Genomic DNA, 57671 nt, shown 5'->3' with positions numbered 1-57671 from the left:
ATTGCGCTGATTCTAAACCCCAAATTGTCCGCGCGTGAGTTGCTATCAAGCATTTGCGACGAGCTGGGTATTCAACATCCGGCCGGCGCCAGCATCAAACGGATGATTGACCTGATCAACACGAACCTGCTGGATGCGCACGCGGCGGGTCGACACAAGGTCTTGATGATCGATGAGGCACAGAACCTGTCGGCCGAGGTGCTCGAACAACTGCGATTGCTGACCAATCTCGAAACCGCCGAGAAGAAACTGTTGCAGATTGTATTACTTGGGCAGCCGGAACTGCAGGACATCTTGGCCCAGAACCAGCTTCGCCAACTCTCTCAGCGCGTAACTGCGCGCTATCATCTCCATGCGCTGGAACGCAGTGAACTACCTGCGTATTTGCGTTATCGCCTGAGTGTTGCCGGTCAGCGCTCCGATCTATTCACCGCGGGGGCCGTCAAAGCCCTCTACCGCCGAAGTGGTGGTGTGCCGCGTTTGATTAACCTGATCAGTGACAGGGCGCTGTTAGGAGCCTATTCGCAAGGCGAGCAGAGTGTGGATGCACACCATGTGAAGTCGGCGGCCAAAGAGGTTCTCGGACCTGGTATGAATCCGAGGGGCTTGCGAGAGACCAAAACACGATTAGGGGTCATGACGTTGTTGGCGACTGTGACGGCCTGCCTGGTGGTGCTGGCTGCCTTGTTCGGAAACGATGTCATCAGCACTGGCGATGAATTCTTTTTTAAGGCTGGCACTGGCCCCGTTGAGCAAAGCGTGGCTGCAGAGGCCGTTAACAGTGAAGAGGCACCGGAGGAAACACCGGACATTTCGACGGACGCTACGCCTGAACCCGAAACATCAGAGCTTGCAAACGGCATCGAGGAAAACGACCTGTCCTTTGACCTGGCGACCGACAGTGTTCCGCTTGCCGATGCGTTTCAGTCGCTGTTCGGGGTTTGGGGCATTAACTACCAGCCGAGGTTGAACCCAATTGCTTGTGAGTTTGCCGAAACCGAGAGTTTGAGCTGTCTGTATAAAACGGGCAACTGGCGTAGCATGATGCTGCTCAATCATCCTGTCATTCTCAGTTTGGTGGGTGGTGACGGCGAAAAAACCTATGTAACGCTGATTACGCTGGCTGGAGATGTTGCGACCATTGCGTCCAGGAACGGTCCGAGAGAAGTGGCCATAGAGCAGTTAGAGCAACACTGGTTGGGTGAATATACCCTGCTTTGGCGGATGCCGCCGTACATGACGCAAGCATCGGAAATTGAAGGTGTCATGGGGAAACAGCTGTGGCTCAGTTCGCAGCTCATGCAGGTTATCCGACCTTTGAGTTCCGGTTGGCAAGAGCAGGAACGCGTTGAAGCCATGACTCTGGATGATCAGGTCCGTTGGTATCAGCAACACAAGGGTCTTAAGCCTGACGGTATTGCCGGTGCGATGACGTTGATTCAGATCAGTAATGACCTCAACCCGGGGCGCCCCAGGCTTATCCCTAACGGAGGCGAAGGCTAGTATGTCCTATATTCTGGATGCACTTCGTAAATCCGAAAGCGAACGTCAGCAAGGTCGCATTCCGGACCTTGGTCAGCAAGTTCAAATGATTCATCAGCCCAAGAAAAAAAGCACTCCAGTGTCGGTTTGGCTGGGTTGTGGATTGATCCTGAATGCCATCATCCTTGCAGCTGTGTTCTGGCCCAGCATTGGGTTTATGTCTCAGGGTGCATCCCTGGCATCGGGGCAGGCATCTGAAGCCTCGCAAATCACCGAGGACACTGACTTCGACGGCGCCGAAGTCGTGGCCGTGCCCGTGCCCGCTGTCGAGTCAGAGAGACCTCCAGAGAAGACCACGATGGAACAGCCGGTAGACGCGCTTGGACAGGGTGTGGAGCCGCCAGATACGACCCAGGATCGTCCCACAATGATCGTGCCATCGTGGAGCACGTCCGATGGCAACAGAAAGGCGGCGACACCTCCGACTGTCCCGTACAATTCCAATGAGCGAGTGCCTCACCTGGTTGAGTTGCCCATGTCCTTTCAGCACCGAGTACCGACGCTTATCTTCAATAGTCACGTGTATGCTTCAGATCCATCGGCCCGGCGAGTCATGATTAATGACCAATACCTCCGTGCCGGGGACAGTTTCTCCGGCATTCGGGTTGACCGGATTACCGCCGATGGCGTGGAGCTAAGCCTTGATGGCCGCCGTTTCCGGGTCGGTGTCGTCCGGGACTGGATAAGCCCCCGCTGATGCCATTAGCGGAGCCAGTAAAACAGTCGATTCAGCAAGCGTACCGGGATGTCCTTGGTGGCAAGGGTATTCGAGCGCGATATGGCCAAAGGCTGATGATCGCGGAAATCGCCCGCTATATTGGTGGTATCACGGCCAACGATGGTCTGCGTACTTCGGCTCCCGCGGCCTGTGTGGTCGAGGCCGGTACCGGTACTGGTAAAACATTGGCCTATTTGATATCCGCCATTCCCGTGGCACAGGCACTGGGGAAAAAACTCGTCATTTCCACGGCTACTGTGGCGCTGCAGGACCAGATCGTTCACAAGGACTTGCCGGACCTGAAACGGCACAGCAATCTGGACTATACCTGGACCCTGGCTAAAGGACGTGGCCGGTATCTCTGCCTGTCCCGACTTGAAAGCCGCCTGCACGAAGAGGGCGTGGGCGACAGTGACAACATTCCGTTGTTCGTGCTTGACGAGCCGCGGGATGAGGCTCCCGGTACCCGGGAATTCTTTGAGGACATGCTGGCGCGCTACGGAGCCCGTGAATGGGATGGTGATCGAGATCACTGGCCCAGCCAGATTCCGGATGACACCTGGCGACAGGTCACCACTGACCACCGACAGTGCACCAACCGGCATTGCAGTTATTTCGACAGCTGTGCGTTTTTTGAGGCTCGCAAAGGCCTGGACGATGCCGATGTCATCGTTGCCAACCACGACCTGGTGTTGGCGGATTTGGCGTTAGGCGGCGGAGCCATTCTGCCGGAGCCGGAGAATGCCCTGTTTATTTTTGACGAAGCCCACCATTTGCCCGACAAGGCCCTGAATCACTTCGCCGCGTCAGTTCCGCTGAACGGCACCCGTCAATGGTTGAAGCAATTATCACAGGCGTTGGCGAAAATGCCGCCTTATCTGACACCGGGCACCCTGGCCGCCAAGACGATCGACAAAATAAGCAGCGCCGGGCGTGATTTGGATAACGTCATCGTTCAGGTGTATGACGAATCCGAGCGCAATACGGAGTGGGAGTTCAGCGATGAGCGCCGCACCGCTCAGTGGCGCTATCCAGAAGGGCAGTTACCGGAGGCGTTATCAGAGCTGGCTGCAGCGGCTCAGATCGCCACCGCGGCCTTATCACGCCAACTTGGCGTGCTGGTCGACGAATTGCAGAAAGCGTTTGATGAGAAGCGAGAAAATGATGTGGATCGCCCGACGGCGGAAGCCTGGTACCCTGTGTTGGGCGCCTTTCACAGTCGGTCCGAGGACCAGCTCCGGCTCTGGGTTGCCTGGACACAGAAACAACAGAATGCCGAGGAAGAGAGCGGAAAGAGCCAATACAAAGGGCCGCCACCGGCCCGGTGGGCCATACGACAGCGATGGGAGCATGCGGAGGACATTACCCTCTACAGCAGCCCGGTGTTGGCTGACAGTTTGCTGTATACGCGCCTTTGGTCCCGTGTCTACGGTGCCATTCTGACCAGTGCTACTTTGACGGCGCTGGGTCGATTTGATCGGCTGCAGGCCAGGGCAGGCTTGCCCAAGGAGAGCCGTTTCCTGGTGGTGCCAAGTTCGTTCCGATATGGCGAGATGGCCACGGTCGAGGTGCCTATGATGAAGGCGCTACCGACCGAAGTAGACGCATTCACCGATGCTCTGGTCGAGCAGCTTCCGAAGCTGTGGGCCGGGGAGAAGGCCACACTGGTTTTGTTCACATCGCGTAAACAGATGAACGCGGTACGGGACCGATTGAGTCCCGAATACCCTGATCTGATTACTACCCAGGACGATATGGCAAAAGGCGAAGTGTTGCGCCGCCATTGTGAACGGATAGATTCGGGGCGCCCCAGCGTCCTGTTCGGCGTCGCCAGCTTTGCCGAGGGCATTGATTTGCCCGGGACCTATCTGAGCCATGTGGTCATAACCCGATTGCCCTTTTCAGTACCCGATGATCCGATTGAAGCCAGTCTCGCCGAGTGGGTAACGCGGCGTGGTGGCAATCCGTTCATGGAAATAACGGTCCCTGACGCCTCCATTAAGCTTGTCCAGGCGGTGGGTAGGCTGCTCAGAACGGAATCCGATACCGGCCGAGTGACCATTCTTGATCGTCGCATCGTTAATCGTCGTTATGGGCAATTGCTTTTGGATGCGCTACCACCGTTTCGGCGACTGATCGAACACTGATTGGGATGGGTCTTCCGCGGTATCGGTGAACGGCGATCGAGGTAGCACGCACCGAAAGTCGGTAAAACCCATGGTGGGCAGAAAAGGTCATCGCACTTTACCGGGAATCACGGCCGCGTCCAGCCGGAGCGCCTGTCTCTGCAGGAATTGTTTTTGTAGCCGGTGCTTCAACTTCGGAGGGCCCGCCAGGGTCCTGAGCGTTCATCTGGCAGGCCGCGGGCCTGCTCCAAAGCTGAAGCGTCGGCTACATAGGCACGCAGCCGTCTTCGGTGACAGCTGGCAGAGACCGTGGGTTGATGCCCTTTCGCGTTAAACAAAAAAAAGTGCCAGCCCAAATGGGTGGCACTTTAGGAAGACAGGGCCCTGGTTTTCCTGGAGCCCTTGCGCGACAGAGCGCAGAAGCGGAGATTTGAAGGCCTGAAGTTTCAAATTCCTGATGAGGTTTCCCTCACCGTTGAAGTAATCATAGAGGAGTAGGGGGCGTATCCGGATCGTCCAAAGGGCGTAGTGGACGATATAAATGGGCCTATAGTGTGATCTGGTTCACATAAACCGTACGTTTTACAGCAGCCCCAACTGTCGAGCTCTTGCCAGCGCTTCGGTTCGGCTGCCGACATCCAGTTTGCCATACAGGTTGCGGATGTGTGCTTTGACCGTGGTTGCCGCCACCTTCATGTGAAGTGCGATATCCTTATTGGCCAGACCTTCGTGAATCAGCGACAAAACCTCCTGTTCTCGTGCGCTAAGCGGTTCAATTAACGCATTGTGGGATGAGGTGTCCTGATTGTTCGGCTGAGGCGCCTGCTGTGAGAGCATGGACTTCAGTTGGTTGAACCAGGCTTCAGGAATGTCACTGCCGGGCAGGCGCATGATCATGCTTTTTACACCAGCGCTTTCTTCGGCAAACATTCTCATGAAACCCGCACTGGCAGCACGTCTAAGCCCTTGGGCAAGCATGGCATCGGCATCGGCGACATAGCCTTCGGCATTCAGCGCTTCTGCATAGGTCACAAGCACTTCAATCAAATGGCGGTCGTGCTGACTGTGCTCAGTACTCAGCCGCAGCGGTGCAAGCAGGCCAATCGCTTTTTTAGGCTCACCGACGGCGATCAGTACGCGAGCGGCACTGATGTCACTCTGTTCTCGATTCAACGGGTTTTTAGGTTGAGCCAACTCTCGAACCGCAAGCCATTCCATTGCCCGTTCGGTCGTCCCCAGGGCGAGAAAGCAGCGGGCTTTGAGCGCTGCACAGCTGGGCGGTTCGAACACAATGTGTTTTCGCCGGCGCTCGGCTACCAGCTCCGCATCTTCCAGGGCCGCCAGGGCATCCTGGTAGTGACCCTGGCTAAAGGCCAGGTGCGCTCGCACGTATTGAATGATGACGTGTTGTCCAGGCTCGGTGCCGTTTTCAACATGACTGAGCAATGGCGCCAGATAGGATGCGGCAAGCTCGGGTTCATTACGTTCCCGGTATATCTCCACCAGCGCGCTGTTTTGCCAGCAGGATATTAGCCTGGGTTGTTTGGGGTCGTTGTAATAACGGTCAACCCAATCGCGCACAGACGTGCAAGTGGTCAATGCCAGCTCAATGTCGCCACGGTTAAACTGAATCCACGCCAGTAAGCCACCACTGGATAGTACGGTAGAGGGTTTGCGTTCGAGCTCCCCGTAATCAACGGCCGATTTAAGGGCTTCTTCCGCCGATGCGAGTTCGCCTTTCCCAAAGTAGTCGAGGCCAACACCGTAATAAGTAACCGATTTCAATGGTATTTTCGTGTGGTCGATATCACGAAGCACTTGTTGAGTGAGGTCGCTGGCACTTTGATCGTCACTTCTGGATCGGGCCAGGTAGGATCGCATCAGGGACAGTTCGCTCTGTAATCCCAGCGCGCCTTCCGCATCCGGATGTGAGTCAGCGACTCGATGGTCAAGCATATCCTCCAGTGGGTTGAGCAGTGGCTCAATCCGGTCAACTCTGTTCGCAAAAAACAGCGCCCATATGTGCAGCATCATCAGTCTTGGGCTGTCCTGAACCACGTCTGCCGGCAGTACCTGCAGCCAGTCCAGAACCGGCAAATGAAACCCGCCGTGGATCAGGTTGTTACCATGCTGCTCAAGCACTTTGGCAAGCCAGGGCCAGTCTTTGCGCTGGACGATTTGGCTGATGCCTTCCTGAATGTGGTCGTGTTCCAACAGCCATTGAATAGCAAGTGACTGCCGGTCTGCCAGTTTTTTGGATTCGGTTTGCCGGACGCGCTGAAGCAGCGCTTCACGAAACAGGTCGTGATACCGAAACCATTCTCCTTGGGTGTCCAAAGGAATAAGAAACAGGTTCTGACGAGTCAGCAGTTCCAGCAATTCCTGGCTGTCTTCGCGATCCCTCACGTGGTTACACAAGGAGGCACAGAGGCGTGGGCAGCCAGCGGTATCGAGTAGAAAACGATGGACATCCTGAGTCTGCTGTTCGAGTACTTCGGAGAGCACGTATTCGCTGATCTGACGGCTGTCGACATGGATAGGGGGGCTGTTTTGGCCAGTGGCAGCTGCGAGCTCTTTTCCAGACAATGCCGCCAGTTGCATGGCGGCCACCCATCCTTCTGTCCGCTGCCATACCTGTCGGGCGTCCTCGGCAGACAGGGTAAGTGACATATAATCTTCAAAAAACCTTCGGCATTCATCTTCCGAGAACGCCAGCATTTGCGGGTGAATCTCATCGACCCACTGTCTTACTCGCCAACGGGCGATCGGCAAGTCCGGCTCAATACGTGATGCCAACACAAGTGTTATTGAAGGTGGTAAGTAGTCGACAAAAAAGCTGAGCTGACGGTGTATGCGGGTATCACCGATCAGGTGATAATCGTCAAGCACCAGTATCCGATGATTTTCAGGGGCCGCTGCCAACGCATTGAGTAGTGCTGTTATGGCGCCTTCCAGCTCCGGGATCGAGCAACTACTGAGCAATTGCCGGCAATCATCCAGTGCCTCAAGGCCGCTATGGGCAAAGGCACCCGTTACATACTGCCAAAAACGCCGAGGGTCGTCATCGTTCTCATCGAGGGATAACCAGGAGACAGGTTGGTCGGATTGACCGCACCACTGGTTCACCAACGTCGTCTTGCCAAACCCCGCAGGTGCAACAACCAGGTTGAGCCTCTTGTTGGCTCTGGGCGCAAGCCATTGCTGGAGCCGGTCTCTCTGGACTGCCCGTGCATCTGGCGCTGGTGGCAAAAACTTCGTCGTAAGAAGCATCTTATCCGTGGCTATTTTTTGTGGCTAGTCCGTGGCAATTACGTGACCATTACAAAGTATCGGGAGTAAAAACACGCGCTCACAGTCCTTTAGCGACAGGTTTGAACCGTCTGAGTACGGGATTGTGTGCTTTGTCACTGTGAAGTCAAGCGCCGCACTGACATTAAACAGCGGCAACACACTATAACGTCAGTTTTGGTCTACACTGCATCATTAAGCACTATCTATTCTTTAAAAGTATGCTTGATGATATTTTTATACGAATACTGAACCAATATGTCAGTCCTAGACTTGGGAGCGAGAGGGTCGATGAAATTACAGCAACTGCGCTATATCTGGGAAGTTGCGCATCATGATCTCAATGTCTCAGCCACAGCCCAAAGCCTGTTTACCTCGCAACCCGGTATTTCCAAGCAAATACGCTTATTGGAAGACGAACTGGGAATAGAAGTGTTTGCTCGCAGTGGCAAGCATCTCACCCGGATTACCCCGGGTGGGGAGACCATCATTCGTGAAGCGGGAGAGATCCTCAGGCGGGTGGAGGGGATCAAGAAAATTGCTCAAGAATTCAGCAACCAGCGTAAAGGCGATCTCAGCATTGCCACGACCCATACGCAAGCCCGATACGCATTGCCACCGGTTATCCAGGGGTTCATCGAATCCTATCCTGATGTTTCTTTGCACATGCATCAGGGCACACCCATGCAAATCTCAGAAATGGCAGCCAACGGTGCGGTGGATTTTGCCATTGCAACCGAAGCCATGGAGTTGTTCAGCGATCTGATTATGATGCCTTGCTATCGCTGGAACCGCACCGTTATCGTCCCTAAAAACCATCCGCTGGCGTCGGTCGGTGAACTCACGTTACCGATACTTGCCGAATACCCGATTGTTACTTATGTATTCGGGTTTACAGGGCGGTCAAAGCTCGATGAGGCTTTTCAGTCGGTGGGTTTGACGCCCAAAGTTGTGTTCACAGCAGCGGATGCGGACGTCATCAAAACGTATGTCCGGTTGGGGCTAGGGGTGGGCATTATTGCCAGTATGGCCTTTGATCCACAGGCTGATTCCGATCTGGTGGCACTGGACGCCCGCAAACTGTTTCGCCCCAGTGTCACCCGGATAGGCTTTCGAAAGGGTACGTTCCTTCGTGGTTACATGTATGACTTCATTCAAAAATTTGCCCCACACCTAACCAAAGAACGGGTGGATAATGCGGTCACCCACCAGGGCAGTCGGGCAGAAATCGAGGCCTTGTTTAACGACATTGAACTGCCGACGTATTAAGCGGCGATGTCCCAGCACACCACCGCTGACTCGCTCAGTCGTGGGCAATGACATTACCGGCGTGCAGGCCACATTCTTTTTTGGTGGCCTCTTCCCACCACCAGCGCCCTTCACGTTCGTGCTGTCCCGGTAGGATTGGACGTGTGCAGGGCTGGCAACCAATGCTGACAAAACCCTTCTCATGCAGGCTGTTAAAGGGTGCCTCCGTCATACGGATATAATCCCAGACTTCTTTCGATGACCAGTTCGCCAGGGGGTTAAATTTGACCAGAGTCCTGGTGTCAGTTGAAAACGCCTGGTCGCGCTGAACGACCGGCACGTCGTTTCGCGTGTCGGGGCTCTGGTCATGACGCTGGCCGGTGATCCAGGCATCCACGGTTGCCAGCTTGCGCCGTAACGGGTTTACCTTGCGGATACCGCAACACTCCGAATGCCCATCCTCATAAAAACTGAACAGGCCTTTCTTGGTCACCAAGGCTTCCACTTCGCCCGCATCCGGGAACAGGACTTCAATTTTGATACCGTAGTGCCGGGAAACTTTGTCGATGAACTCGTAGGTTTCGGGGTGGAGTCTGCCCGTGTCCAGCGTGAATACCTGGAGGTTGTCGGTCATTTTGTGGGCCAGTTCAATCAATGCAACATCCTCTGCACCGCTAAAAGAAATGGCTATGTTGTCATATCGCGCCAGTGCCGCTTTAATGATGGCGCGGGGCGACTGGTCGGCAAGGTCGCGGTTCAGTTGGTCGATATCGGTCATAAGTGCCCTTGAATCCGAGAAATTTTGTAACAAATCTACCACCGTCTGTGGTCAGGCTGAAGGAATCTGGGCATCTATCGTTATACCCATACGAATCAGCGATGCAATTGTTGGCCGTTTTTCTTATCATAGCCGCACCCGAACCGCCGTCACTCAACGACGATTCACCGACAACCTAACCATCAGGAGACGATTGTGGAACTTGCCTGCCTTGACCTTGAAGGGGTATTGATCCCGGAGATCTGGATCGCATTCGCAGAAAAAACCGGTATTGAGGAACTCAAGGCCACGACGCGGGATATTCCTGATTACGATGTTTTGATGAAACAGCGCCTGAGACTGCTGGATGAACACGGCTATGGTTTACCTGCCATTCAGGAAGTGATCGGAGAACTGGATCCACTGGAAGGCGCCGGGGAATTTCTGGACTGGTTGCGAGAACGGTTCCAGGTGGTGATTCTGTCCGACACCTTTTATGAGTTTGCCATGCCGTTGATGGCAAAGCTCGGCTTCCCCGCATTGCTGTGTCATAAACTTGAAGTCAATGCAGACGGCCGGATTACGAATTACCTCCTGCGTCAGCGGGACCCGAAGCGCCAGTCTGTAAGGGCGTTTCAGTTGCTTAACTACCGTGTTATTGCAGCAGGTGACTCCTACAACGACACGACCATGCTCAAGCAGGCGGAAGCGGGCATCCTTTTCCACGCCCCCAAAAACGTCATTGACGAATTCCCGCAATTTCCAGCGGTTCACACGTTCGATGAGCTTAAGCAGCAGTTCCTGGCAGCAAGCCAGATTCACAACGGATAAGAAGCGTCACAGGTTTTCGAGAAAGTCCATGAGGGGGCGCACCTTGGTGAGCGTCTCTTCGTATTCTTCAGCGGGAGTCGAATCTGCGACGATCCCACCGCCACCCCAACACCAGATATCCTGATCTTTGCAAAGCAGTGTCCTGATAGCGATGCTGCTGTCCAGATTGCCATTCAATCCCCAATAGAACACCGAGCCGCAGTAGGGCCCTCGCCAGTGAGGCTCAAGCTCTCGAATGATCTCCATAGCCCGTATTTTGGGCGCACCGGTAATGGATCCGCCTGGAAACGCATCCAGGAAAGCCTTGAATGGCGACACATTGTCTTTCAGTTCACTCCGGATCCGGCTCACCAAGTGATGCACATTTTCATAGGATTCAAGACCAAACAACTGCTCTACGCGGACACTGCCTGGTTTGCTGTTGATGCTGAGGTCATTACGAAGCAGATCGACAATCATGAGGTTCTCGGCCCGGTCCTTCGACGAGGCTTTTAACTCTTCCGCCAAGGCGGCGTCGTGCAGGGCTGTGGTCCCTCGAGGTCGCGTTCCTTTAATGGGACTGGTTTGGATGCAACCGTCGTGAATCGCAAGAAATCGCTCTGGCGACATGGATATAACCGCCTGCCGGCCGGTTCGGATGAAGGCGCTGTAGGGCGTCGGGTGTGCTGTCCTGAGGGACGTGAATGCGAACCAAGGCTCACCGGTAAACCGACCATGGAATTGCTGCGATATATTCGCCTGGTAGCAGTCTCCGGCCTGGATGTAATCTTTTACAATCAATAACCGGCTAAGAAATTCGGCACGGCTTTGTGTCGGTTGAAAAGGGGTGGTGACTGACCAGTCCGTGATTTCACTTAAGGGTGCTTTGTCCAGCCATTCCTGAATTTGATTGCGGGTGGCATCAGGACACTCGGGATGGATAAACAATGTGTATGTATCGGAATCACGATCGTGACAGGCTGCCCACAAATATAAGCCGGCCTGAAACAGAGGGCAGGCCATCTCCGGGCACCGTTGTAACAGTCGCGTTTCCTTGAGATAGCCGTACTCATAACTGATGTAGCCGATCCAGCCACCATTGAACGGCAGTTGTTCCGATGTGGTGTCGCTACAGTAATGGCTGGCGCGGGTCTGCAGTACGTTTGTCAATTGGTCCGACAACGCCCCACCAAGAGCCATGGCATACGCATCCTCGCGCGAAAGGTCGTAGTGGCTTACCGCGCAGGCTGAGAACAGTTCATGATGGCCGCGGTTGTCACCGGACCCTTCGCTGCCAAGGCAGGCAAAATCAATCGCCAGACTGGCATGGGATCGCAACCGGACAAAGTCCGGTGCGCTCAACATAACGGTGCACTCGTCGTTCAAGCCAACCTCTCTGATCAATCGAAACACTCTAATAAATCAAAATACTCTAATAATTCAGAATAATGCCAAGCAGTGCACATAAATACGATTGCAGGCTTTGTCAGCTCACTGATTAAATACCGACCGCATATCTTACGTTCTGCGGTCAGCCACTATCTTACCGAAAGTGCAGGCTGAGGGCGTGCCAATTTTACCAACAATAACAGCGAGATTTGCCATGGCTCGAATAACAGGTTTCTTGAAGTTGGGCATTGTGATGTGTCTGTTAGGCGTGATTCCAGTGGCCAGCGCCCAGAGTGAGGTGACGAGCGCAGAAGAGGTTCAGGTGCCGGAGGGCAATGTATTGTCTGACGGTAAGCTGTCTCCGGAAGAGCTGGAGACCTACGCATTGATCGCCCGCAAGCAATTGATAGAGCTGACTGAAACTGCGGCAGAGGAAGTGGGTGATGAGTTATCGGCCAGCGGTGTGGTGGTGCCCGCGGCGTGGATGCTGTTGAACGATGGGACGATCAAGCGCGTACGCCTGGGATCTGACGGTGAGAAAGCCGCATCCACCATTCAGATTTTGATGTATCGGGCGGCGATGAAATCCCTCGCACGGCACGGAAAGATATCGGGGACAGCCATCGTGTACGCAGGATCAGCCGAAGGGGGCTCGGAGACCAAATTGCTGGTGATTGAGCATGAGCATCGTCTGGGGGTTTCAGGATTGAAGTTGATTCCCTTCCGGTTCAGTGAAGGCGCCGTTACCTACGGTGCCCCCCAAAGCCAGCCCAAGCCGTTTGAGCTGTTTTACGACCAGAGAAGCGATCAACTGGAAACCGCCAAACAGTAAGTTCTGCAGACCGAAAATGAGAACTCGTTAGTGTTTGTTGGATGTTTGTAAAGCTGGGTAACGAAGTGTGACTGCAATCACGGAAGCGGACTGTAAAACAATCTTAAATGGCCAGGTGGGAGCACAAACCCACGAAAAACATAACAATCGAACTCAGATAACAACAACATGAGTTTATAAGGAGATTTTATGAAAGGCCTGAAGAAACTAGCTTTAGCAACTGCGGTTGCAGCCGTACCCTTCGCCGCGCAAGCGGACCTTCGTGCCATGGACGATTCTGCCATGGGTAATGTCACTGGCCAGGCCGGTGTCACTATCGAGCTCGAAACACGTGTCAGCATTGGCGAATTCCGCTACACCGACACCGGTGCCGGTCCTAAGGACGGCGGTTCATTCGCGGTCAGCGGCATTGAATTGGGCGGTGCGGGTCTTCTGACTGGCGCGGCACCAATTTTTGATACCGACGGCGACGGCGCTCCTGATCTTGCAGCCACACAATTGCTGGACGATCTGGCTATCGATATCGACTTGAACGCCGAAGGCGATGCGTTGATCTCGGTTCACACCATCAGTGGCCTGCCAATCGACTGGGCATTCACAGCTGACGCCATGACATTGGAAGGCACCGACAGCACAACCCTGATCTCTGGCATGTCAGCCTGGGGTTTCCTGGCTCAACTGGACATCACGGTTGATACCGCCGACAAAGGCACTGGCGACGGTTCCTTGAACATCGCTGCCGCGTTCACCGTTCAGGATATGGACTTCGATGTGCCGTTCCTGGCCGTTGGCATCCGCGACATGTCTATTACCGGTGCTGGCACCAACTTTGACTACAACGGCGACGGCGTAGTTGACGCAGCTGACGTTGACCTTGATGGCAGCGGCACTGTAGGCGACACCACGGCTGAGCGTATCAATGTTGGCTTTGCAAGCGTTAACATGGACATCTACAAAGGTGCTGGCCTGGGTGCTTCCACTGCAACGGATGTCTTGCGCATCGACGTAAACGACATCGTTATGGATGTTAACGTAGGTGACGTGCTGGTTGGTGGTTCTACCATCGGTTCCATCTCTATGGACAACCTGCACATCTCCAACACCAAGCTGGCGGTATACGGTCACTAATCCGACCCGATATACGCAAGCAGAAACGCCCCGCCTAACGGGGCGTTTTTTTTGGTGTACGAGGTGACGTGTCCTGCGTCAGGGCTTGCTGATTCAGGAAGGGTATGGCGACAAGGTGTTATCAGTGGGCGGATAGTACCTCGGCGCCTGTGAGACAAAAAGCCAAACGGACGCAGGTTGGCCATACTGGTTCGCGGGCATATGGGGTCAGTACAACCGAGGGTTCACTGAGGTAAAGTCGCCACCCGTCGTGGCTGGGACAACTCAGCCATAGAGACCGCTGCCAGGGTTGCCCTCTGGCGTTGATAGATGACTCTGTGATTTCACCAAAATGGGGCGGGATGCAGAGGGCGAGGGTTGGCAGAGCAAGCTACTGATTTGGAACCGCGATCGACAAGTCAAAACCCCCGCCCGGTCGGGGGGTCAGTTGAATGGGACCTTCGTTAATCGCTTGCGGGATTTCAATACGGTCAATGCCTGGTGGGTTGCCGATGGAAAAGTTTACATTTTGACCATCATACCCGATGCTCAACTGATCATTTAAAAATGTCTGGTTAAAGGGCTCATCCGGAATCTCAAGCTGCTGACCAAAGACGATAGGCGCCAGTTGGGGGGTGAAATCTGCCGGCGGCTGTATCTGGGCCAACTCGTCCATTGGCAGGAGTATGGCGCGGCGTAAAAATTCCTCTTGGGCCTGTTCCAGTGCATCTTCCTTGTTCTCTTCCTGGTGACGGCGTAGCGCATCCTCGTAAGCCAGTTCTTCAGATTCCGAAACCACCGGTTCACCGGGGGAAATGGTCAGTGATCTCAACACTTTCTGGCGTTCAGTGGCGGATTTTCTCTTGTCCCTGGGAACCAGGATAATGGCGGAATCCTTCACATAGGTATCAACCATTTCATCGGATGTCAGCGATTGCACGCCAGCAAAAGCGGGTAGGGCAATGGCACCGGCCAATGATGTGGACAGTGCAATTGAAAGTGTGTGTTGGCGAAACATGTGCAGCCCCTGACAGCGTTGAAAGCAGTAATGGAAAACCTCTGTTAGAGTATTTGCCCGTGGTCTGCCATTTTCAAGGCTTTTCCGGTGGAATTGTGATCAGTTCGGGTAAAGACGAAGTATCTTTCACCAGACAGCATTGTTCAGAGGGCAACCAATGGTAAGGGCTTTCCAAAACCACTGGCGTCGGTGGGTCAATCGGCGTATCCCGCAATCGGACTCGCAGCGGCTTGTGCAGCGAAATATTTTTATATTACCGACCGGCGCCGGCGTGGTTTTTGCGTTTTTACTGTTCATTATGCTGCTGACAGGTATTAACTACCAAAACAGCCTGATCTACCTGCTGACCTTTTTGTTGGGTGCACTATTTGTCGCTGCAATGCACCAGACCCACAATAATCTTGTCGGTCTTGAACTTACATTAATTCGCGCCGGAGAAGGTTTCGCGGGGGAAAATATACCGTTCACGGTCAGGGCGAACAGCGCGAATCGCGACGCCGCCGCCATCGCCTTTTCCAATGGTTCCGCCAGCCTGGAATATCGGGACGTGTCGGCCGGCGAGTCAGTGGACGTTGTGGTTCACGTCAATTCGACTTCCAGAGGCTACCTGGGGCTTGAGCGACTGCGAATTGGTACCCGGTTTCCCTTTGGCCTTCTTGAAGCCTGGTCCTGGATGCGCCCCGCGGCTCATGGGGTGGTTTACCCCCGCCCCATCATGCCGCCGGCTATCGGGTTCCCGGGTGATCAAGGGGATGAGTCGTCCGCCAGCCTGGTGGATGAAGGGCATGATCATGCCGACGTTCGACCCTGGCGGATGGGGGATCTCACTCAGCGAGTGCTGTGGAAGCGTTTCGCCAGAACGGGCGAAATGGTCATTGCAGACTGGCAGGGAGAGCAGGGTAGTACGCAATGGATCGATTACGCCATGTTTCCGGGTGTCGATCAGGAGTTGCGACTGAGTTATCTGGCGGCATTGGTATTGGAAAGGGTCCGGCTGGGCCAGGTTTATGGTCTCAGGCTGCCCGGGGTAGTGATTGATCCGGATGAGGGCGCGTATCATCAAGCCCGCTGTTTGAGAGCGCTGGCGGTATTTGGTAAGGATGCCCCCGACAGTGGCAAACCGCCCCAAACTAACGATCGGGAAACAGCATGACACAGGCAGTTGTAAATATTCCCGGGCGGGCCCTGATCTGGCTTATCGCCAGTTTCGGCGTATTAATCCTGCCACAACTGGCACGTTTGCCCATTTGGCTGATCGCGGCGTGTATCGTTTTAGCCGGGTGGCGCTGGCTCGCGCAAACTGGGCGAGTACGGCTGCCTGGCCGGATACTGCGCACGATGGTAATGCTGGCTGTCGTCGCGGTCTATGTGGCAACAGTGAAGGGTAACTTTTCAGTCGATACGGCCGCTTCGTTTTTTGTTCTGGCCGTAGGACTGAAATGGCTTGAAACTCGCGCGTCCAGAGACTTCTACGTCCTGTTTTTTATTCTCATTTATCTTGCCGCGGTGAATTTTTTATTTGAGCAAGGCATTGTATGGACGTTGTTGAACTTGCTGGGTGTCGTATGCCTTCTGGTGGGTCTGCAAGTGTTGAATGCCCCGGGCTTGTCCGGTGCCATTATGGCCGGGTGGAAACGGTTGGCGGTCATGTTGCTAAAAACGCTACCTGTGGTGGTGGTGCTTTTTCTCTTTTTCCCCCGAATGGCTCCGCTCTGGAGTGTCCCCCTGGTGTCCGACCGTGGAGTGACGGGCATCAGTGATACCATGACGCCCGGCTCGATTTCCAACCTTGCACAAAGCAGTAAGCGAGCGTTTCGCGTCACCTTTGGTGGCCAGGTGCCCGCGCAGCGAGATCGCTATTGGCGCGGTTTGGTGTTGGATCAATTTGACGGCGAAACTTGGGCTCAGCAGACCGTTCCCGGCTATCAGCGCCCTGGGCGCATCGCGCTGGATGGTGGTATCGGCGATCTGGCGGCCAATGAATACGATGTGTTGTTGGATGCGAGCAATCAGCGGTGGGCTTTTGCCCTGGACAATTCGGAAGCCGTCTCAAACAACGTTTTTGCAACGCCGGAGAATCTGTTCGTTTTTCAACGCCCTGCCGACACCACGGTTCGATACCGATTGGCGAAGGTGCCCGAACGTCGGGATTCGGTACCGGTGCCATTATCCGCTGAGCAACGCCGGCAGTATCTGCAACTGCCGGCAGACGGCAACCCACGAGCCCGGGCTCTGGCAGGTCAATTGGCCAAGAATAGCGCCAGCGCCCGAGAGTTCCTTGTAGCCGTTCTTTATCGTTTTCGAAAGGATGAGTATTTTTACACGTTAAAACCGCCTCAAATGCCAGAGAACGGTATTGATTCGTTGTTATTCGACATCAAGCGCGGCTTCTGCGCCCACTACGCTGGTGCCACCACTTTTCTGTTGCGAGCGGCCGGGATTCCGGCTCGCGTCGTGGTGGGGTATCAGGGCGGTGAAAATGGGGTGGGGGGTGAATACCTGATTGTTCGTCAGTACGATGCCCACGCTTGGGTTGAGGCCTGGCTGCCGGAATTGGGTTGGGTGCGCGTGGACCCGACGGCTGCGATTTCTCCTGCGCGAATCGAATCGGGGCTGCGTGAAGCCATGGCGGACGAGGGTTCGTTTTTAGAGAACGACTGGATCTCGCCCCAGCGTTATGGGGACGTGGCTCTGGTACAGTGGGCGTCGCTTCAGATGGACCGTATCAATTACAATTGGCAACGGTGGGTGGTCGGTTATCAGGGTCAGTCCCAAATGGATTTGATGTCCCGACTGCCCGGCGGGTTGGGGATGAGAGAGTTGGGTTACCTCAGCGCCGGACTGGTGGGTTTTGCGTTGCTGGTGGCGGGTCTGATAACCGTCTGGCGTCAACACACAGGGGGAAGTGGGGACCCCCGTTTACGTCTGGTCTATCGTTGGCACCGCCTGCTTGAGTACAGTGGAATGGTGGTTCAGCCGGGCGAAACACCGGACCAACTGGCTCATCGGGCAGGCCAGCAATACCCCGAGGCTCGAAAACCGCTGGAGGCCTTTGCTCGGGCGGTTAACAATCACTATTATGGCGACACAGGCTCGGCCCGGCGCGTCCCATCGCACGATATTGCGCGGATGAAGCGTTTATTGAGCCTGCTGCGTAAACACTTACGCCGTTCCGGTGGTCGCCAGTCCCAAAAGAGGTAGCGGTTTGCAAACGACAGGGCAATCGATGAGTTGGCTGGGTGAAGCCAGGTCCTATGTGCGGGCCCGAGTGGACGCAGGACAGTTACCACACGCGCTTTTGCTAGGCGGTGAGGAAGGGGTCGGAAAACGAAACCTCGCCGCTGAAATCGCACGGTTTCTGGTGTGTGACCACTTGGGTGCGAGTGCGCTTGACGTCTGTGGAACCTGCAAGCACTGTGAGTTGATTCGGGCGGATTCTCATCCGGATGTTCGGTATTTCGCTCCGGTAAAATCTCGAATGATCAAAATTGATCAAGTGCGGGCGCTATCGTCGTTTGCGGTTGCGTCACCGCAGGTGGCACGTCGAAAGGTCATCATTGTTGATCGGGCAGACCAACTCAACATCAACGCGGGCAATGCGTTGCTGAAAACCCTCGAAGAACCTTCGGGGGATGTGGTGTTATTGTTATTACAGGAAACCGGTCGCCCGGTTCTGCCAACGATACGATCCCGGTGCCAAAACCTTGCCATTCCCACGCCCGGGCCGGATGTCGGCCTGCGTTGGTTAAGCGGAGAGATTGCCGACCTTGAAAAGCGCGAGGAGCTTGATGAACGCCGCCAACGCCAGGCGCTGGAACTTGCAGGTCACGCACCCAGGCTTGCCCTGGAATACATTGTGGGTGATTTTCTGAGCTTGAGAGCCGATGCGTTGGCCGCATTCCGACGGTTTATGAAATCGGAGATACCGGTAGCGGAGGCTGCCAAGCCCTTTAAAACGTTAGGGCTGGACGCCACGCTGTGGTTGATGGAAGTTTGGGTCGCCGATCTTGCGCGCATTGGTGCTGGCGGCCAGGCAAGAGACTCTGAGGCGTCGGACATGCTCAACTTTCTGGCGTCATCGAATCCTGCACATCGTGCTCACTGGCTACGCGATGCGATTCATGAGTCACGGTCGGCAACGATATATAATGCCAGTCCAGAGCTGGAGGCCGAACGTTTGCTAATTCACTGGAGAAGTTTAATGCCTGAGCGTCGCCGCAAATCCGGTTGATCAGTCCAGGTGCAGGTGTAAAATTCATAAGCCTGCTATGATGATAAAAATAGCTTGATATTTGAACGCGTTGTGTTTGTTGCACAATGCTGGAACAACGACAACAGCTCGACGGAAGGATGTGATTATGGGGCCTGGTTTCGGCGCACGCAGTGGCATTCTGACCCTGACGATTAAAGATAAGGCGGTACTGTACGCGGCGTATATGCCCTACATTCGCCAGGGGGGTCTGTTCATACCGACCCAGAAACAATATCAGCTGGGTGATGAAGTGTTTCTGTTGCTCAATTTGATGGACGAGCCGGAGAAAATCCCGGTCGCCGGCAAGGTTGTCTGGATCACACCCAAAGGTGCGCAAGGTAACCGTGCGGCGGGTATCGGCGTCCAGTTCAACGGTGAAGATGAAACCGCCAAAAACAAGATCGAATCCTACCTTGCCGGGGCGTTGAGTTCTGACCGACCTACCCACACCATGTAAAACACTGGCTTACCTAATGAACAACGCTGTGGTTTCTGAAGCTGAACGGACATCGGTATTGGACGGTCAGGAAATGAGGTGGCCATTGCGTCACCTGACATTGGCCGGTGTGAATTGGCCGGCCAAAGAAGACGTGCCAACGTCGCAGCCACCGGCAGTGCTGCTTCACGGCTGGCTCGATAATTGTTTGTCTTTCGCTCGGTTAGCGCCCCGTTTGCAGCAGTCGGCAAACGTGTATGCCGTTGATATGGCCGGGCACGGTTTGTCTGAGCACCGGCCGCCTGGTCAAGGGTACCTGCTGGCGGATTACGTTTCGGACTTGGCTGAGCTGATTGACTCTGCCTTTGAAACACCGGTGGACCTTGTCGGCCACTCGCTGGGTGGCATCGTTACTATGATGTATGCCGCAGCCTTTCCGGAAAAAGTGCGTAAATTGGTGGTGATTGATAGTTTTGGGCCAATCGCAAAACCACCCAAGGACGCCGTCAGCCAGCTACGTCGGGGCATTCTCAAGCGACTTTCGGGCTCCAGTCAAGGTGCCCGCTACCCAACCGTTGAAAACGCCGCCAGCATCAGGGCTGGTGGGCTTAGCCCCTTGTCGGATACCGCCGCAATGACGCTGGTGCCGAGAAACCTCCGGCAAAATCCAAGCGGTTTCGAGTGGCGGACCGATCCGCGCTTGCGGCATCCCTCACTAATGATGTTCTCTGAGGAGCAGGTGCTGGCCTTTTTGGACGCCGTGACCACTGACACGCTGCTGATTCGCGCGACTCAGGGTTTATTGAGTGACCTCAAGCGCTGGCAGCCTCGGCTGGATCGTGTTGACTCGCTCAAAACCGTGTCGATAGATGGGTCTCACCACTGTCATTTGGAGGGCGATATTGCACCAGTTGCAGACGCAATCAGGGAGTTTTTAACGGATGATAAATAAGGTTCGCGCTATACGTCGGTGCATGGTGGGGGTTTGTTGCCTCGTGGTTGTGGCCGCGGCTTCGGTTCCGGTGCAAGCAGTCCCCATTGCGCCGTTTCCGTTGGCGTCGGTCGAAGTCGAGCGCGTTATTATTTCGCCCAGCCATCTCATATTGCTCAGCGCCGTGAGAGAAGTGAACGATGAGATCCGGTCCGATTCCGTCATTCGGCTTGCGGTGCGCGGTTCTGGCCAACGTTTGCAAGTCAGTCCAGACTCAGGACGGGATGAGGCCCGGGCGTATTATCGGAATGAATTGGCGGAACGAAAGGCAGTTGTTCTGTTCGAATGCCAAGGGCGAGGCTGCGGGCGCAGCAATGTGTGGGCAAACCAGATATTCAGCGATGCGACACTGTACGGCCGTGATGCGAATCAGGACTACCTCGCGGCGGCTTACCGGGATCAGGAAGGCAATGTTCAGGTTGTGTTGGTCTACACCGTCACCCGGGGTAATCATCGAGAATATGTTTGGGTGGAACAACTCACCGCTGAAGAAGGCGCCGCTATACCTGGCTTTGCCTCCGCCTCAGCCCGGATCCAGGGTCCGATCATCGTGCCCTGGGCAGGCGGGGTAACTTATCAGTTTAGCTGGAACGCCAACGATCGACGTCTCCTGCAAGAGCGGTCTCAGGGCGAGGGGGCAAAAGTGGTATTGAACAGTTACGCCGAGCTTAAGGATAACGAGACGCTTGAGAGTGCGATGGATCGTGCCGAAAAAGCAGCTGAAGCGATGACGGTTCTGTTGACCAAAATCGGTATTCAACAGCAACAAATTGTTCCGATCATCATCGGGCCTGCGGTAGAGTTTGGAGATCCGGCAAGACAAGGCGACCGGGTGGAGCTGGTCGTGGTGAGTCAGCCTTAGACGCCATATGGAAATAGCGAGAGATACTAAGTAAATGAGCAAAAAGTCAGATCAGACCGAACAGAATTCCGATAACGGTGAAACGCCAGGTGATGCTCAGAGAAAATCTGAGAGTGACCGCCAGATTGGAATTAAGGGCGGCAACCAAACACTAACAACCCACTCCAGTTCGACATCTCCCGAAACCGCCGCCAGCAAGGTCCAAGAGGGCACCAGTGGCAACGGGGTCAGACAACAAAAACGGAAAACCGTTGCGCTTACACTTGGAAGCGGCGGCGCCAGGGGTTACGCCCATATCGGTGCCATTGAAGCCGTGGTCGAGCGTGGATACGACATTATTGCCATATCCGGGTGTTCCATGGGGGCGTTAATCGGTGGTGTCTATGCCGCTGGAAAACTGCAGGACTACAAAGATTGGGTCACCGGGCTTGGGCAGTTTGATGTACTGAAACTGCTCGATATATCGCTGTCGTCGGCCGGGGCCATACGAGGCCACAAAATATTTTCGGTCGTCCGCGACATGATCGGCGATATCCGCATTGAAGATCTGCCCATTTCATTCACGGCGGTGGCTACCGATCTGTTAGCCCACAAGGAAATTTGGTTCCAGGAAGGCCCGTTGCATCGCGCTATTCGCGCTTCGGTAGCGATTCCCAGCATCATCACACCGGTGGTGTTAAACGGCCGTGTGCTCGTGGACGGTGCCTTGCTTAACCCGCTACCGATTGTTCCCACTATTTCCTCCCATGCGGATTTAATTTTTGCGGTCAATTTGAGTGGCGAAGACGATTGGCAGCAGCGGCTGCCTGACGCATCGTTTGAAGAAGTCGGTGACAGCGATCCGGAGGAGTGGGTCGACAAGGTTCGGGGTAAAGCGTCCCGTTGGTTCGACTGGGATTTGCTGAAATCGTTTGGTGGTAAACATGAACCGGACGAAGACGCAGAGACACAGCCAGGGCTTGAGCCCAGTGCTTTGGAGGCTCAGAAAAAGGAGAATGAGAAGCGAGCTTCGGAACGCAAACAGGATGACGATCCGGATACCATCTCTTGGGACAAGCTTGGCATTGGTAAGTTTGACATCATGAACCTGACCATTGAAACCATGCAAAGCGCATTGGTCCAATACAAGCTTGCCGGGTACCCGCCGGATCTGTTGGTGAACGTGCCTAAAAATGCGTGTCGCACTTATGATTATCATAAGGCTCCTGAGCTCATCCAGATTGGACGGGAGCGCATGATTGCGGCACTGGACAGGTTTGAGACAAAAGTAAACAGCTCCGGGCCCTTGTCACTTTAGTCTTGTCATTCTGGCGTAGCCATTCTGGTGTTGTCATTTTTGCTCCCCTGGGGTAAGCGTTAGGCTGGGCTGTAGCACACGGCCCAATCAGCGTATAATGCCGTCGGCGTTTTGACCAAAGGGTCAGAGGTTGGTGTAAACCCACAGATATAGGATTCGGCTTCTTGTGACACTCCCGATAGACGATCTGAAGAGCGTTCGTGATTTCTTGCGCTACACCTGTTCTCGATTCGCTGCCTCAGAGCTTTTTTACGGTCATGGTACCGACAATGTCTGGGATGAAGCCGTCCAGCTGGTCATGCGTAGCCTGAATTTACCACTTGAGAACAATACCTTATTTCTCGATGCCAGGCTGACAAAAGCAGAGAAACAGCTCATTCTCGATCGGTTAGAGCGCCGAATCAGTGATCGAATCCCCCTGGCCTATATCCTTGGTGAAGCGTGGTTTATGGGAATACCCTTTCAAGTGGACGAGCGTGTGCTGGTGCCACGCTCCCCGCTGGGTGAACTGCTTCAGGCCGGCGTTCAACCCTGGTTGGGCAGCCAGCCAGTGGCAAGAATTCTGGACCTTTGCACCGGCAGCGGCTGCATCGGTATTGCTGCCGCGACAGTGTTCGGGGAGGCCGAGGTGGACCTGTCCGATCTATCTGTGGACGCCTTGGACGTGGCCGCTGCCAATGTGGCGATGCACGATCTTGGTGACCGGGTTCATATCGTGCATTCCGACGTCTTTGAGAGTATTGAAGGCCGATACGATCTGATCTTGAGCAATCCTCCGTATGTTGACGCTGAAGATATGGCGTCGATGCCCGATGAATTTCGACACGAGCCCGAACTGGGCCTGGCGGCAGGCAGTGATGGCCTGGCTATTGCGCATCGTATTCTTGCCACAGCCAGTGATCACTTAAACCCAGGCGGTTTGCTGATCGTCGAGGTTGGCAATAGCTGGATTGCCTTGCAGGAAGCCTACCCCGAGCTGGCATTCACCTGGCTGGCGTTCGAGCAGGGTGGCGACGGTGTATTCTTGCTAACCGCCGAAGACTTGAGCGCGTGGCGCTCGGCAGGCGCCTAGCATCATTATTAATTAACCAATATAAGATCATGAATTATGTCGGGAAATAGTTTTGGAAAGCTGTTCACAGTAACGACATTTGGTGAGAGCCACGGCGCCGCACTCGGTTGCATCATTGATGGGTGCCCACCAGGTCTTGAGTTGACAGAAGCGGACCTTCAGGGCGATCTGGACCGGCGTAAGCCCGGCACGTCCCGACACACGACTCAGCGCCGCGAAGCAGATGAAGTACGCATTCTTTCCGGTGTGTTCGAGGGCAAAACCACGGGGACGCCCATCGGGTTAGTGATTGAAAATACCGATCAGCGCTCAAAGGACTATTCCAAAATTTCCGAACAGTTCCGGCCAGCCCACGCCGATTATACCTACGCCCACAAGTACGGTTTTCGGGACCACCGCGGAGGTGGACGTTCATCGGCCCGGGAGACCGCGATGCGAGTCGCCGCAGGGGCGGTGGCGAGGAAATATCTGGAGCAGCGCCTGGGTATTCGTATTCGAGGTTATTTGTCGCAGTTGGGACCCATCAAGATTGACAAGCTGGATTGGTCGCAGGTTCACCAGAATCCGTTTTTCTGTCCAGATGCCGACAAAGTCCAAGAGCTGGAGCAGTACATGGATGCTCTTCGCAAAGAGGGCAATTCAGTAGGCGCTCGGATCAACATTGTAGCGGATGGGGTTCCACCAGGCCTGGGAGAGCCCGTATTTGACCGTCTGGATGCGGATTTGGCCCATGGGCTTATGAGTATTAATGCGGTAAAAGGCGTTGAAATTGGCGCGGGGTTTGACTGCGTTGCTCAAAAAGGTACTGAGCACCGGGACGAGCTGACACCGGAGGGGTTTCTTTCGAACCATGCCGGTGGTGTTCTTGGCGGTATATCTTCAGGTCAGTCTATTCTTGCCAGCATTGCGCTTAAGCCTACGTCCAGTTTAAGGCTGCCGGGGCGGAGCATTAATGTTCACGGAGAGCCCGTTGAAGTCATTACAACGGGGCGTCACGACCCATGTGTCGGTATACGTGCTACGCCCATAGCCGAAGCCATGATGGCCATTGTTTTGATGGATCATTATTTGCGGCATCGTGGCCAAAACGCCGACGTAAAGGTAGCAACGCCAAACATTGAAGCCGGGAAATAACACGGCGACGATTCCTCAGCCAACCCGGGTGATTACGATTTACTGGCGACTGTCCAATCTTTACTTCTGGTTCTTCGCGCTGTTGGGCGCGATGATGCCCTATTGGTCGCTCTACCTGGACGGCCAGGGCTTCAGTTACCTCCAGATCGCCACCCTGATGGCCACCATCCAACTTACCAAAGTGGTGGCGCCAAATGTCTGGGGCTGGTTGGGAGATCGGTCTGGCCGACGGGTTCGGTTGGTTAGGCTGGGGTCCTTGTGCGGTGCATTCTGTTTTCTTGGTGTCTTTCTTGAACCGGGTTTTTACGGCCTGCTTCTGGTCATGCTCGCGTTTACTTTTTTCTGGAACGCCATTCTGCCCTTGTACGAAGTCATCACTCTGCAGGGCTTGGGTTCTGATCGGGAGCGCTACGGCCGGGTAAGGTTGTGGGGTTCCGTCGGTTTTATTGTTGCCGTTGCCATGATCGGGTGGCTGTTGGAAAGTCTTCCTCTGAGCAGTCTGCCATGGCTCCTGTTGCCGATGTTTGCCGGCATCGTCGTCGCTGCCTTTTTAGTTCCGCAGGAGGCAGCGGGAAAGCCCGAGAAAGGGCCGAGAGGGCAACTCATTGCCATTCTAAAAGAGCCTGCGGTATTGGCGTTTTTCAGCATGAATTTGTTGTTGCAGGTGTCACACGGCGCCTACTACACGTTTTTCAGTATCCACCTCGAACAGCTGGGGTATGGAAAATTGGCGATCGGGTTGCTGTGGTCGCTGGCTGTGCTTGCCGAAATTGCGTTGTTTCTGGTCATGCACCGGGTATTCCGGTTATGCACGGTGCGTCAGATTGTACTGGGTGCGTTGGCGTTAACCCTGGTACGCTGGGTTATGATTGCTGAAGTGTCGGATGTCCTGTTTTTGCTGGTGTTGGCTCAGTGCCTGCATGCAGCATCGTACGGTGCGCTGCATGCGGTATCGGTGCAATACGTACAGGGGTATTTTGGCCGCAATCACCACGGCCAGGGACAGGCGCTCTACAGCGGACTGACCTTTGGCGCAGGCGGCGCACTGGGTGCGTGGATGTCAGGCTTCATTGTCGACGATTTTGGCACCTCACCCGCGTTTCTGGGCAGCGCCGCTGCCATGGCTATCGCGCTGGTGATTGCGTGGCGGTGGCTGAAACCCCCGCCGCAACCGTCCCCTTAGTTTCAGCGCAGTTCCTGCGCTATGCCGAGGAGTACTTGTGCAGGCCCTGTCAGTAGCCGACCTCTGAGGCCAACGGCGCCCAGCATTCTGGACACTGTTTCCGGCACGGCCAATACGGAGAGCGAATGGTCAATCATCGTGCGGGGTAAGACGCTCCAGCCCAGGCCAACGCTGGTCATCATTTTGATGGTTTCAAGGTAGTTGGTTGGCATTTGAGGCCGCAAAGCCAGGTTCGCCTCCAGGAACAGACCACTGATGGCCCTGTAGGTCGCGGTGCCGGTATCCGGTAGCAGAGCATTGTAATGCGCCAGGTCGTAAAGGGTGGGCGCCGCAACGTCCGCCAGGGGATGTTCATTAGCTACCACAAATGCCATGGGGTCAGCCCAGCGCACATGGACCTCAAACCGCCTGTCCATGGTGTCATTCAACGTCACGAAAGCCAGTTCCGCGCTGCGTTTGCGCATATGATCAAAGGCGCTTTCTGAATCCATGAACTGCAGGCCCAGATCCACTTCGGGGTAATCCCGGTTCAATCTTCGCAGCCAGGCCGGCAAGTGATGAAGCCCAATGTGGTGGCTGGCAATCAAGGACAGGTGACCGCGTACTTCGCCGGTCTTGGTGGACACTGACAGCCTGGCGTTGTGCAGCTCGTCAAGAATGCGCCGCGCGTGGGGCAGTAGACGGGTACCGGCATCGGTCAGCCCTAGTTTTCGTTGTGACCGGTCTATGACTGGAGCCCCCAGCTGTTGCTCCAGTGTTGCAACGCGCTTGCTGATCGCAGACTGGGTCAGATGCAGCACTTCCGCGGCTTCAGAGAACGAGCCTTCGTCCACGACCGCAACAAAGGCTGTCAGAGCCTGAGTGTCCATTGAGTTCCCCCTGAATTGTCGTGATAGTCTAATCTGGAATAGACTTTATAATAAACATGAATTGAAGTTATGTCTGCCTCAGGTATACCATTAAATGCTTCAGTAAACACACGCACATCTGTTGCCTTTGGAGGCTTCCATGGCGGGCAAAACCTTATACGACAAATTGTGGGATGATCATCTGGTCAAGCAGCGGGATGATGGCTCTGCGCTTATTTACATTGACCGTCACCTGCTGCACGAAGTGACGTCACCTCAGGCGTTTGAAGGTTTGCGACTGGCCGGTCGGAAGCCTTGGCGTATTGATGCCAACCTGGCAGTTCCGGACCACAACGTACCTACGACAGACCGGGCTCGAGGTGTTGAAGGAATTGTCGATCCGGTGTCGCGCATTCAGGTGGAAACGCTGGATAAAAATTGCGACGAATTCGGAATTCTGGAATTTAAAATCAAGGACCAGCGCCAAGGTATTGTCCATGTGATTGGGCCTGAGCAGGGCGCCACATTGCCCGGAATGACAATCGTATGCGGTGACTCCCACACGTCCACCCACGGGGCGTTCGGGACCTTGGCTCATGGCATTGGTACGTCGGAAGTTGAGCATGTGCTGGCCACCCAGTGTCTGGTCCAGCAAAAAATGAAAAATATGCTGGTGCAGGTGAACGGCACGCTGGCGCCGGGCATCACCGGTAAGGACGTGGTGTTGGCAATTATCGGCACTATTGGCACTGCGGGCGGCACTGGCTTTGCAATAGAGTTCGGAGGCGAGGCCATTCGAGCCCTCTCTATGGAAGCGAGAATGACGATCTGTAACATGGCGATTGAGGCCGGTGCCCGGGTGGGTATGGTTGCGGTGGATGACTCAACCATCGATTACGTTCGTAACCGCCCATTCTCGCCAACGGGTGAAGCCTGGGATCGTGCCGTTGAACACTGGCGCACCCTTCACAGCGACGTTGACGCTGAATTTGATAAAGTGGTCGAGCTGAATGCTGACGACATCAAACCCCAGGTTACCTGGGGAACATCGCCTGAAATGGTGACCGGTGTCGACGGCCAGGTGCCAGACCCGGCACAGGAGCCAGACCCCATTAAGCGAGAAGGGATTGTTCGGGCATTAATGTATATGGGCCTGAAACCCAATATGGCGATTACGGACATTCAATTAGACCGTGTATTCATCGGGTCCTGCACCAACTCCCGGATTGAAGACTTGCGAGAGGCCGCAGCGGTGGTCAAAGGCCGGAAAGTATCACCCTCACTGAAACAGGCAATGGTGGTGCCGGGCTCAGGGTTGGTTAAAGTGCAAGCGGAGAAGGAAGGTCTCGATAAAATTTTCATCGAGGCTGGCTTGGAGTGGCGAGACCCTGGTTGCTCGATGTGCCTGGCGATGAATGCCGATAAATTGGGCCAGGGCGAGCATTGCGCCTCGACCTCGAACCGTAATTTTGAAGGGCGTCAGGGATTTGGTGGTCGAACCCACCTGGTCAGTCCCGCCATGGCAGCGGCGGCAGCGATCGCCGGCCATTTCACCGATGTCCGTGAACTAATCCACTGAGGAGATCTCCATGCGCGTATTTAAGCAACACCAAGGCATTGTCGCACCGATGGACCGCTCCAACGTGGACACGGACATGATTATTCCCAAGCAGTTTCTCAAGTCGATCAAGAGGACAGGGTTTGGTCCCAATCTGTTTGATGAGTTGCGCTACCTGGATGAGGGCAAGCCAGATCAGGACAGTTCTAAACGGCCGCTCAATCCGGATTTTATTCTGAATCAGAAGCGCTATCAGAACGCCAGTATTCTCCTGGCGCGACGGAACTTCGGTTGTGGATCGAGCCGCGAGCATGCGCCCTGGGCATTGGAGGACTTCGGGTTCAGAGTGATCATTGCCCCCAGCTTCGCCGATATATTTTATAATAACTGCTTTAAGAATGGCTTGTTACCTATTGTTTTGGAAGAAAATAGCGTTGATAAGTTGTTCGCGGAGAATGCTGCGAAGGATGGTTATCAACTGACCGTTGATCTGGAGGCCAAGACCGTTGTCACTCCGTCAGGCGAGTCGTTTGGCTTCACTGTTGATGATTTTCGCCGTCATTGTTTACTGAATGGCCTGGATGATATTGGGGTCACACTGGAAGACGCCGAGCTGATTAAATCCTACGAAAACAGTCGCCGTGTCACGGCGCCCTGGTTATTTCATTAAGAAAAGGGAAACACAAGCAATGAGTCAGTCTGTATTACTGCTGCCCGGAGATGGTATTGGCCCCGAGATTGTTGCCGAGGCTGAAAAAGTATTGCGTAAGGTCAATGAGTCGTTTGATCTCGGTCTGGCGTTTGATTCTGCCTTGGTGGGAGGGGCGGCGATTGATGCGACCGGAGGGCCGTTACCCGAAGAGACAATGAACAAGGCCAAAAGAGCGGATGCTATTCTGCTTGGCGCCGTAGGTGGTCCAAAATGGGACGGGCTTGAAATGGCCCTTAGACCGGAAAAGGGCTTGTTGGGTTTGCGTTCCGGGCTGGAGCTTTTCGGTAACCTTCGGCCAGCAATTCTTTACCCACAACTGGCGTCGGCATCGTCACTGAAGCCTGAGGTGGTGTCGGGTCTGGATATCTTGATCGTACGTGAACTGACCGGGGGCATCTATTTTGGGCATCCTCGTGGTGAGCGCGTGCTCGAGAATGGCGAGAGGCAGGGCTACAACACCTACGTCTACAGTGAAACTGAAATTCGGCGGATCGGTCGGGTTGCTTTCGAGGCTGCTCAGCAACGGAATGGCAAGCTGTGTTCGGTCGACAAAGCAAACGTGCTCGAGGTCACCGTATTGTGGCGGGAAATCATGAACGAGCTCGCCAAGGAATACCCGGATGTAGAGCTTAGCCATATGTATGTCGACAATGCGGCAATGCAGCTGGTTCGGGCACCGAAACAATTCGATGTGATTGTGACCGGCAACATGTTTGGTGATATTCTTTCCGACGAAGCTGCCATGCTCACCGGCTCCATTGGCATGCTGCCTTCCGCTGCGTTGAATTCGAAGAAGCAGGGGATGTACGAGCCCTGCCACGGTTCGGCGCCGGATATTGCCGGACAGGGGATTGCCAATCCTTTAGCAACGATTCTTTCAGTTGCGATGATGTTAAGATACAGCCTGAATGCTGAATCTGCAGCTTTGGCAATAGAGGCGGCGGTAAGTAAGGTGCTGGATCAGGGGTTGCGTACGGCCGATATTATGTCCGAGGGCGCCCGGAAGGTGAGTACCCGGGACATGGGGCAAGCGGTATTAGCCGCACTCTAGTGGACCGGGCTTAAAAAATTCGAGGCCCGACAATGGCACGATGCCGCTGTTGCGGGATTATTCACCCAATCCTGGGCCGGCGAAACAGGCTTAGGATTGGCATAAAATGAGGTTCAAGGGTCGCTCATGATGCGAGTTGGACTAGTAGGCTGGCGAGGCATGGTTGGTTCCGTGCTGATGCAGCGCATGCAAGAAGAAAACGATTTCGCGGACATTAACCCTGTGTTCTTTTCGACCTCGCAGGCAGGTCAGGCGGCACCGGATGTTGGCAAAGCAGACGTTCCGACGCTGAAGGATGCGTTTGATCTCGGTGCGCTTGGTGAAATGGACGTGATCGTGACCTGCCAGGGTGGTGATTACACCGGCGACGTATTCCCCAAGCTGCGCGAAGCGGGCTGGGAAGGTTATTGGATTGATGCGGCATCGACCCTGCGAATGGCAGATCATTCGGTCATCGTGCTCGACCCGGTGAATCGCCACGTTATTGACACGGCACTGGATCGGGGTGTTAAAGACTATATCGGCGGTAACTGTACCGTCAGTCTCATGATGCTGGCGTTGGGCGGTTTGCTGGAAAAAGACCTGATCGAATGGGTTGCTCCGATGACGTATCAGGCCGCTTCCGGGTCTGGTGCCCAGAATATGCGTGAGCTCCTCATGCAAATGGGCGAGTTGCGTGACGGCGTTGCAGACTTGCTGGATCAGCCCTCGTCAGCAATCCTGGAAATTGATCGTAAAGTGACAAAGACCATGCGGTCTGACGGTTTTCCGACTGAGCACTTTGAGGTGCCTCTGGCAGGCAGCCTGATACCATTTATTGATAAACAGCTTGATAACGGTCAGAGCAAAGAAGAGTGGAAGGCTCAGAGTGAAACCAACAAGATTCTTGGTCGCAGTGATAAGCCCATACCAATCGATGGAATTTGTGTACGCATTGGTGCAATGAGAAGTCATAGTCAGGCGCTAACGATCAAGCTCAAAAAAGATCTACCGGTGTCCGAGATTGAGTCGATTCTGGCTGGCGCCAACGACTGGGTCAAAGTGGTGCCCAATGAGCGTGACGCCTCGATACGTGACCTGACGCCTGCGAAGGTAACCGGTACGCTCAACGTACCTATTGGTCGTATCCGCAAGCTCGCCATGGGGCCTGAGTACATATCGGCGTTTACTGTGGGCGACCAGCTCTTGTGGGGCGCTGCCGAACCCTTGCGACGTATGTTGCGAATTTTACAGGAACGAGGTTAGGCATGCGTTAAATGCCAACTGAGTCCGGTTTTGGATAACCGGTTTGGGGCGGAGGCTGAAAACAGTCTTCGCCCCTGTTACTTTCAGGGTTTGCTGTTCTCGTTGTGAGAAATCGTGAGCTAGACTCTGATTCAGGTCGCAAAACGTAGATCACAGCGAGCGTGGTCAGCAAGTTCCGACCACTTCGTGAAAAAACGGTGCAACGATTGTGTCTGATTGATTGATAAAACTGGCTTTATCAACAATACTTGCGCGAAAGAATGTTCGGCAAGACCTATAATAATGAGATACACCCTGACGGAAGTCATCCAACCTCGTCCGATTCTGTTTGAAAAAAGCAGTAACGAATAACGGAGACTGGTAAGGAAAAAGCATGAAGGTACGCAAGCTTGCGGTTGCCCTGGCATTGGCGGGAGGGCTCGGCTCTGGTGTCGCTCAGGCGTTGGGATTGGGAGAAGTTGAACTTCAATCCTATCTGAATGAGCCGCTGGATGCAGACATCCGTCTGTTGAAAACACAGGGCGTTAGCCCAGACGAAATTTTCGTCGAACTCGCTTCCAGGCAGAGTTATGAAAGGCTCGGGATTACCCGGGATTTTTTCCTTACCAATTTGAATTTTGAGGTTGTGACAGCTCCGAATGGCGGCCTGATGGTCAATGTCAGTTCTCGAGAGCCTGTACGCGAGCCTTACCTGAACTTCTTGCTTGAAATAACCTGGCCGAGCGGTCGTCTCATGCGTGAGTACGCGGTTTTGGTGGATCCGCCGGTTTACGCGGAAGACTCAGGTCTGACGGAGCAGGTGCAGGCGCCAACAACGTCACCGCAACGCTCGGAGTCTACCCGACAAATAACCGCCCCTACACAGCAACCGCAGCAGCGTGCACAATCGACGACTGCTCGGACGACATCGGGCAACACTTTTGGACCGACGGGGCCGTCGGATACCCTGTGGGGTATCGCAGCGGCGGTTCGTCCTGGTGACGACATCAGTCAGCAGCAAGTGATGCTAGCGCTGCAGGATTTAAACCCTGATGCCTTTATTGATTCCAATATCAACAAATTGAAGCAGGGTGAAGTTCTTCGAATTCCAAATTCGGAGCAGATGCGTGTCAGGACGCGCTCGGAAGCCATTCAGCAAGTAACCGTACAAAACGAAGCGCTGACACGACCGAAACGTTCGGTCGATGCGACAGCGTCCCCTCAGACAGCAATGGCGGGTGCAGCGCCGTCAGAGGGAGCGGCAGGCGATGAACTGCGTCTGGTCGTCCCTGAAAGCGATACGAGGGCTGCGGGCGCCGGTGGTTCTGCCGGCGGCGATGGCCGAGTGGGTGGTGTGGATGCGGGTGATGCCGCTGCCATGGAACAGCTTGACCAGACCCGTCGCGCCAACGAAGAACTGACTACCCGAGTTGATGATCTTCAAGATCAGGTTCAGACACTTCAGCGATTAATTGAGCTGAAGAACTCTCAGCTTGCGGACCTTCAAACGCAAGCTCAGGTGGACGATGCTGAGCCGCCCATGCCGGAATCTGGGCAGTCGACCGTGGCCGCCGAACCTGAAACCTCTGACGAATCAGAAGCAGTGACCGGTGATGTTGCCGCTGATTCGACTGAGTCCGCCGGGTCGGAGTCCAGCCCCGCTACAGCGACAGCCGAAGACGCCAGCAGCGATGGTATGGCATCAGCTGACGGCGAAGGGACACCGGTCGCAGACTCGGCAGAGACTGAAGAAACAATGGATGCCGCGGCATCGGAAGCGGAACCAGACGAGTCAATGACGGCGCCCGTGTCAGATCAGCAACAAGCAGCGTCGCAGTCCGGTAGCACGGCACCCGAACCCGAAAAAGCAATACAGGGAAAAGGTTTTCCGGGCAATGTCATAGATGCAATAAGCAACAACATCCTGTACCAGATTGCGCTGGGTGGCGGGCTGGTTCTGTTGTTGCTTCTTTTGTTGATGCTCGCTCGTCGAAATGCCAACCGCGAAAAAGCTTTTTATGAGCAACTGAACAATGAATCAGCCGATGACTCTGATGGCTTTGACCTGACCCTTGATGATCGGGATTCGGATGCCGAAGCAGGTGCCTCTGATACGGACCCGATGGCGGATGCAGTCGCTTATATTGCTTATGGTCGGCTCGACCAGGCGGCTCAAACATTAGAATCAGCCATTTCTCGCGAACCGAGCCGAACCGATTTGAGGCTCAAATTACTGGGTGTCTACGCGGATAGTCAGGATCGCAGCGCGTTCGAAAAACAGTACAGTGAGCTTGAGGCACTGGACGATGAGGACGCGTTAGCTGAGGCATCTTCATTGCGGATGCGGCTGGAAGAAGCCGAGTCAATGCCCAGCATCGATGACCTTGAATCCCAGCTGCGCTCTGATTCTTTTAATGCGAGCGGCGAATATGAGCAGCCGGAGGATGAGGCGTCAGCGTCGGTTGAGACAGCGACTGAAACCAGTGCTTCAGGCGACGACTTTGATAATGAGTTCGAAGACTTCACTCTGGATGATGAAGATTTGGTGTCGTCCACCGATGAAGCCCCGTTTGCGGTAAAAGAAGATGAACCAGAGGCGTCAGAGTCTGATAAGCCCATAGAGTTTGATCTCTCGGGTCTTGAGCTGGAAAACGATGACGAAATTAAAACCTCAACGGTTGAGGGTTCTGCCAGCGACGATGATGACGATATAAGCCTGGATTTTGAAGTCTCTGAGGCCGATCTTGAAGAAGAGAGTGATGCCGGCTTGGAGCTGGGGCTCGAAACATCGGATGAGGACGATGACTTTGTAAGCCTGCTTGACTCCGAAACGCTGGAAAGCGAACCGTCTGGTGAGGGCGATACGGACTCACTGGACCTGGAGTCAGAATTTGAGTCATTGGGTCTGGATGACAATGACAGTTTGACGGAGGATGAGCTTGACGATGAACTGCCTTCAGTCGACGATGAAGTTACCACGACCAAAGAAGGTGCTTTAGACGAGTCATTCCTTGACGAATTGGATGCCGAGCTGGAAAAAGTAGCCGGTGAAGAAGAAGGGGATAACGAAGCACTGGACTCGGACGAGACGCTGGATGACCTGGAGCTGGATGTCTCGGATGAGGACCTCGCGCTGATGGAGGAGGTTGCAGATTCAGAAGTTAAAGGTGACTTGCCCTCTCTGAACGATGAGCTTGAGACAGAGGGTGCATCCGATGACCTGGACAAACTGATGGCTGAAGACTCCGATCTGAACGAAGGCAACTCTGATTTGTCGGAGGCTCCTGTTGTGGAGCCAGAAAAGGATGTCAGTAAGGCAGATGGTGCCGGGTCAGTAGCATCAAAATCGGCGAAGAAGGATATCGATGAATCGGAGTTGGGCGACGACGAAGACTTTGATTTCCTCGCTGGAACCGATGAAGCTGCCACCAAACTGGATCTGGCGCGAGCCTATATTGAAATGGGTGACAACGACGGTGCCAAAGATATCCTCGAAGAGGTTTCAATTGAAGGTGACAACGATCAAAAAGTTGAAGCCCAGGATCTTCTTAAAACGCTTTAGGAATTCGTTATAATACCCCGTAAAGTGCAAAACGCCGGTGGCCATAAGGTCTCCGGCGTTTTGCTTTGCAATCCTGCACAGTCATTCAGTCGGTATAATTCTTGTTCCAGTCTCCGCTAAATCTGACGACAGACGACGCCATTGGCTGCGGTCGCGTCGCGCTTGTGTTTGAGTACGATGGTTCCGGCTTTCATGGCTGGCAATATCAGAAGTCAGGAGTGCCAACCGTTGAGGGTGCATTGGTCAAGGCGATCTCAAAGGTGGCCGACCACCCGGTGGAACTTGTGTGCGCAGGACGTACAGACGCAGGTGTCCATGCCAGCTATCAGGTTGTGCATTTTGATACGCCATCCACAAGAAATCTCCGGGCCTGGGTAATGGGCATTAATACCGGTTTGCCTCCGTCAATCTCGGTGCATTGGGCGGGATCCGTCAGCGACGATTTCCATGCGCGTTTTTCAGCAACTTATCGCCGTTATCGATATGTACTTTTTAACCACCCTGTTCGGCCAGGCATTTTACGAAGCCAGGTATCGTGGAATTTTCGTCCCATGAATGCTGCGATCATGAATCAAGCAGCGCAGGCGCTTCTTGGGGAGCACGACTTTTCAGCTTTCCGGGCCGCAGGCTGTCAGTCGAAAACTCCCAATCGGCGTCTGGATGCTATCGAAGTGAAGCGGTTTGGGGATTACCTGGTCCTTGATGTTCGGGCAAATGCTTTTCTGCATCATATGGTGAGGAATATAGCGGGTGCGTTGATGGCGGTTGGGTGTGGAAAGCGACCGGAGCACTGGGTTCGTGAGATACTTGCAGGCAAGGATCGAACACTGGCCGGTGTGACCGCTCCACCTCAGGGTCTTTACTTGGTTGATGTAGGCTATCCCAAAGGGTTTGATATCCCTTTAAGTTGCCCTGGGCCTGGCTTTGTTCGCCCCTGGCTCAGTTAAAAGTGAGCGAGTTCGAATGAGTATACGTACAAAAATCTGTGGTATTACGCGGGAAAGCGATGCCATTGCCGCGGTAGAGGCCGGAGTGGATGCTATTGGCTTCGTATTTTACGAGCCAAGCCCTCGCGCGGTATCCACTGAGGTTGCGGCCCAGATTGCGCGCAAAGTGCCCGCCTTCGTCAATATTGTTGGTTTGTTTGTTAACCCGACGAAAACGTTCGTTGACCAAGTGCTTGCTGACGTGCCATTGGACACTCTTCAGTTCCATGGTGACGAACCCGCTGAGTTCTGTCACCAGTTTGGCCGGCGCTGGATCAAGGCCATTCGGGTGCAGCAGCAATCTCAGATTGACGATGCGTTCAAAACCTATCAACGAGCGTCGGGTTTGCTTCTGGACGCCTATGATCCGGACCGTTTCGGCGGTACGGGCCATCGCTTTGATTGGCACCTGATTCCGGCGATTCGCCCTGTGCCGCTGATTTTGGCGGGCGGTCTGGATTCTGATAATGTGGCCCGCGCCATAGAGCAGGTTAGACCTTGGGCCGTCGATGTGAGTGGTGGAGTCGAGCGCGAGAAGGGGATTAAAGACCCGGCTCGCATGAAAAATTTTTTAAGAGAGGTACATCGTGTCGATAAAACTGACTGAAGAGATGCTGGCGATGCTTCCGGATACGCGCGGCCATTTTGGCGATTATGGCGGGCGATTTGTATCGGAAACCTTGATGGACTCGCTCATGACGCTGGAGCGAGAGTACCTGCGTCTTAAAAAGGATCCGGACTTTCAGGCTCAGTTCGACTTCGATCTGGCGCATTATGTGGGACGTCCAAGCCCCCTTTACTTTGCCGAGCGCCTTACCAAGGCCGCCGGTGGCGCTCAAATCTGGTTAAAACGAGAAGATTTGAATCATACTGGTGCCCACAAAATAAACAACACGATAGGCCAGGCGTTGTTGGCAAGCTTCCTCGGTAAAACGCGAATCATTGCGGAGACCGGTGCTGGCCAGCATGGTGTGGCCACTGCAACAGTTTGCGCGCGACTCGGGCTGGAGTGCCACGTGTTCATGGGTGCAGAGGATGTTCAGCGTCAATCGTTGAACGTTTTTCGCATGAAACTGCTGGGAGCCGAGGTTCACGCGGTTGAAAGTGGAACTCGAACTCTGAAAGACGCCATGAATGAAGCCATGCGCGATTGGGTTACTAACGTAGACGATACCTTCTACATCATTGGAACCGTAGCCGGCCCACACCCCTATCCATTACTGGTAAGGGATTTTCAGTCAGTGATTGGCCGTGAAACGCGGGCGCAATGTCTCAGCCAGGCAGGAAAATTACCAGATGCACTGGTTGCCTGTGTCGGTGGCGGCTCCAATGCGATAGGGATGTTCTATCCATTCTATACCGACGAGTCGGTTGAGTTTTATGGCGTCGAGGCCGGTGGGCTGGGTCTGGAAACAGGTAAACATGCGGCTCCGCTGTCAGCCGGCCGTCCTGGCGTGTTGCATGGCAACCGTACCTACCTGATGGAAGACGAAAACGGCCAGATTGCCGGTACACACTCGGTCAGCGCGGGCCTGGATTACCCCGGAGTTGGGCCAGAACACAGTTGGTTGAAAGACATTGGTCGGGCGCATTATGTGTCGGTGACGGATGATGAGGCGATGGATGGCTTCCGCAAACTGACCAGGATTGAAGGTATAATGCCAGCACTGGAAACGGCTCATGCTGTGGCCTACGCCATGAAATTGGCGTCTGAGATGAGTGAAGATAAAGTAATTGTGATCAATGTGTCGGGGCGTGGTGACAAAGACATTCATACCGTTGCGCAGCTGGATGGCATTGAGCTTTAACGGACTTCCTTCCCAGGGTCGAATCGTCGGTCCTGAAGCAAAATAATGACAGGAGCAGGCATGAGTCGTATTGAGGGTGTGTTGAAGGCCTTGAAAGGGCAGGGACGTAAGGCATTGATTCCCTATATTACTGCAGGCGACCCTGCTCCGGATCAGACCGTCGACCTGATGCACACATTGGTGGCAGCGGGCGCTGACATCATCGAACTGGGTGTTCCGTTTTCGGACCCTATGGCTGATGGCCCGGTGATTCAGCTCGCTTGTGAGCGAGCCCTCGTCCACGGCACTTCGCTGCGTCAGGTGTTGGCGATGGTGAAAACATTTCGCGAGACCAATGACACCACGCCTGTGGTATTGATGGGGTATCTAAACCCAATGGAGGCCATGGGCTTTGAGGTATTTGCCGATGCGTCTGTGGATGCCGGAGTTGACGGTATTCTAACGGTCGATTTGCCACCGGAAGAGGCTGACAACGTGGCTCCGCTGTTTTCCGCCAGACACCTTGATGTGATCTTTTTGCTGGCTCCGACGACTACAGATGATCGTATCCGGGCAATCAGCGAGCATTCCTCTGGTTATGTGTACTATGTTTCTATTAAGGGCGTTACCGGTTCGGCCAAGATCAATGTGGATGAAGTCGCCGCCAAAGTGCAGCACATTCATAATCTTACCGCACTGCCGGTAGGTGTCGGGTTTGGCATCCGGGACGCAGAAACTGCAGCGGCCGTGGGAAAGGTATCCGATGGTGTAATTGTGGGGAGCGTCCTGGTCGATACAATAGCCCGAAATCAGAACAATCCGGCGCAACTCAATCAAGCGCTTACGGATCTGTTGCACCCTATGCGTGAAGCGCTGGATGGACTGGCCTCCTGACTCACAGCGCGACGCAGTGATTGACAAGCATCAACGGACAGGATGACATCATGAGCAATTGGCTGGATAAGATCATGCCGAGCATGATCCGCTCGGAATCGAAGCAGCGCACCAGTGTTCCGGAAGGTCTATGGAAAAAATGTCCCAAGTGTGGGGCTTTCTTGTACAAGCCGGAATTGGATAAAAATCTTGACGTTTGTCCAAAGTGCAACCATCACATGCGTCTGTCTGCGCGTCGTCGTCTTGATATTTTTCTGGACGAAGACGGCCGAGAAGAAATTGCCGCCGACCTGGAACCGTGGGATCGACTGAAATTTAAAGACACACGCCGCTATAAAGAGCGCCTGGTTCAGAATCAAAAAAACACCGGTGAAAAAGACGCGCTGGTTGTAATGCGGGGGTCCACGCTTGGCGTCCAGTTGGTGGCGTGTTCCTTTGAATTTAACTTCCTTGGCGGGTCGATGGGCCAGGTAGTTGGCGAAAAATTTGTCCGCGCTGCCAATATTGCCCTGAAGGAGCGCATTCCACTGGTCTGTTTTTCGGCCAGTGGTGGAGCACGCATGCAAGAGGCAATACTGTCGCTGATGCAGATGGCAAAAACGGCAGCCGTGCTGGAGCGGATGAAACAAGAGGGTATTCCTTACATCTCAGTGCTGACTGACCCTGTGTTTGGGGGTGTTTCTGCCAGTCTCGCCATGTTGGGTGACCTGAACATTGCAGAGCCCAATGCCCTGATCGGCTTCGCAGGCCCACGCGTGATCGAGCAAACGGTTCGCGAGAAGTTACCCGAGGGCTTTCAGCGCAGTGAATTTCTGTTGGAACATGGTGCTATTGATATCATTCTCCACCGGCACAAAATGCGTGAGCGAATCGCAGCCGTATTGGCCAAGCTGACTGGCTTAGAGAAACCGGCTAAAGAAGCGCCCATTGAGTTTGATATCAGCGAAAAACCGGAAGTTGATGCGCCAGAAGCCTGATAGTGGGGTTGAGGAAACTCAAGCTCCGGCTTCCCCGGCGACGCTAAACCAGTGGCTGAGTTACCTTGAGTCGATCCACCCCCAGGAAATAGACCTGGGGCTGGATCGTGTGTTGCTAGTACTCCGCAAACTATTCCCGCGCAAGCCTGCGTCCCGTGTCATAACCGTTGCCGGCACCAATGGCAAAGGCAGTACCGTTGCCTGTCTGGAGGCTCTGCTGCGAGTTGCTGGCAGAACAACGGGCGCCTATACGTCCCCCCACCTTGAGCGTTACAACGAACGCATTCGAATCAATGGCGTCGACGTCGACGACGGATCCATCGTGGCTGCCTTTGAACAAATAGAAAAGGCGCGGGGTAGTGTTTCCCTGACCTACTTTGAGTTCAGCACATTAGCGGCATTCCTGATCATGGAAGCGCACGGAGTTGATGACTGGATACTGGAAGTTGGACTTGGTGGCCGGTTGGATGCGGTGAATGTGCTGGACGCAGATCTGGCAATCATCACGTCAGTGGATATTGATCATACAGCGTGGTTGGGCGATAACCGGGAGAAAATCGGCTTTGAAAAGGCCGGTATTCTTCGATTTTCGAAGCCTGCCATCTATGCTGATATAGACCCACCAAACTCGGTTTTACAGCAAGCGCAGGCTCAAAAAGTACCACTGATACGCTGCGGTATCGATTATCATGTTGAGCCTCACGGCGAGCGCCTGAAATTAACGCTGGCAGACGATTTGGACCCTTTAATGATCTCAGCGGGGCCGCTTCCTGAAACCAGCGTAGCGGCGGCCGTGCAGGCTTTACGTTACTTGCAGCCGGATGTACCTAATCAAGCGATTGCAAATTGTCTTGACACGGTGACCGTGCCTGGCCGTTTCGAACGGATTCATCGGCTACCCGATGTATACGTCGATGTCGGACACAACCCTCACGCTGCGCGCTGGTTAGCGAAGAGGCTGGCAAAGCTGAAAACAACCGGTCGCCGGATTTTCGCAGTGTATGGTTGCCTGGCAGATAAGGACGCCTTGGGCGTCGTTTCCGCATTGGTGGCGCAAGTAGACCACTGGGTTTTGGGTGGGCTTAGTGTGCCCCGCGGGCTGAACGTTAAGGACTTGGCGGTGATTCTGGAGCCCAGGTTAGCGGCCTCCGATGTATTGCAGGCCGACACTATTTCAGCGGCGACCGATCTCGCAATGGCACGTGCCTGCGACGCCGACATCGTGGTGGTGTTTGGCTCCTTCCATACGGTCGCGCAGGCCCGAGCGCACCTGCTCGCGGTCTAGTTTCCAGCCTAAGTCCGACGTCTCACTGTCAGTGCGTGTCCACCGCACCTGTGGCCAACGGTTGAAGTGCAGGTCAGGAAAGACAGTACACGTCGGCATTAAACATCAGTCATGGTTAGTGTCGCCTTTTGAGTTATAGTCGGCCGACAGTTAGTATCCATGTTGAAGGAATACAAGCGGCTTTTCTTCGCAGTGAATGCCTGGTAACGGATCGAATTTATGAACTCAAAGGGGTATGTGTAAAGTGGATGGGCTCAAGCAGCGGGTGATCGGTGCATTGGTTTTAGTGTGTCTGGCGGTTATTTTCGTCCCGATGCTATTCGACGAGCCCCATACTGACCGCTCATCCCGCGTTATCGACATTCCTGAGGAGCCGCCATTCCCGGAGGTTCAGGCACCGCCCGTTCCCGAGCAAGACGCACCTTCCTACCACCTCGAAGAGTCCACTAACGGTTCCGTTACGCCGATGACCGACAACCAGCTTGTCGAATCGAATTCGCAGACGCCTGCCGCAACGTCAGAATCTGGTACTGCCGCACCGGCCGAGACCGAGCCGCCCGTAAGCGGTGAACAAGCCGCCGTTGCACCTATGACTGAGCCGGAACCAGAGCAGCAACAGGAAACCACGGCAAGTGATGGCAGTGAGTCGGCGGAATACACTCGCTCCCTGGAGGGCGCTTGGGTTGTGCAATTGGGCAGTTTTGGCGACGTCGACAACGCCCGACGCCTCAGAGAAAACGTCCGCAAAAAAGGGTACGACTCTCATATCCAGCGTGTTGAGAAAGGCGATACAGTCTTTACCCGTGTTTTCTCCGGCCCCTTTGCCAGTAAAAGCGACGCTGAAGTGGCTAAAAAACGCCTGGATGCCGAGTTTAATCTCAATGGACTGGTGACATCCAGCGAGCGTTAGTGTCTCGTCTGGTTCATTCGTTAGCCGATTGAGCCACCAGGGCCTTTAGAGTAAGGCGCGGTGGCGACGGCATGGTGGTTCCGGATGGAAACGGAACAAGGCGTCAATCAAGGCCTGCAGCGTTGTGCAGTTGATTAACGAATGAACCAGATGAGACACAGACCAAGCCGGATTCCACTTTAGCTGTTTGGTGTCGTGCCGTTTCCTGATAGAATTCGCGCTCTCGATTTGCCACTGAGTTGCCCATGAATGCGCTGATCTGGATTGACTGGGTCATCATCGCCCTGATAGCGGTATCCACACTAATCAGTCTGAAGCGCGGCTTCGTAAAAGAAGCATTGTCGCTGGTGACCTGGGTTGGTGCCTTCATACTGGCGCGAACTTTCCATCCCCAAATGCAGTCTTTGCTTGAAAGCACCGTCGAAACACCATTGGTTCGATTGATCGCAGCCTTTGCGATCCTGTTTTTCGGTACACTGATCATCGGCGCGATTATTAATAATATGATCAGTCATCTGATTCGTGCCACGGGTTTGACGGCAACCGACCGGGTGTTGGGGATGGGATTTGGTATGTTGCGGGGCCTTGTTGTGGTCATCGTGGGCATTGCCTTTACGCGCTACACGCCACTGGCTGAAGATACCTGGTGGCGTACCTCTATTATGATCGATCGCCTGGCGGTGGTCGAAGATTGGTCCCGACGTACGTTGGGCGATGAGTTTGGACGGTTTCTGGGTCCTGTCAGTACCGGTGAGTCCGGAGTGCCATTGCCAGCGAACACGTCTCGCTAACATTCTGTTTTAAATGCTCTGGAGAACGCAGCACCCATGTGTGGAATAGTCGGTATCGTCAGTACTTCCAACGTGAATCAGACGCTATATGATGCGTTGACGGTTTTACAGCACCGGGGCCAGGATGCAGCGGGTATTGTAACGTTCCAGGATGAGCGATTTTTTTTACGTAAGGACAATGGCTTGGTGCGTGATGTCTTTCGCACCCGCCACATGCGCCGCCTCGTGGGCAATGTGGGTATTGGCCACGTGCGTTACCCCACGGCCGGAAGCTCAAGTTCCGCCGAAGCGCAGCCTTTCTACGTCAACAGCCCGTATGGCATTACGCTTGCGCACAACGGTAATCTGACCAACGCCGATGACCTCAGCCAGGATTTGTTCCGTACCGATCTCCGTCATATCAATACCAATTCGGATTCCGAAGTTCTGTTGAATGTATTTGCTCATGAGCTGCAGAAACTCGGCAAACTTAACCCAACCAAAGACGACATTTTTGCGGCTGTGCGATCGGTTCACCAACGTTGTCGCGGCGCGTACGCTGTCATTGCGATGGTTACCGGCTACGGCATTGTGGGCTTCCGTGACCCAAAGGGAATTCGCCCGGTCTGCTACGGCGTCAAGAAAACCGAGGCGGGTGAGGCCTACATGATTGCCTCTGAAAGTGTAGCGCTGAGCGCCGCGGGCTTTACCTTGGTCAGGGACATCGCGCCGGGTGAAGCGGTTTACATAGAAACGGACGGCACTTTGTACACCGAGCAGTGTGCAGAAGACCCCCACCTCATTCCCTGCATTTTCGAGCACGTTTATTTTGCTCGTCCTGACTCCATTATCGACAAGGTGTCTGTCTACAAGGCGCGGCTTAGAATGGGGGAGACTCTGGCTGACAAGGTCATGAGGGAACGTCCGGACCACGATATAGACGTGGTGATGCCCATCCCGGACACCAGCCGAACATCGGCCATGCAAATGGCCCACAGGCTGGGCGTCAAGTTTCGGGAAGGGTTCATAAAAAACCGGTACATTGGCCGCACGTTCATAATGCCCGGTCAGAAACTGCGGAAGAAATCCGTACGGCAAAAACTCAACCCTATTGACCTGGAATTCCGCGGCAAGAACGTCATGCTCGTAGACGATTCGATTGTTCGTGGTACCACGTGCAAGGAAATCGTTCAGATGGCTCGGGACGCGGGTGCGCGCAAGGTCTATTTTGCCTCTGCAGCGCCACCGGTTCGGTATCCCAATGTATATGGCATTGATATGCCGGCCGCAAGCGAGCTGATTGCGCATGATCGAACCATTGAGGAAATCCAGACCCTGATCGGTGCTGATTGGTTGCTCTACCAGGATTTAAGCGATCTGATCGATTGTGTTAACGACGTCAACCCGGAGATAGAACGCTGGGAGTGCTCGGTATTTGACGGTGATTACGTCACCGGTGACATCGATCAGGCCTATTTGCAGCGGCTGGAAGCCCAGCGCAATGACGACAATCAATCCAGGAACAACGACAGTCAGATGATCGATAATGGCATTATCGACCTATACAACGACGAAGATTGAGGCAGATAACATGACGTACCGTCGTGAAGAGCACACCATGATTCCGGAATCCGACCTCGAAGGCGTCTCGGTGGACACTCTTGCGGTCCGGGCAGGGCAGATCAGAACGGGGCAGTTGGAGCACAGTGACGCGATTTTTCCGACGTCCAGTTTTGTCTATGGCAGCGCAGCGCAGGCCGCGGCTCGATTCGGCGGTGATGAGCCGGGTAATATCTATTCACGGTTTACCAACCCGACGGTGCAAGCGTTTGAAGCTCGTATAGCCGCTATGGAAGGCGGTGAGCGCGCGGTCGCCACAGCCTCTGGCATGGCCGCCATTCTCAGTACGTGTATGGCACTGCTGCAAAGCGGCGATCACGTGGTGTGCTCTCGAGGTGTGTTTGGCACCACCAATGTCCTGTTTCAAAAATACATGGCTCGTTTCGGTGTAGAAACCTCTTTTGTTGCGCTTACCGACCTGGATGAGTGGCAGCAGGCCATTCGGCCTGAAACCAAAATGCTGTTTATCGAGACCCCGTCGAATCCACTCTGTGAAGTCGCAGATATGGCTGCGCTGGCCAAGCTGGCGCACGCTGCGGATGCTTTGTTTGTGGTTGATAACTGCTTCTGTACGCCGGTATTGCAGCGTCCCTTCGAGTTTGGCGCCGACATTGTGATTCACTCCGCTACGAAATACCTCGACGGCCAAGGCCGTTGCATTGGTGGTGTGGTTGTCGGTCCCAACCGTCTGATGGATGAGGTCTATGGATTTCTGCGTTCGGCTGGCCCAACCCTGAGCCCCTTTAACGCCTGGGTATTCCTCAAGGGTTTGGAAACCTTACCAATTCGTATGCGCGCTCATTGTGAGAATGCGTTAGAGTTGGCGACGTGGCTCCAGCAACAAGTGGGTGTCGAGCGTGTCTATTACGCCGGCCTGAAATCGCACCCCCAGCACGAATTGGCCGCAAGCCAGCAAACCGGTTTCGGTGGGGTTTTGTCATTTACGGTAACGGGGGGGCAAGACAAGGCCTGGGCCTTCATCGATGCCACGAGGATGATTTCGATCACTGCGAATCTGGGTGATGTGAAAACCACCATTACCCATCCAGGCACCACCACCCATGGCCGACTATCGCCTGACGATAAAGCCCATGCCGGAATAACCGACAATCTGATACGCATATCGGTCGGCATAGAGTCGATCGATGACCTGAAAGTTGACCTGAAAAGGGGTCTGGCGGCGCTGTCCGCCTGACCCGTCGGGCCGGTGCAGGTACAACGGGAAACCAACGGAATCACTGATCATTCATGGCCGAACCCAAAAAAGCGAAACAAGCGTCTGAACTGACTGACAAGCAACAGCGCTTCCGTCGCCTGATCACCCAGGGTACGCGTGAGGGAGCGGTCATTGCGATGGTTGCTCTGTGTATCTACCTGACCATGGCGCTGGTCACCTTCAGTACAATGGACCCAGGATGGGCGAGTTTTGGCCACGAAACCCAGGTGGCCAACTATGCAGGCCGAACCGGAGCATGGCTGGCGAGCCTGCTCATGGTCTTCTTTGGTCATGTTGCGTTTTTGTTCCCCGTCATGATTGCCGGCTATGCTCTGATGTTGGTGCGCTTAAGGCATGAGCCGCTGGACCTTCACTGGCCGTTGTTCATGGTACGGTTTTGCGGGTTTCTGTTGATCTTACTGTCGGCCACCAGTCTGTTATCACTTTATTCCCTGTTCGGCCTTAGGGCGTCATCCGGAGGCGTGCTGGGCGCTGAGGTATCCGACGCCATGGTGCGGCTGTTTAACCTGCCAGCGACCACGCTGCTGCTGGTTGCCATCTTTTTGTTTGCGCTGACCGTCGCACTCGGTTTGTCCTGGTTCCAGTTGATGGACCGTGTCGGCGCCTTTACCTTACGGATACTGAAATCCTTTCGGTCGCTGGTAACGAGTAAACCGCAAGTAGGCGAAAAGCCCGAACCGGCGGGTTTGAAGGAGGACTTGTCCGCACGACTGCCACCCACTAGAAGTGCCAGGAAAACCACACAACCAGAACCGCCAGTGCTCAACGATCGCGTAAAGGCGTCTGGCCGGTCGTGGTGGAAACGTCTGTTGGGCATTGGCAAACCCAAGAAGCCCCGGTCCGCCTTGAGTGAGCGCCGGGAGCCCGGGCTGGACGGGCTCGCCAGCCAATCCGAAGAGCCCGCACGCATTGAAAGTTTCACATCCGCTGACTCTGGCGGAATCGAGTGGTCCAAGTCGGCACCGGAGTCGTTGCCGGCCAAACAAACGACCAACGGCAATGCGCCGGCCGCCAGTAAGAGCGGTATTGCGAAATCGGTAAAAATCGCCCCATTCAAGCGTGACGAAGTCGATTCCAAACCAAAGGTCGAGACCCAGCCGTCACTGTTTGACGACATGGAAAGCGAAATTCCGCCAATTTCCCTGTTGGACCCGCCCGAGCAACATCAGGAAAAAGGCTATTCCCAAGAGTCGCTTGAGCATATGTCTCGCCTGGTGGAAGAAAAACTGGCGGACTTCGGGGTGACGGTGGAAGTGGTTGAAGTGAATCCAGGCCCGGTTATTACGCGCTTTGAGATAAAACCGGCCGCGGGCGTCAAAGTCAGCCGGATTTCCAACCTCGCCAAGGACCTGGCACGCTCGCTTGCGGTGTTGAGCGTGCGTGTGGTGGAAGTGATTCCCGGAAAATCAGTGGTTGGTATCGAAATACCGAATGAAGAACGGGAAATGGTTCGGCTGAGCGAAGTACTCGAAGCCAAGGTATTTCAGGACTCTTCGTCGCCGCTGACATTGGCGTTGGGCAACGACATTGGCGGCAATCCGATGGTTGCCAATTTGTCCAAAATGCCTCACTTGCTGGTAGCGGGCACCACCGGTTCAGGCAAATCCGTGGGCGTTAACGCCATGCTGCTGAGCATGCTGCTTAAGGCGACGCCGGAGGAAGTTCGCTTCATCATGGTCGACCCTAAAATGCTCGAACTGAGCATATACGATGGCATTCCACACCTGTTGGCGCCCGTGGTCACCGATATGAAAGAAGCCGCCAACGCCTTGCGCTGGTGTGTGGCGGAGATGGAGCGGCGCTATAAGTTAATGGCCAACCTTGGGGTTCGTAACCTGGCGGGATACAACCGCAAGATCAAGGATGCGATCGATGCGGGTGAGCCATTGCTGGACCCGTTCTGGAAACCAGATGAATATCTTGATGACGATGAGCAGCAGCGTCCCGCGCTGGACACCCTGCCTTTCATCGTGGTGGTGATCGACGAATTTGCCGATATGATGATGATCGTTGGCAAAAAGGTGGAAGAGCTGATTGCCCGTATTGCGCAAAAGGCGCGGGCGGCGGGTATTCATTTGATTTTGGCGACTCAGCGACCATCGGTGGATGTTATTACCGGTCTGATTAAAGCGAATATCCCAACCCGAATCTCATTTCAGGTGTCGTCAAAAATTGATTCACGAACGGTGCTTGATCAAGGCGGTGCCGAGCAGCTTCTGGGGCATGGGGATATGCTGTATCTGCCTCCCGGCTCGGGCCTGCCCGTGCGCGTGCACGGTGCTTTTGTGGATGATGACGAAGTACACCGGGTGGTGAGTGCCTGGAAAGCACGTGGAAAACCGGTGTTTGTTGAGGATATCCTCAATGGCGCGGAGGGCGAATATCTCCCCGGTGTGCCGAGTCTGTCCGAAGGCGGCGACAACGAGTCGGATTCCCTGTTTGATGAGGCGGTCGCTTTTGTCACCGAGGGCCGGCGCGTCTCGATTTCCTCCGTTCAACGAAAATTCAAGATTGGCTATAACCGAGCCGCTAACCTGGTGGAAGCCATGGAGGCTTCGGGTGTTGTCAGTTCCGCAGGTAACAATGGCGCCCGAGAAGTGCTGGCGCCACCACCACCCCGAGATTAGGAGTACAAACGATGGTTCGTAACCGCATTTGGATGTTTTTATTATCGTGGGTCCTGGGCGTCTCTGCGGTTGTGGCGGCTGAAGGGGCGTCAACCGACGGTGATGCCGCCGAGCAGTTGGCCAATGAACTGCGGGAATACCGGACTTTTCAGGCCAGTTTTATTCAAATCGTTGTGGATGCCAGTGGTAATGACGTGCAGGAAACCCGCGGTACCTTGAAGGCAAAACGTCCCGGTTTGTTCTATTGGGAAACCCGTCAGCCCATGGCCCAGTTTATCGCATCCAACAATGAGCAGGTTGAGGTGTACGATCCGGACCTGGAGCAGGTAACGATTCACGCACTGGATCAGCAAGCCGCCAACACGCCGGCAATGTTGTTGAGTGGGGACGTCAGCAACCTGTCCAAGAATTACGATGTGTCATCGCAAAAACTGGACACGAACGCCACCGCGTTCACCCTGGTGCCAAAGAATCCGGACTCTTTATTTGTGTCACTGAGAATGAAATTTTATAACGGTAAACTGGAGGAAATGCGACTGGAGGATTCCCTGGGCCAGCGCAGCATCTTGAGTTTCACCGATATCGAGCTGAACAGCCCTCTCAGTGACAACGCGTTTGTGCTGAGTTACCCGGAAGGTGTGGATGTAATTAAAGGCGGAAGCTGATGCAGGAAGGGTTGTTCGAAGACTCGAAGGGCTTTCGGCCCCTGGCCGCCAGAATGCGGCCAGCCACCCTGGACGAGTATGTTGGTCAGCAGCATCTGGTCGGCCCCGGTAAACCTCTGAGGCGGGCAGTTGAGCACAGCCAACTGCATTCGATGATTCTCTGGGGCCCGCCAGGCGTTGGCAAAACCACTTTTGCCCGCCTGCTGGCTAACATCGGTGAACTCAGCTTTGAAACCGTGTCGGCGGTCCTGAGCGGGGTAAAGGACATCCGTGCCGTGGTCGATCGGGCAAAGTATCGCAAGCAGTCCGAAGGACGCGACACCTTGTTGTTCGTTGACGAAGTACACCGCTTCAACAAAAGTCAGCAAGACGCTTTTTTGCCCCATATTGAAGACGGCACCTTTGTCTTTGTCGGTGCGACCACCGAAAACCCCTCATTTGAACTCAATAGTGCCCTGTTGTCCCGAACCCGGGTCTATGTGCTGAAAAACCTCGACGATGAGGATCTCCTGCGGCTGCTCCGGCGGGCTCTGACAGCGCCTGAAGGGTTAGCTGGAGAGTTCGCCGTAGCCGATTCTGTGCTGGCATTGATCGCCAGCGCGGCGGGTGGTGACGCTCGGCGGGCGTTGAACATTCTGGAGGTGGGCACCGACCTTGCTGAAGCGGACGAGCAGGGCGTAGTCAGAATCACGGAACAGCACCTGGAGCAAGTGCTGCAAACCAGCCTGCGTCGATTTGACAAGGGTGGTGATGTTTTTTACGACCAGATTTCCGCACTCCACAAATCCGTTCGTGGTTCCGATCCCGATGGTGCTCTTTACTGGATGTGTCGCATGCTGGATGGTGGTTGTGACCCGCTTTACGTGGCTCGTCGATTGGTGCGAATCGCCAGCGAAGACATTGGAAATGCTGACCCGCGGGCACTCAGGTTATGCCTCGATGCTTGGGAGTCTCTTGAGCGCCTGGGTTCTCCTGAGGGCGAACTGGCTCTGGCGCAAGCCGTGACATACATCGCCCTGGCGCCCAAGAGCAATGCGGTTTATAACGCTTACAACTTGTGTGTGGCGGATATACGCGGCGAGCCTGACTATGAGGTACCGGTACACCTGAGGAATGCACCGACCAAGCTGATGAAAAGCCTCGGCCATGGCGACGACTATCGCTACGCCCATAATGAACCGGATGCTTTTGCAGCGGGTGAAGTCTATCTCCCCAAAGCGATAAAAGACCGGCGATACTATGCGCCGGTCAAACGGGGCATGGAAATCAAACTGGCGGAAAAGCGGGCGTGGCTGGACAATAAAAACAGCGACAGTCCAATCAAGCGCTACCCAGAAGAGGAGTAGCATTGGATTGTTGTGGTGCGGTGGGGGTGTTCGTTGGGATCCGTAATTTGACTTAACGGCGTGTGCTGACCCTTCGCGGTGGCCTAACAGATTTCGACAGGTATAATGCCCTCAAGCTTGACCCGAAGCCGGGTACGGATTTAGCCACGGCCTTCATCAAATAGTTTCACTCATCAGAGTCACAGGATACCCATGCTCGATCCCAAACGTGTTCGGAATCAGACGGAAGACATCGCTCGTCGATTGGCCATCAAACACTTTACCTTTGATCAGGCCACCTTTGAAAAACTGGAAGAGCAACGTCGATCACTTCAGGTCCGAACAGAAACGCTCCAGAGCGCGCAGAACAAACGCTCCAAGTCGATTGGTAAGGCCAAAGCCGCCGGTGAAGACATTCAGCCACTATTGGACGAAGTCGACAATTTGAAGAGCCAGCGTTCGGAGGCGGAAGACCAACTGCGTGAGCTGCAGGAAGAGCTCAATGGATTTCTGGCGGGTATCCCTAATGTGCCGGATGAATCGGTGCCGGCGGGCGACAGCGAAGAAGACAATGTTGAGATTCGGAAGTGGGGTGTCATCCCGTCTTTTGATTTTGAACCGAAAGACCACGTCAGCCTGGGCGAGCAACTTGGCGGACTGGATTTTGAAACCGCCACGCGTCTGGCTCACTCCCGTTTCGCGGTAATGCGCGGCCCGGTTGCACGACTGCATCGGGCGCTGGCGCAATTCATGCTCGACCTTCACACCAGCGAGCATGGTTACACCGAGGCTTACGTACCCTATCTGGTAAACGCGGAAACGCTGTACGGTACCGGGCAGCTGCCAAAATTTGAGGCAGATCTGTTCAAAACCGAAGGAGAGAAGCCGCTTTATCTGATTCCGACGGCGGAAGTGCCAGCGACGAATCTGGTCAGTGACAGCATCCTGGATGCCAGCGAGCTTCCTCTGAAATTGGTGTGTCACACCCCGTGTTTTCGGAGTGAGGCCGGTTCCTATGGCCGAGACACCCGCGGTATGATTCGACAACATCAATTCGACAAGGTTGAACTGATTCATATTGTCCGGCCTGAAGACTCTGAAGCGACGCTTGAGGCTCTGACCGGGCATGCGGAAAAAGTCCTTCAATTGCTTGCGTTGCCTTATCGGGTGGTGCAGCTCTGTGGCGGCGACCTCGGGTTTTCAGCCGCTTGCACCTACGATCTGGAAGTCTGGTTGCCGGGTCAGGAGAAGTATCGAGAGATTTCTTCCTGCAGTAACACCCGGGATTTTCAGTCACGCCGTATGAGTGCGCGCTGGCGTAACCCGGAGACCGGTAAGCCGGAGCCGGTGCATACGCTGAACGGTTCCGGTCTCGCGGTTGGCCGGGCATTGATAGCCGTTCTTGAGAACTATCAGCAGGTGGATGGCAGCATCTCGGTGCCCGACGCACTAAAACCCTACATGGGAGGCATCGAAAGGATTCAATGAGCGATCAACGTCAGAACGATTCATCCCCGGTACAGCAGCGTACGGGTATACCGACGCTGCCGGCCCGGTATCGGGCAAATCCGGTTACTCAAAGCAGTAACAGCTCAGCAGGAGAAGTCTTTTTGGTCGGTGCCGGCCCAGGCGATCCCGAGCTTTTGACTTTGAAGGCTTACAGGGTACTTACGTCGGCGGAGGTCGTACTCTTTGATCGGCTGGTGTCCAAGGAAATCCTGGCTTTGATTCCACCGGAAGTGGAAATGATCCACGTTGGTAAGCAGCGTGCCAACCATACCCTGCCACAGGACCAGATCAACCAACGATTGGTGGAGCTGGCACAGGCGGGTCGTCGCGTGGTGCGCCTCAAGGGTGGAGATCCATTTATATTCGGCCGGGGTGGTGAAGAGATAGAGACCCTGGCGGCGGCGGGTGTCCGGTTCCAGGTGGTGCCGGGCATTACCGCCGCCTCCGGTTGTGCGGCCTATGCTGGAATCCCGTTAACACATCGGGACTACGCCCAGTCTGTCCGATTCGTGACCGGGCATTTGAAAAATGATACCTGTGACTTACCCTGGAATGATTTTGTCCAGAACAACCAGACGCTGGTGTTTTACATGGGGTTGGTTGGGCTGCCAATCATCACGCGTGAATTGATGGCTCATGGTATGTCTGAGACTATGCCTGTGGCCCTGGTGTCGAAGGGTACGACGCCGGAACAGCAGGTCATTGTGGGCGAGCTCAACACCATCGTGAAGAAGGTCGAGGCCAGTCAGGTGCCGGCACCCACACTGGTGATTATCGGCAATGTGGTGCAATTGCGGTCCCGGCTGGACTGGATGGGGCAAACCAGCGAAGTCTAGGATCTGGTGCAGTGATGGATGTCAGGCCCAGTATTGGGAGCCCAAAACAAGGGAACCGCACCATGGCGCGGTTCCCTTGTTCGTTTAGGTGGTCAGCCTGAAACCTTACTTTACCCGGTTGGGCAGTACGTCCTTGAGACGGGTGCGCATATCGCGCAATGCTTTTTCAGTGGTTGGCCAGTCAATGCACGCATCGGTAACCGAAACACCGTATTTTAGATCGTCCAGGTTATCCGGAATGGACTGGTTACCCCAGTGAAGGTGACTTTCAACCATCAGCCCTTGAATAGACTGGTTACCCTCCAGGATCTGGTGCGTAATGTCCTGCAATACCAAAGGCTGGATGCCAGGATCTTTACTGGAATTGGCATGACTGCAATCAACCATTATCGATTGACGCAGCCCGGCTTTGGCCAGCGCCTGTTCACACAGTGCCACATTAACGGAGTCGTAATTGGGCTTGCCACCGCCACCTCGAAGCACCACGTGGCCATAGGCATTGCCTTTGGTACGGACAATGGAGACTTGCCCCTTTTGATCAATTCCAAGGAAACTGTGGGGGTGGGAGACAGACTTCATGGCATTGACGGCGACATCAAGACTGCCATCGGTGCCATTCTTGAAACCGATGGCCATGGACAGACCGCTGCTCATTTCACGGTGGGTTTGGGACTCGGTAGTTCGTGCACCAATGGCAGACCAGGCAATGGTATCCTGAAGGTACTGTGGAGAAATCGGGTCCAGTGCTTCAGTTGCCGTGGGCAGCCCAAGTTCGGCAATATCAAGCAACAGACGTCGACCGATATGCAGGCCTTGCTCAATATCGAAAGAATCGTTTAGGTGAGGGTCGTTGATCAGACCCTTCCAGCCGACTGTCGTGCGGGGTTTCTCGAAATAGACACGCATGACGATACACAAGGTGTCGCTGACTTCATCGGCCAATGCCTTCAACTTGTCGGCATATTCCCGCGCTGCCTTGATGTCGTGAATGGAGCAAGGCCCAACCACGACAAACAGCCGATGGTCTTTACCGTCCATGATGTCATAAATGGCCTGTCGGCCACGACTAACGGTCGCCGCCGCGGCGTCTGACAACGGCATTTCCTGTTTCAGTGCCTCAGGTGTAATCAGTGCTTCCTGACTGGCCACATTAATGTTCTCAAGTTTATTGCCGGACATGCTTTTATAATCCCCGATTGCTATCACCCCGACAGGCTTCCGAGCGGCGTCGCTCAGGTCTTGGCGGGTCGTTCCAATGCTAAATTTAGTGTTCGATATACTGCGTTATTTAGTGCGCTATTGCAACGAAGCCACAAACTGAAACGCAGTGCTGCTGGACGTCCGGGCTATGCCGTGCTGGAATGCAAATGATTGTTAAATAGCGGAATCCAAACCAATTCTTTGCCTGCCTTTTCTGGAACTTTGACTGAATGGCACCGACACAACCGGAACACCCTAACCGTCAAACCGCGCTAGCGCCTGTGGATGAGCGTATTGTGGAGATTCTTGCGGGTATTCGAGTGTCTGATCTTCCGTATCCGGTTGGCCGGATTGCGGCGGAGCAAGTCACCGACTGGCGCCCGTTGCTGCAGTCGTGCTGGAAAGAACAAAGAGACGAATCGGTTATCCATGTGGTGCGGTCGGTTTCTCAAACCTGGACGGTAAGGCAAGTGAATGCGGCTTATATTGCTGACCGCATCATGGACGTCTTTCTTCGGACCTCTGGCCTTCATCCGGTGTTGGTGCAGCGAATTGCCCGATTGCGGTTTTTCCTGGCGTGGCGAATGGCGTCAGAGACTTCCACCGTGATAGACCCCAGCCTGCTGTCATGGCTGGATAGTCTGATGGACTGGCGAGGCTGGAGTGATTCCGGAGGCCGGTCGTCGCGATCCTTACTCGAACAACTCGACGAACTCGTGACTCGGGTGACTGAGTGCTTTGAGCAAGACAGCGTTGAACCCTTCAACCAGTTTGCAGCGCAATGGCAACAGGAGGCTGATCAACGACACCAGCGCTCTGACCGGCTGCATGTCCGGCTGTTGGAGACTGAACGCGGAGCCGCCCGCCAACGCCGCGCCGAACAGACTGCCCGGGCATCGGTGGGTCGCGCATTGAGCGGCCGCGAATTGCCAAAAGAAATCACCGAGTTTGTTCTGGACTATTGGTTGCCACTGTTGCGTGAAATTGTCTGGGATTCAGGTCTTGAAGGCGATAACTGGCGCCATGCGGTGCGTCTGCTGGAGTGGTTGGTCTGGATCGGAGATCCGAGTCTGTCCGATAAAGATCGGGATCGGCTGTATCAGGTCGGTGAACAGCTTGGTGACCGGATAACCGATGTCTGGGGTCGGGTGAAGAGTAACAAACTGCCAGCACAAGCACTCGAAGGGGTTGAATCAGTGATGATGACTCGCCTCAGAGGTGACGATGTTGAGCGGTTTGCGGCGATTTCGCCAGATCGGCCATTCACTTTCGACGGCCGCTGGTTGAGCCCATCCAGGGCCGACGTCGCGGAGGTGAACAATGCGGTTGGAAACTGGTACGTAGAGGGTGAGGGAAGTCACGAACAGCGGCGGTTTTTCCTGGCACTGCTGGACGAATCGCAGGAAGTACTTTGGACCAACGGTTTCGGTGTGAAATTGGCGTTGACCTCGTGGAAAGAATTTCAGCAGCAGACCGAAGAGCGGCTTCGTCCCCTTCCGCCACTTAACAAATTTGGCGGTGTGTTGTCAGATACGGTGTCGGCATTGGCAAAAGTACTTGAAGCTCAACGCCGTCAGCGGGAAAAAGCCGCGATGGCTGCAAAGGAGAAAGCGGATGCTCTGCGAAAACAGATTGTTGAAGCTGACCTAAAGCGGCAACAAGAAGACGACCTCAAGGCCGCCGAGCTTGCCCGACAGCAGGGCGAGGCCGAAGCTGTCCGGTTAGCGGATGAAGCGGCCATTGCCAGACAAAAAGAGCAGGCAAGAGTCAATGCGGCAACTCAGCAGGTGGATGGCATCAAACCGGGCGGGTGGATTGTGCTTGATGCCGAATCCAATACGGACGAAGGCGGAGCCTCTGCATCGGTTCGGCTTAAATTGGCGGTGCGCATCAATGCCTCACGAAAACTGATCTTCGTCGACCGACTCGGGCTCAACCGTCGGGAATATTCGTTTGATCAGCTTGTTCATCAAGTGGCAGGCGGTGAGGTCAGGGTACTGAGCAGTGCTGCTGAATTTGACGATACGTTATCCCGGGTGGTTGGTCGTATCCGCGTCGGACGGACGCAACGTTAGTATGGAGCAACCATCCCCCAGCGTCCCCGACTGTTGGACGTGGGTATGCCAATGTAAGGTGAACGGATATGAACGACGATGACTACAGTTTTGGACAAGATGCGGACACTCTGATGTCCCCGGATGAACAGCGCTCTGAATTCCGACTGGCGGGGCGTGCTACGGTGGTGTTGCAACTTGAAGCTCAAAGTCCAGAGTCTGAGCGCGAAGGCAAGACACTGACGTGTTACACACACGATATCTCGACGTCAGGGGTGAGGGTGCAAACTCGGGAAGCTATCTCTCTGGGCGCACTGCTTTCGATGCTCATCAAGTTTGATGACGCCGGGGAGGGTTACAGTTTGATTGGCGAAGTGGTTTGGACGAAGGCGGGTGAGGCTGGCGACTGGGTGGTAGGCCTCAAAATTCTGGAATCCGATGAAACTTCTTTTATCGATTGGCTGGACGCCATCGGTAAGGCAATGTCGGAAGACTAGGTTGTGCTGACCGGGCAGCATTCGAGAATTGCCGCCCGGATACAAGTCGACCGTTACTCTTCCAGATTGCCCATGGCCGTAATATTAAAGCCACCGTCAACGTACATGATCTCACCGGTGACGCCACTGGCCATATCAGAGCACAGGAAGGCGGCACTATTACCCACTTCTTCAATGGTTACATTGCGGCGAATGGGTGCTCGCTTGGCATTCTCATTCAGCATCCTACGAAAACTTTTGATGCCGGAGGCGGCCAGAGTTCTGATTGGGCCGGCAGAAATACCGTTCACCCGAATGCCATCTTCGCCCAGGCTGGCCGCCATATATCGCACATTGGCTTCCAGGGACGCTTTCGCAAGCCCCATCACGTTGTAATTCTGGAGTACTTTTTCGGCACCCAGGTAAGTCAGGGTAAGCATTGAGCCATTTTCGCGCAGCAGTTTGCGGCCACCTTTGGCGAGAGCCACAAAGCTGTAGGAACTGATGTCGTGGGCAATTCGGAAACCCTCTCGTGTCGTTACATCGACATAGTTTCCGTTGAGTTCATGTGCGGGCGCAAAACCCACGGAGTGGACAATAATGTCGATGCCATCCCAGTGCTTGCCCAGTTCAGTAAACATTGTCTCAATCTCGTCGTCACTGGCGACATCGCAGGGAAAGGTCAGGGAGCTTCCCCAGCCTTCGGCAAAGCCCTCAACGCGAGATTTCAATTTTTCGTTCTGATAAGTGAATGCCAGTTCGGCACCCTGCTGGTAAAAAGCTTCCGCGATACCAGCTGCGATGGACAGCTTGCTGGCAACACCAACGATCAGCGCACGTTTACCGCTGAGTAATCCCATGGGTATTCTCCCTTGTTGAAGGTTCCTGAGCTGCATTATCCCCGAACACTCAGGGTGTGGGTAACACTCAATTGGTCGTAGTTACATCTCGTCTGCGCAGCAGCGGTCATATCAGAGTCTATGGTCACGCGCTCTGATAGAAAAATGCGGCACTCAGCAGCTCTTGTGTGTACTCAGTGGCCGGCCGCTCAAATAATTCGTTCGCCGGTCCGTACTCGACGATCTCGCCCTTTTTCAATACCAGCAATTGATGGCTGAGCGCACGGACCACCGCCAAATCATGACTGATGAAAATGTAGCTTAAACCATAGCGTGTTTGCAGATCACCCAATAACTGGATGACCTGCTTTTGAACCGTCCGGTCAAGTGCGGAGGTGGGTTCATCCAGAATGATCAATTCAGGTTGGAGGACCAGGGCTCGGGCGATCGCAATACGCTGGCGCTGACCGCCGGAAAATTCATGGGGGTAGCGATGTCTGACCGCCGGGTCCAACCCTACATCCTTCAGGGCATTGATGACTTTCTGCTCGTGGGTGTCAGGGTTTCCCGGCTCATGCACCAGGAGTCCTTCGCCGACAATCTCGGCAATCGACATTCTTGGGCTAAGGCTGCCAAATGGATCCTGAAAGACAATTT

General features: G+C 54.6%; 45 protein-coding genes and 3 pseudogenes (2 of these 48 running past the window's edge). 40 read left to right on the top strand and 8 right to left on the bottom strand.

Going from position 1 to position 57671, the window contains the following annotated elements:
• The 3 genes in view from GRX64_RS14200 to dinG are tightly spaced (at most 1 nt apart) and all read left to right on the top strand, a layout consistent with a single transcriptional unit that may run on beyond the window.
• On the top strand, positions 1 to 1503 hold the 3' portion of the coding sequence (locus tag GRX64_RS14200; RefSeq protein ID WP_166268377.1) for an ExeA family protein. Its footprint begins 216 nt before the window's first position; 1503 of the gene's 1719 nt are visible here — the last part of the coding sequence; its start codon lies off the left edge, out of view; the stop codon is at positions 1501 to 1503.
• 1 nt (position 1504) lies between these two features.
• A complete protein-coding gene (locus tag GRX64_RS14195; protein WP_166268375.1) occupies positions 1505 to 2239 on the top strand; it encodes a general secretion pathway protein GspB in 735 nt (244 codons plus the stop codon).
• Entirely contained in the window at positions 2239 to 4407 is a 2169-nt protein-coding gene (dinG, locus tag GRX64_RS14190; RefSeq protein WP_166268373.1) for an ATP-dependent DNA helicase DinG, read from the top strand. Before GRX64_RS14195 ends, dinG begins: the two co-directional genes overlap by 1 nt.
• Before the next feature lie 561 nt (positions 4408 to 4968).
• Here the strand turns inward: dinG and GRX64_RS14185 are convergent.
• The gene (locus GRX64_RS14185; RefSeq protein ID WP_166268371.1) at positions 4969 to 7656 is read right to left on the bottom strand and encodes a winged helix-turn-helix domain-containing protein; all 2688 of its coding nucleotides are present in this window, start codon (positions 7654 to 7656) and stop codon (positions 4969 to 4971) included.
• A gap of 309 nt (positions 7657 to 7965) precedes the next feature.
• On the opposite strand from GRX64_RS14185, the gene cysB reads away from it, so the two are divergent.
• Positions 7966 to 8943: an HTH-type transcriptional regulator CysB gene (gene cysB / locus GRX64_RS14180; RefSeq protein ID WP_166268369.1), complete on the top strand. Its 978-nt coding sequence runs from the start codon at positions 7966 to 7968 to the stop codon at positions 8941 to 8943.
• A gap of 34 nt (positions 8944 to 8977) precedes the next feature.
• Here the strand turns inward: cysB and GRX64_RS14175 are convergent, their stop codons facing one another.
• Positions 8978 to 9700: a phosphoadenylyl-sulfate reductase gene (locus GRX64_RS14175; RefSeq protein WP_166268367.1), complete on the bottom strand. Its 723-nt coding sequence runs from the start codon at positions 9698 to 9700 to the stop codon at positions 8978 to 8980.
• A 195-nt stretch (positions 9701 to 9895) separates the two neighbouring features.
• Between GRX64_RS14175 and thrH the strand changes: the two genes are divergently transcribed.
• On the top strand, positions 9896 to 10510 hold the full coding sequence (gene thrH, locus GRX64_RS14170) for a bifunctional phosphoserine phosphatase/homoserine phosphotransferase ThrH (protein WP_166268365.1): 615 nt from the start codon (positions 9896 to 9898) through the stop codon (positions 10508 to 10510).
• A 6-nt stretch (positions 10511 to 10516) separates the two neighbouring features.
• On the opposite strand, the gene pabB is transcribed toward thrH, so the two are convergent.
• Complete coding sequence (pabB, locus tag GRX64_RS14165) at positions 10517 to 11893, bottom strand: aminodeoxychorismate synthase component I (RefSeq protein ID WP_235937688.1); 1377 nt, start codon at positions 11891 to 11893, stop codon at positions 10517 to 10519.
• Positions 11894 to 12092: 199 nt separating this feature from the next.
• Between pabB and GRX64_RS14160 the strand changes: the two genes are divergently transcribed.
• Positions 12093 to 12710, top strand: coding sequence for a hypothetical protein (locus GRX64_RS14160; RefSeq protein ID WP_166268363.1), 618 nt, complete (start codon positions 12093 to 12095; stop codon positions 12708 to 12710).
• A 189-nt stretch (positions 12711 to 12899) separates the two neighbouring features.
• Positions 12900 to 13838 carry a DUF6160 family protein gene (locus tag GRX64_RS14155; RefSeq protein ID WP_166268361.1) on the top strand — a complete coding sequence of 313 codons (939 nt, stop codon included), beginning with the start codon at positions 12900 to 12902 and terminating at the stop codon, positions 13836 to 13838.
• Between the two features lie 370 nt (positions 13839 to 14208).
• Here the strand turns inward: GRX64_RS14155 and GRX64_RS14150 are convergent, their stop codons facing one another.
• Positions 14209 to 14835, bottom strand: a complete 627-nt coding sequence (locus tag GRX64_RS14150; protein ID WP_166268359.1) for a hypothetical protein — start codon at positions 14833 to 14835, stop codon at positions 14209 to 14211.
• A 232-nt stretch (positions 14836 to 15067) separates the two neighbouring features.
• Between GRX64_RS14150 and GRX64_RS14145 the strand changes: the two genes are divergently transcribed.
• The 10 genes from GRX64_RS14145 to GRX64_RS14100 all read left to right on the top strand — a co-directional run bounded on the left by GRX64_RS14145 (position 15068) and on the right by GRX64_RS14100 (position 26062).
• Entirely contained in the window at positions 15068 to 15988 is a 921-nt protein-coding gene (locus GRX64_RS14145) for a DUF58 domain-containing protein (protein ID WP_235937687.1), read from the top strand.
• The gene (locus GRX64_RS14140; protein WP_166268355.1) at positions 15985 to 18036 is read left to right on the top strand and encodes a transglutaminase TgpA family protein; all 2052 of its coding nucleotides are present in this window, start codon (positions 15985 to 15987) and stop codon (positions 18034 to 18036) included. Before GRX64_RS14145 ends, GRX64_RS14140 begins: the two co-directional genes overlap by 4 nt.
• Positions 18037 to 18061: 25 nt before the next feature.
• Positions 18062 to 19066, top strand: a complete 1005-nt coding sequence (locus tag GRX64_RS14135) for a DNA polymerase III subunit delta' (RefSeq protein WP_166268353.1) — start codon at positions 18062 to 18064, stop codon at positions 19064 to 19066.
• Positions 19067 to 19193: 127 nt separating this feature from the next.
• The gene (locus tag GRX64_RS14130; protein WP_166268351.1) at positions 19194 to 19544 is read left to right on the top strand and encodes a PilZ domain-containing protein; all 351 of its coding nucleotides are present in this window, start codon (positions 19194 to 19196) and stop codon (positions 19542 to 19544) included.
• Between the two features lie 16 nt (positions 19545 to 19560).
• On the top strand, positions 19561 to 20475 hold the full coding sequence (locus tag GRX64_RS14125; RefSeq protein ID WP_166268349.1) for an alpha/beta fold hydrolase: 915 nt from the start codon (positions 19561 to 19563) through the stop codon (positions 20473 to 20475).
• The gene (locus tag GRX64_RS14120; RefSeq protein WP_235937686.1) at positions 20465 to 21376 is read left to right on the top strand and encodes a DUF4892 domain-containing protein; all 912 of its coding nucleotides are present in this window, start codon (positions 20465 to 20467) and stop codon (positions 21374 to 21376) included. Before GRX64_RS14125 ends, GRX64_RS14120 begins: the two co-directional genes overlap by 11 nt.
• A gap of 34 nt (positions 21377 to 21410) precedes the next feature.
• Positions 21411 to 22673, top strand: a complete 1263-nt coding sequence (locus GRX64_RS14115; protein WP_166268347.1) for a patatin-like phospholipase family protein — start codon at positions 21411 to 21413, stop codon at positions 22671 to 22673.
• Between the two features lie 166 nt (positions 22674 to 22839).
• Complete coding sequence (gene prmB / locus GRX64_RS14110; RefSeq protein WP_166268345.1) at positions 22840 to 23745, top strand: 50S ribosomal protein L3 N(5)-glutamine methyltransferase; 906 nt, start codon at positions 22840 to 22842, stop codon at positions 23743 to 23745.
• 36 nt (positions 23746 to 23781) lie between these two features.
• A complete protein-coding gene (gene aroC, locus GRX64_RS14105; RefSeq protein WP_166268343.1) occupies positions 23782 to 24879 on the top strand; it encodes a chorismate synthase in 1098 nt (365 codons plus the stop codon).
• A gap of 28 nt (positions 24880 to 24907) precedes the next feature.
• Positions 24908 to 26062, top strand: a complete 1155-nt coding sequence (locus tag GRX64_RS14100) for an MFS transporter (protein ID WP_235937685.1) — start codon at positions 24908 to 24910, stop codon at positions 26060 to 26062.
• A gap of 2 nt (positions 26063 to 26064) precedes the next feature.
• Here GRX64_RS14100 and GRX64_RS14095 read toward each other — a convergent pair whose 3' ends face one another.
• Positions 26065 to 26931 carry a LysR family transcriptional regulator gene (locus tag GRX64_RS14095; protein WP_166268341.1) on the bottom strand — a complete coding sequence of 289 codons (867 nt, stop codon included), beginning with the start codon at positions 26929 to 26931 and terminating at the stop codon, positions 26065 to 26067.
• 139 nt (positions 26932 to 27070) lie between these two features.
• Between GRX64_RS14095 and leuC the strand changes: the two genes are divergently transcribed.
• From leuC to cobA, 21 genes and pseudogenes are all read left to right on the top strand, one after another.
• Positions 27071 to 28489 (top strand): 3-isopropylmalate dehydratase large subunit, encoded by a 1419-nt coding sequence (gene leuC, locus GRX64_RS14090; protein ID WP_166268339.1) that lies wholly within the window; start codon positions 27071 to 27073, stop codon positions 28487 to 28489.
• A 10-nt stretch (positions 28490 to 28499) separates the two neighbouring features.
• On the top strand, positions 28500 to 29138 hold the full coding sequence (gene leuD, locus GRX64_RS14085) for a 3-isopropylmalate dehydratase small subunit (protein WP_166268337.1): 639 nt from the start codon (positions 28500 to 28502) through the stop codon (positions 29136 to 29138).
• A gap of 19 nt (positions 29139 to 29157) precedes the next feature.
• Positions 29158 to 30231, top strand: coding sequence for a 3-isopropylmalate dehydrogenase (gene leuB, locus GRX64_RS14080; protein WP_166268335.1), 1074 nt, complete (start codon positions 29158 to 29160; stop codon positions 30229 to 30231).
• Positions 30232 to 30357: 126 nt separating this feature from the next.
• The gene (gene asd, locus GRX64_RS14075; RefSeq protein ID WP_166268333.1) at positions 30358 to 31476 is read left to right on the top strand and encodes an aspartate-semialdehyde dehydrogenase; all 1119 of its coding nucleotides are present in this window, start codon (positions 30358 to 30360) and stop codon (positions 31474 to 31476) included.
• A gap of 373 nt (positions 31477 to 31849) precedes the next feature.
• Positions 31850 to 35017: a FimV/HubP family polar landmark protein gene (locus GRX64_RS14070; protein WP_166268331.1), complete on the top strand. Its 3168-nt coding sequence runs from the start codon at positions 31850 to 31852 to the stop codon at positions 35015 to 35017.
• A 101-nt stretch (positions 35018 to 35118) separates the two neighbouring features.
• Complete coding sequence (gene truA, locus GRX64_RS14065; protein WP_166268329.1) at positions 35119 to 35964, top strand: tRNA pseudouridine(38-40) synthase TruA; 846 nt, start codon at positions 35119 to 35121, stop codon at positions 35962 to 35964.
• Positions 35965 to 35980: 16 nt separating this feature from the next.
• Entirely contained in the window at positions 35981 to 36610 is a 630-nt protein-coding gene (locus GRX64_RS14060; RefSeq protein WP_166268327.1) for a phosphoribosylanthranilate isomerase, read from the top strand.
• Entirely contained in the window at positions 36603 to 37811 is a 1209-nt protein-coding gene (trpB, locus tag GRX64_RS14055) for a tryptophan synthase subunit beta (RefSeq protein WP_427901665.1), read from the top strand. Before GRX64_RS14060 ends, trpB begins: the two co-directional genes overlap by 8 nt.
• A 60-nt stretch (positions 37812 to 37871) precedes the next feature.
• Positions 37872 to 38684 (top strand): tryptophan synthase subunit alpha, encoded by an 813-nt coding sequence (gene trpA, locus GRX64_RS14050; RefSeq protein ID WP_166268325.1) that lies wholly within the window; start codon positions 37872 to 37874, stop codon positions 38682 to 38684.
• Positions 38685 to 38734: 50 nt separating this feature from the next.
• Positions 38735 to 39661 carry an acetyl-CoA carboxylase, carboxyltransferase subunit beta gene (gene accD / locus GRX64_RS14045; RefSeq protein WP_166268323.1) on the top strand — a complete coding sequence of 309 codons (927 nt, stop codon included), beginning with the start codon at positions 38735 to 38737 and terminating at the stop codon, positions 39659 to 39661.
• Positions 39645 to 40946, top strand: a complete 1302-nt coding sequence (gene folC / locus GRX64_RS14040) for a bifunctional tetrahydrofolate synthase/dihydrofolate synthase (RefSeq protein WP_166268321.1) — start codon at positions 39645 to 39647, stop codon at positions 40944 to 40946. The genes accD and folC overlap by 17 nt, the downstream gene beginning before the upstream one ends.
• A 244-nt stretch (positions 40947 to 41190) precedes the next feature.
• Positions 41191 to 41856, top strand: coding sequence for an SPOR domain-containing protein (locus GRX64_RS14035; protein WP_166268446.1), 666 nt, complete (start codon positions 41191 to 41193; stop codon positions 41854 to 41856).
• Between the two features lie 245 nt (positions 41857 to 42101).
• Positions 42102 to 42647, top strand: a complete 546-nt coding sequence (locus tag GRX64_RS14030) for a CvpA family protein (RefSeq protein WP_166268319.1) — start codon at positions 42102 to 42104, stop codon at positions 42645 to 42647.
• Positions 42648 to 42683: 36 nt separating this feature from the next.
• Complete coding sequence (gene purF, locus GRX64_RS14025; RefSeq protein ID WP_166268317.1) at positions 42684 to 44207, top strand: amidophosphoribosyltransferase; 1524 nt, start codon at positions 42684 to 42686, stop codon at positions 44205 to 44207.
• A 10-nt stretch (positions 44208 to 44217) separates the two neighbouring features.
• On the top strand, positions 44218 to 45441 hold the full coding sequence (locus tag GRX64_RS14020) for an O-succinylhomoserine sulfhydrylase (RefSeq protein ID WP_166268315.1): 1224 nt from the start codon (positions 44218 to 44220) through the stop codon (positions 45439 to 45441).
• Positions 45442 to 45494: 53 nt separating this feature from the next.
• A pseudogene (locus GRX64_RS19805) lies at positions 45495 to 46025 on the top strand (DNA translocase FtsK 4TM domain-containing protein); the annotation flags it as partial.
• Positions 46026 to 46577: 552 nt separating this feature from the next.
• A pseudogene (locus tag GRX64_RS19800) lies at positions 46578 to 48110 on the top strand (DNA translocase FtsK); the annotation flags it as partial.
• An 11-nt stretch (positions 48111 to 48121) separates the two neighbouring features.
• Positions 48122 to 48775 carry an outer membrane lipoprotein periplasmic chaperone LolA gene (gene lolA, locus GRX64_RS14010; RefSeq protein ID WP_235937684.1) on the top strand — a complete coding sequence of 218 codons (654 nt, stop codon included), beginning with the start codon at positions 48122 to 48124 and terminating at the stop codon, positions 48773 to 48775.
• Positions 48775 to 50121 carry a replication-associated recombination protein A gene (locus GRX64_RS14005; protein WP_166268312.1) on the top strand — a complete coding sequence of 449 codons (1347 nt, stop codon included), beginning with the start codon at positions 48775 to 48777 and terminating at the stop codon, positions 50119 to 50121. The genes lolA and GRX64_RS14005 overlap by 1 nt, the downstream gene beginning before the upstream one ends.
• Before the next feature lie 192 nt (positions 50122 to 50313).
• Entirely contained in the window at positions 50314 to 51588 is a 1275-nt protein-coding gene (gene serS / locus GRX64_RS14000) for a serine--tRNA ligase (protein ID WP_166268310.1), read from the top strand.
• A 32-nt stretch (positions 51589 to 51620) separates the two neighbouring features.
• Positions 51621 to 52445, top strand: a pseudogene (gene cobA / locus GRX64_RS13995) (uroporphyrinogen-III C-methyltransferase); the annotation flags it as partial.
• Positions 52446 to 52550: 105 nt separating this feature from the next.
• On the opposite strand, the gene GRX64_RS13990 reads toward cobA, so the two are convergent.
• Positions 52551 to 53624, bottom strand: a complete 1074-nt coding sequence (locus GRX64_RS13990) for a 3-deoxy-7-phosphoheptulonate synthase (protein ID WP_166268306.1) — start codon at positions 53622 to 53624, stop codon at positions 52551 to 52553.
• A 251-nt stretch (positions 53625 to 53875) separates the two neighbouring features.
• Here GRX64_RS13990 and GRX64_RS13985 point away from each other — a divergent pair, with 251 nt between their 5' ends.
• Both GRX64_RS13985 and GRX64_RS13980 read left to right on the top strand, forming a co-directional pair.
• A complete protein-coding gene (locus GRX64_RS13985) occupies positions 53876 to 55720 on the top strand; it encodes a DUF1631 family protein (RefSeq protein ID WP_166268304.1) in 1845 nt (614 codons plus the stop codon).
• A gap of 68 nt (positions 55721 to 55788) precedes the next feature.
• Positions 55789 to 56196: a PilZ domain-containing protein gene (locus GRX64_RS13980; RefSeq protein WP_166268302.1), complete on the top strand. Its 408-nt coding sequence runs from the start codon at positions 55789 to 55791 to the stop codon at positions 56194 to 56196.
• Positions 56197 to 56249: 53 nt separating this feature from the next.
• Here GRX64_RS13980 and GRX64_RS13975 read toward each other — a convergent pair whose 3' ends face one another.
• Together GRX64_RS13975 and GRX64_RS13970 are read right to left on the bottom strand one after the other, a co-directional pair.
• Positions 56250 to 57035, bottom strand: coding sequence for an enoyl-ACP reductase FabI (locus tag GRX64_RS13975; protein ID WP_166268300.1), 786 nt, complete (start codon positions 57033 to 57035; stop codon positions 56250 to 56252).
• A 124-nt stretch (positions 57036 to 57159) separates the two neighbouring features.
• A protein-coding gene (locus tag GRX64_RS13970) for an ABC transporter ATP-binding protein (protein ID WP_166268298.1) crosses the window boundary here: on the bottom strand, positions 57160 to 57671 show its 3' portion. The gene runs 1081 nt beyond the window's last position; only the last 512 of its 1593 coding nucleotides appear in the window; its start codon lies off the right edge, out of view — the gene reads right to left on this strand; it ends in the stop codon at positions 57160 to 57162.

Source organism: Marinobacter caseinilyticus (assembly GCF_011074955.1).
GTDB lineage: Bacteria > Pseudomonadota > Gammaproteobacteria > Pseudomonadales > Oleiphilaceae > Marinobacter > Marinobacter caseinilyticus.
This window is presented reverse-complemented; position numbering and strand designations above follow the sequence as displayed.

Bases quoted from the DNA above. Each gene is read 5' to 3' on its own strand.
- serS (WP_166268310.1), top strand. From the start codon at position 50,314: ATGCTCGATCCCAAACGTGTTCGGAATCAGACGGAAGACATCGCTCGT.
- GRX64_RS13985 (WP_166268304.1), top strand. From the start codon at position 53,876: ATGGCACCGACACAACCGGAACACCCTAACCGTCAAACCGCGCTAGCG.
- accD (WP_166268323.1), top strand. From the start codon at position 38,735: ATGAGCAATTGGCTGGATAAGATCATGCCGAGCATGATCCGCTCGGAA.
- leuB (WP_166268335.1), top strand. From the start codon at position 29,158: ATGAGTCAGTCTGTATTACTGCTGCCCGGAGATGGTATTGGCCCCGAG.
- GRX64_RS13975 (WP_166268300.1), bottom strand. From the start codon at position 57,035: ATGGGATTACTCAGCGGTAAACGTGCGCTGATCGTTGGTGTTGCCAGC.
- GRX64_RS14130 (WP_166268351.1), top strand. From the start codon at position 19,194: ATGGGGCCTGGTTTCGGCGCACGCAGTGGCATTCTGACCCTGACGATT.
- leuC (WP_166268339.1), top strand. From the start codon at position 27,071: ATGGCGGGCAAAACCTTATACGACAAATTGTGGGATGATCATCTGGTC.
- GRX64_RS14135 (WP_166268353.1), top strand. From the start codon at position 18,062: ATGAGTTGGCTGGGTGAAGCCAGGTCCTATGTGCGGGCCCGAGTGGAC.
- GRX64_RS14160 (WP_166268363.1), top strand. From the start codon at position 12,093: ATGGCTCGAATAACAGGTTTCTTGAAGTTGGGCATTGTGATGTGTCTG.
- GRX64_RS14030 (WP_166268319.1), top strand. From the start codon at position 42,102: ATGAATGCGCTGATCTGGATTGACTGGGTCATCATCGCCCTGATAGCG.
- GRX64_RS13980 (WP_166268302.1), top strand. From the start codon at position 55,789: ATGAACGACGATGACTACAGTTTTGGACAAGATGCGGACACTCTGATG.
- GRX64_RS14125 (WP_166268349.1), top strand. From the start codon at position 19,561: ATGAACAACGCTGTGGTTTCTGAAGCTGAACGGACATCGGTATTGGAC.
- GRX64_RS14195 (WP_166268375.1), top strand. From the start codon at position 1,505: ATGTCCTATATTCTGGATGCACTTCGTAAATCCGAAAGCGAACGTCAG.
- leuD (WP_166268337.1), top strand. From the start codon at position 28,500: ATGCGCGTATTTAAGCAACACCAAGGCATTGTCGCACCGATGGACCGC.
- GRX64_RS14155 (WP_166268361.1), top strand. From the start codon at position 12,900: ATGAAAGGCCTGAAGAAACTAGCTTTAGCAACTGCGGTTGCAGCCGTA.
- purF (WP_166268317.1), top strand. From the start codon at position 42,684: ATGTGTGGAATAGTCGGTATCGTCAGTACTTCCAACGTGAATCAGACG.
- dinG (WP_166268373.1), top strand. From the start codon at position 2,239: ATGCCATTAGCGGAGCCAGTAAAACAGTCGATTCAGCAAGCGTACCGG.
- GRX64_RS14070 (WP_166268331.1), top strand. From the start codon at position 31,850: ATGAAGGTACGCAAGCTTGCGGTTGCCCTGGCATTGGCGGGAGGGCTC.
- GRX64_RS13990 (WP_166268306.1), bottom strand. From the start codon at position 53,624: ATGTCCGGCAATAAACTTGAGAACATTAATGTGGCCAGTCAGGAAGCA.
- asd (WP_166268333.1), top strand. From the start codon at position 30,358: ATGATGCGAGTTGGACTAGTAGGCTGGCGAGGCATGGTTGGTTCCGTG.
- trpA (WP_166268325.1), top strand. From the start codon at position 37,872: ATGAGTCGTATTGAGGGTGTGTTGAAGGCCTTGAAAGGGCAGGGACGT.
- GRX64_RS14140 (WP_166268355.1), top strand. From the start codon at position 15,985: ATGACACAGGCAGTTGTAAATATTCCCGGGCGGGCCCTGATCTGGCTT.
- GRX64_RS14005 (WP_166268312.1), top strand. From the start codon at position 48,775: ATGCAGGAAGGGTTGTTCGAAGACTCGAAGGGCTTTCGGCCCCTGGCC.
- GRX64_RS14185 (WP_166268371.1), bottom strand. From the start codon at position 7,656: ATGCTTCTTACGACGAAGTTTTTGCCACCAGCGCCAGATGCACGGGCA.
- GRX64_RS14115 (WP_166268347.1), top strand. From the start codon at position 21,411: ATGAGCAAAAAGTCAGATCAGACCGAACAGAATTCCGATAACGGTGAA.
- folC (WP_166268321.1), top strand. From the start codon at position 39,645: ATGCGCCAGAAGCCTGATAGTGGGGTTGAGGAAACTCAAGCTCCGGCT.
- GRX64_RS14120 (WP_235937686.1), top strand. From the start codon at position 20,465: ATGATAAATAAGGTTCGCGCTATACGTCGGTGCATGGTGGGGGTTTGT.
- GRX64_RS14095 (WP_166268341.1), bottom strand. From the start codon at position 26,931: ATGGACACTCAGGCTCTGACAGCCTTTGTTGCGGTCGTGGACGAAGGC.
- aroC (WP_166268343.1), top strand. From the start codon at position 23,782: ATGTCGGGAAATAGTTTTGGAAAGCTGTTCACAGTAACGACATTTGGT.
- cysB (WP_166268369.1), top strand. From the start codon at position 7,966: ATGAAATTACAGCAACTGCGCTATATCTGGGAAGTTGCGCATCATGAT.
- GRX64_RS14175 (WP_166268367.1), bottom strand. From the start codon at position 9,700: ATGACCGATATCGACCAACTGAACCGCGACCTTGCCGACCAGTCGCCC.
- lolA (WP_235937684.1), top strand. From the start codon at position 48,122: ATGGTTCGTAACCGCATTTGGATGTTTTTATTATCGTGGGTCCTGGGC.
- GRX64_RS14060 (WP_166268327.1), top strand. From the start codon at position 35,981: ATGAGTATACGTACAAAAATCTGTGGTATTACGCGGGAAAGCGATGCC.
- GRX64_RS14020 (WP_166268315.1), top strand. From the start codon at position 44,218: ATGACGTACCGTCGTGAAGAGCACACCATGATTCCGGAATCCGACCTC.
- GRX64_RS14150 (WP_166268359.1), bottom strand. From the start codon at position 14,835: ATGTTTCGCCAACACACACTTTCAATTGCACTGTCCACATCATTGGCC.